General features: G+C 73.6%; 54 protein-coding genes and 1 pseudogene (1 of these 55 only partly in view). 37 read left to right on the top strand and 18 right to left on the bottom strand.

The window, feature by feature from the left end; genetic code table 11:
* Positions 1–861, top strand: partial view of a matrixin family metalloprotease gene (locus ACI791_RS15670; protein WP_456586875.1) — the 3' portion only. It extends 96 nt beyond the left edge of the window; the window shows 861 of its 957 coding nt (coding positions 97–957); the start codon falls outside the window, past its left edge; it ends in the stop codon at positions 859–861.
* Between the two features lie 13 nt (positions 862–874).
* On the opposite strand, the gene ACI791_RS15665 is transcribed toward ACI791_RS15670, so the two are convergent.
* On the bottom strand, positions 875–2146 hold the full coding sequence (locus ACI791_RS15665; RefSeq protein ID WP_456586874.1) for an MFS transporter: 1272 nt from the start codon (positions 2144–2146) through the stop codon (positions 875–877).
* A 297-nt stretch (positions 2147–2443) separates the two neighbouring features.
* On the opposite strand from ACI791_RS15665, the gene ACI791_RS15660 reads away from it, so the two are divergent.
* Positions 2444–2965 (top strand): YqgE/AlgH family protein, encoded by a 522-nt coding sequence (locus tag ACI791_RS15660; protein ID WP_456586873.1) that lies wholly within the window; start codon positions 2444–2446, stop codon positions 2963–2965.
* 118 nt (positions 2966–3083) lie between these two features.
* Here ACI791_RS15660 and ACI791_RS15655 read toward each other — a convergent pair whose 3' ends face one another.
* From ACI791_RS15655 to ACI791_RS15645, 3 genes are all read right to left on the bottom strand, one after another.
* A complete protein-coding gene (locus ACI791_RS15655; RefSeq protein ID WP_456586872.1) occupies positions 3084–3845 on the bottom strand; it encodes a hypothetical protein in 762 nt (253 codons plus the stop codon).
* A gap of 156 nt (positions 3846–4001) precedes the next feature.
* Positions 4002–5081: an inositol-3-phosphate synthase gene (locus ACI791_RS15650; protein ID WP_456586871.1), complete on the bottom strand. Its 1080-nt coding sequence runs from the start codon at positions 5079–5081 to the stop codon at positions 4002–4004.
* Positions 5082–5176: 95 nt separating this feature from the next.
* Entirely contained in the window at positions 5177–5842 is a 666-nt protein-coding gene (locus tag ACI791_RS15645; protein WP_456586870.1) for a PadR family transcriptional regulator, read from the bottom strand.
* 159 nt (positions 5843–6001) lie between these two features.
* Between ACI791_RS15645 and ACI791_RS15640 the strand changes: the two genes are divergently transcribed.
* The 3 genes from ACI791_RS15640 to ACI791_RS15630 all read left to right on the top strand — a co-directional run bounded on the left by ACI791_RS15640 (position 6002) and on the right by ACI791_RS15630 (position 10551).
* Positions 6002–6418 carry a DUF5318 family protein gene (locus ACI791_RS15640; protein ID WP_347058683.1) on the top strand — a complete coding sequence of 139 codons (417 nt, stop codon included), beginning with the start codon at positions 6002–6004 and terminating at the stop codon, positions 6416–6418.
* Positions 6419–6561: 143 nt separating this feature from the next.
* On the top strand, positions 6562–8970 hold the full coding sequence (locus ACI791_RS15635; protein WP_456586869.1) for a transglycosylase domain-containing protein: 2409 nt from the start codon (positions 6562–6564) through the stop codon (positions 8968–8970).
* Positions 8971–8991: 21 nt separating this feature from the next.
* Positions 8992–10551 carry a glycosyltransferase family 87 protein gene (locus ACI791_RS15630; RefSeq protein WP_456586868.1) on the top strand — a complete coding sequence of 520 codons (1560 nt, stop codon included), beginning with the start codon at positions 8992–8994 and terminating at the stop codon, positions 10549–10551.
* Positions 10552–10578: 27 nt separating this feature from the next.
* On the opposite strand, the gene ACI791_RS15625 is transcribed toward ACI791_RS15630, so the two are convergent.
* Positions 10579–11394, bottom strand: coding sequence for a deoxyribonuclease IV (locus ACI791_RS15625; protein ID WP_456586867.1), 816 nt, complete (start codon positions 11392–11394; stop codon positions 10579–10581).
* Positions 11395–12290: 896 nt separating this feature from the next.
* Here ACI791_RS15625 and ACI791_RS15620 point away from each other — a divergent pair.
* The 7 genes from ACI791_RS15620 to ACI791_RS15590 all read left to right on the top strand — a co-directional run bounded on the left by ACI791_RS15620 (position 12291) and on the right by ACI791_RS15590 (position 17892).
* Positions 12291–12476, top strand: coding sequence for a hypothetical protein (locus ACI791_RS15620; RefSeq protein WP_456586866.1), 186 nt, complete (start codon positions 12291–12293; stop codon positions 12474–12476).
* Between the two features lie 180 nt (positions 12477–12656).
* Positions 12657–12947 carry a 30S ribosomal protein S6 gene (gene rpsF / locus ACI791_RS15615; protein WP_347058678.1) on the top strand — a complete coding sequence of 97 codons (291 nt, stop codon included), beginning with the start codon at positions 12657–12659 and terminating at the stop codon, positions 12945–12947.
* A gap of 2 nt (positions 12948–12949) precedes the next feature.
* Positions 12950–13438, top strand: a complete 489-nt coding sequence (locus ACI791_RS15610) for a single-stranded DNA-binding protein (protein WP_456586865.1) — start codon at positions 12950–12952, stop codon at positions 13436–13438.
* A gap of 87 nt (positions 13439–13525) precedes the next feature.
* Positions 13526–13762, top strand: a complete 237-nt coding sequence (gene rpsR / locus ACI791_RS15605) for a 30S ribosomal protein S18 (protein WP_014378671.1) — start codon at positions 13526–13528, stop codon at positions 13760–13762.
* Between the two features lie 11 nt (positions 13763–13773).
* Complete coding sequence (gene rplI, locus ACI791_RS15600; RefSeq protein WP_347058676.1) at positions 13774–14220, top strand: 50S ribosomal protein L9; 447 nt, start codon at positions 13774–13776, stop codon at positions 14218–14220.
* Positions 14221–14822: 602 nt separating this feature from the next.
* Positions 14823–16193, top strand: a complete 1371-nt coding sequence (gene dnaB, locus ACI791_RS15595) for a replicative DNA helicase (protein WP_347058675.1) — start codon at positions 14823–14825, stop codon at positions 16191–16193.
* A gap of 202 nt (positions 16194–16395) precedes the next feature.
* Positions 16396–17892: a hypothetical protein gene (locus ACI791_RS15590; protein WP_456586864.1), complete on the top strand. Its 1497-nt coding sequence runs from the start codon at positions 16396–16398 to the stop codon at positions 17890–17892.
* A gap of 240 nt (positions 17893–18132) precedes the next feature.
* On the opposite strand, the gene ACI791_RS15585 is transcribed toward ACI791_RS15590, so the two are convergent.
* Positions 18133–19332, bottom strand: a complete 1200-nt coding sequence (locus ACI791_RS15585) for a fatty acid desaturase family protein (RefSeq protein ID WP_456586863.1) — start codon at positions 19330–19332, stop codon at positions 18133–18135.
* 26 nt (positions 19333–19358) lie between these two features.
* Entirely contained in the window at positions 19359–20468 is a 1110-nt protein-coding gene (locus ACI791_RS15580; protein WP_456586862.1) for a ferredoxin reductase, read from the bottom strand.
* A gap of 92 nt (positions 20469–20560) precedes the next feature.
* On the opposite strand from ACI791_RS15580, the gene ACI791_RS15575 reads away from it, so the two are divergent.
* Positions 20561–21775, top strand: coding sequence for a PucR family transcriptional regulator (locus tag ACI791_RS15575; protein WP_456586861.1), 1215 nt, complete (start codon positions 20561–20563; stop codon positions 21773–21775).
* A gap of 79 nt (positions 21776–21854) precedes the next feature.
* Here the strand turns inward: ACI791_RS15575 and ACI791_RS15570 are convergent, their stop codons facing one another.
* From ACI791_RS15570 to ACI791_RS15560, 3 genes are all read right to left on the bottom strand, one after another.
* Positions 21855–22460, bottom strand: coding sequence for a class I SAM-dependent methyltransferase (locus tag ACI791_RS15570; protein ID WP_456586860.1), 606 nt, complete (start codon positions 22458–22460; stop codon positions 21855–21857).
* Between the two features lie 128 nt (positions 22461–22588).
* Complete coding sequence (locus tag ACI791_RS15565) at positions 22589–23932, bottom strand: DNA polymerase IV (RefSeq protein ID WP_456586859.1); 1344 nt, start codon at positions 23930–23932, stop codon at positions 22589–22591.
* 690 nt (positions 23933–24622) lie between these two features.
* The gene (locus ACI791_RS15560; protein WP_456586858.1) at positions 24623–26206 is read right to left on the bottom strand and encodes a helicase; all 1584 of its coding nucleotides are present in this window, start codon (positions 26204–26206) and stop codon (positions 24623–24625) included.
* Between the two features lie 386 nt (positions 26207–26592).
* Here ACI791_RS15560 and ACI791_RS15555 point away from each other — a divergent pair, with 386 nt between their 5' ends.
* The 3 genes from ACI791_RS15555 to ACI791_RS15545 are packed head-to-tail and all read left to right on the top strand — an operon-like array spanning position 26593 to position 29243.
* Positions 26593–28023 (top strand): DUF3152 domain-containing protein, encoded by a 1431-nt coding sequence (locus ACI791_RS15555; protein ID WP_456586857.1) that lies wholly within the window; start codon positions 26593–26595, stop codon positions 28021–28023.
* Between the two features lie 48 nt (positions 28024–28071).
* Positions 28072–28911 carry an alpha/beta fold hydrolase gene (locus ACI791_RS15550; protein ID WP_456586856.1) on the top strand — a complete coding sequence of 280 codons (840 nt, stop codon included), beginning with the start codon at positions 28072–28074 and terminating at the stop codon, positions 28909–28911.
* Positions 28908–29243 (top strand): YnfA family protein, encoded by a 336-nt coding sequence (locus ACI791_RS15545; RefSeq protein WP_456586855.1) that lies wholly within the window; start codon positions 28908–28910, stop codon positions 29241–29243. Before ACI791_RS15550 ends, ACI791_RS15545 begins: the two co-directional genes overlap by 4 nt.
* A gap of 217 nt (positions 29244–29460) precedes the next feature.
* Here the strand turns inward: ACI791_RS15545 and ACI791_RS15540 are convergent, their stop codons facing one another.
* Positions 29461–29871, bottom strand: coding sequence for a DUF222 domain-containing protein (locus ACI791_RS15540; protein ID WP_456586854.1), 411 nt, complete (start codon positions 29869–29871; stop codon positions 29461–29463).
* Between the two features lie 46 nt (positions 29872–29917).
* A pseudogene (locus tag ACI791_RS15535) lies at positions 29918–30802 on the bottom strand (DUF222 domain-containing protein); the annotation flags it as partial.
* Between the two features lie 134 nt (positions 30803–30936).
* Between ACI791_RS15535 and ACI791_RS15530 the strand changes: the two are divergent.
* From ACI791_RS15530 to pgm, 4 genes are all read left to right on the top strand, one after another.
* Entirely contained in the window at positions 30937–31791 is an 855-nt protein-coding gene (locus ACI791_RS15530) for a helix-turn-helix domain-containing protein (RefSeq protein WP_456586853.1), read from the top strand.
* Positions 31788–32210: a VOC family protein gene (locus tag ACI791_RS15525; protein ID WP_456586852.1), complete on the top strand. Its 423-nt coding sequence runs from the start codon at positions 31788–31790 to the stop codon at positions 32208–32210. Before ACI791_RS15530 ends, ACI791_RS15525 begins: the two co-directional genes overlap by 4 nt.
* A gap of 139 nt (positions 32211–32349) precedes the next feature.
* A complete protein-coding gene (locus ACI791_RS15520; protein ID WP_456586851.1) occupies positions 32350–33111 on the top strand; it encodes a trypsin-like serine protease in 762 nt (253 codons plus the stop codon).
* Between the two features lie 92 nt (positions 33112–33203).
* On the top strand, positions 33204–34838 hold the full coding sequence (gene pgm, locus ACI791_RS15515) for a phosphoglucomutase (alpha-D-glucose-1,6-bisphosphate-dependent) (RefSeq protein WP_456586850.1): 1635 nt from the start codon (positions 33204–33206) through the stop codon (positions 34836–34838).
* Positions 34839–34950: 112 nt separating this feature from the next.
* On the opposite strand, the gene ACI791_RS15510 is transcribed toward pgm, so the two are convergent.
* Positions 34951–35850, bottom strand: coding sequence for a GGDEF domain-containing protein (locus tag ACI791_RS15510; RefSeq protein WP_456586849.1), 900 nt, complete (start codon positions 35848–35850; stop codon positions 34951–34953).
* A 153-nt stretch (positions 35851–36003) separates the two neighbouring features.
* Here ACI791_RS15510 and ACI791_RS15505 point away from each other — a divergent pair, with 153 nt between their 5' ends.
* The 3 genes from ACI791_RS15505 to ACI791_RS15495 all read left to right on the top strand — a co-directional run bounded on the left by ACI791_RS15505 (position 36004) and on the right by ACI791_RS15495 (position 38220).
* Entirely contained in the window at positions 36004–36939 is a 936-nt protein-coding gene (locus ACI791_RS15505) for a hydroxymethylglutaryl-CoA lyase (protein ID WP_456586848.1), read from the top strand.
* Positions 36939–37454 (top strand): flavin reductase family protein, encoded by a 516-nt coding sequence (locus ACI791_RS15500; RefSeq protein WP_456586847.1) that lies wholly within the window; start codon positions 36939–36941, stop codon positions 37452–37454. The genes ACI791_RS15505 and ACI791_RS15500 overlap by 1 nt, the downstream gene beginning before the upstream one ends.
* 73 nt (positions 37455–37527) lie before the next feature.
* Positions 37528–38220 carry a hypothetical protein gene (locus ACI791_RS15495; protein WP_456586846.1) on the top strand — a complete coding sequence of 231 codons (693 nt, stop codon included), beginning with the start codon at positions 37528–37530 and terminating at the stop codon, positions 38218–38220.
* Between the two features lie 84 nt (positions 38221–38304).
* Here the strand turns inward: ACI791_RS15495 and ACI791_RS15490 are convergent, their stop codons facing one another.
* The 3 genes from ACI791_RS15490 to ACI791_RS15480 all read right to left on the bottom strand — a co-directional run bounded on the left by ACI791_RS15490 (position 38305) and on the right by ACI791_RS15480 (position 40193).
* Positions 38305–38682 carry a hypothetical protein gene (locus ACI791_RS15490; RefSeq protein ID WP_456586845.1) on the bottom strand — a complete coding sequence of 126 codons (378 nt, stop codon included), beginning with the start codon at positions 38680–38682 and terminating at the stop codon, positions 38305–38307.
* A 61-nt stretch (positions 38683–38743) separates the two neighbouring features.
* The gene (locus ACI791_RS15485; RefSeq protein ID WP_347058637.1) at positions 38744–39109 is read right to left on the bottom strand and encodes a hypothetical protein; all 366 of its coding nucleotides are present in this window, start codon (positions 39107–39109) and stop codon (positions 38744–38746) included.
* A 91-nt stretch (positions 39110–39200) separates the two neighbouring features.
* Entirely contained in the window at positions 39201–40193 is a 993-nt protein-coding gene (locus tag ACI791_RS15480) for an aldo/keto reductase (RefSeq protein WP_456586844.1), read from the bottom strand.
* A 127-nt stretch (positions 40194–40320) separates the two neighbouring features.
* Here ACI791_RS15480 and ACI791_RS15475 point away from each other — a divergent pair, with 127 nt between their 5' ends.
* From ACI791_RS15475 to ngg, 8 genes are all read left to right on the top strand, one after another.
* Positions 40321–41277: a siderophore ABC transporter substrate-binding protein gene (locus ACI791_RS15475; protein WP_456586843.1), complete on the top strand. Its 957-nt coding sequence runs from the start codon at positions 40321–40323 to the stop codon at positions 41275–41277.
* A 34-nt stretch (positions 41278–41311) separates the two neighbouring features.
* The gene (locus tag ACI791_RS15470) at positions 41312–42346 is read left to right on the top strand and encodes an ABC transporter permease (protein WP_456586842.1); all 1035 of its coding nucleotides are present in this window, start codon (positions 41312–41314) and stop codon (positions 42344–42346) included.
* A complete protein-coding gene (locus ACI791_RS15465; protein WP_456586841.1) occupies positions 42343–43341 on the top strand; it encodes an iron chelate uptake ABC transporter family permease subunit in 999 nt (332 codons plus the stop codon). Before ACI791_RS15470 ends, ACI791_RS15465 begins: the two co-directional genes overlap by 4 nt.
* A complete protein-coding gene (locus ACI791_RS15460) occupies positions 43338–44096 on the top strand; it encodes an iron ABC transporter ATP-binding protein (RefSeq protein WP_347058628.1) in 759 nt (252 codons plus the stop codon). The genes ACI791_RS15465 and ACI791_RS15460 overlap by 4 nt, the downstream gene beginning before the upstream one ends.
* A gap of 73 nt (positions 44097–44169) precedes the next feature.
* Positions 44170–45402 carry a S8 family serine peptidase gene (locus ACI791_RS15455; RefSeq protein WP_456586840.1) on the top strand — a complete coding sequence of 411 codons (1233 nt, stop codon included), beginning with the start codon at positions 44170–44172 and terminating at the stop codon, positions 45400–45402.
* Between the two features lie 19 nt (positions 45403–45421).
* Positions 45422–45817, top strand: a complete 396-nt coding sequence (locus ACI791_RS15450) for a S8 family serine peptidase (protein ID WP_456586839.1) — start codon at positions 45422–45424, stop codon at positions 45815–45817.
* A 10-nt stretch (positions 45818–45827) separates the two neighbouring features.
* Positions 45828–47612, top strand: a complete 1785-nt coding sequence (locus ACI791_RS15445) for an N-acetylglutaminylglutamine amidotransferase (protein WP_456586838.1) — start codon at positions 45828–45830, stop codon at positions 47610–47612.
* Positions 47613–47622: 10 nt separating this feature from the next.
* The gene (gene ngg / locus ACI791_RS15440; RefSeq protein ID WP_456586837.1) at positions 47623–49383 is read left to right on the top strand and encodes an N-acetylglutaminylglutamine synthetase; all 1761 of its coding nucleotides are present in this window, start codon (positions 47623–47625) and stop codon (positions 49381–49383) included.
* A gap of 30 nt (positions 49384–49413) precedes the next feature.
* Here the strand turns inward: ngg and ACI791_RS15435 are convergent, their stop codons facing one another.
* Positions 49414–50511, bottom strand: coding sequence for a CaiB/BaiF CoA transferase family protein (locus tag ACI791_RS15435; RefSeq protein ID WP_456586836.1), 1098 nt, complete (start codon positions 50509–50511; stop codon positions 49414–49416).
* An 89-nt stretch (positions 50512–50600) separates the two neighbouring features.
* Here ACI791_RS15435 and crcB point away from each other — a divergent pair, with 89 nt between their 5' ends.
* The 4 genes from crcB (at position 50601) to otsB (ending at position 53602) form a co-directional block, all read left to right on the top strand.
* A complete protein-coding gene (gene crcB, locus ACI791_RS15430; RefSeq protein ID WP_456586835.1) occupies positions 50601–51008 on the top strand; it encodes a fluoride efflux transporter CrcB in 408 nt (135 codons plus the stop codon).
* Entirely contained in the window at positions 51005–51361 is a 357-nt protein-coding gene (locus ACI791_RS15425; protein WP_456586834.1) for a fluoride efflux transporter FluC, read from the top strand. Before crcB ends, ACI791_RS15425 begins: the two co-directional genes overlap by 4 nt.
* A gap of 91 nt (positions 51362–51452) precedes the next feature.
* Positions 51453–52868, top strand: a complete 1416-nt coding sequence (locus ACI791_RS15420) for an alpha,alpha-trehalose-phosphate synthase (UDP-forming) (protein ID WP_456586833.1) — start codon at positions 51453–51455, stop codon at positions 52866–52868.
* Complete coding sequence (gene otsB, locus ACI791_RS15415) at positions 52865–53602, top strand: trehalose-phosphatase (RefSeq protein WP_456586832.1); 738 nt, start codon at positions 52865–52867, stop codon at positions 53600–53602. Before ACI791_RS15420 ends, otsB begins: the two co-directional genes overlap by 4 nt.
* A gap of 237 nt (positions 53603–53839) precedes the next feature.
* Here otsB and ACI791_RS15410 read toward each other — a convergent pair whose 3' ends face one another.
* Positions 53840–54151: a hypothetical protein gene (locus ACI791_RS15410; protein WP_456586831.1), complete on the bottom strand. Its 312-nt coding sequence runs from the start codon at positions 54149–54151 to the stop codon at positions 53840–53842.
* A gap of 109 nt (positions 54152–54260) precedes the next feature.
* Here ACI791_RS15410 and ACI791_RS15405 point away from each other — a divergent pair, with 109 nt between their 5' ends.
* A complete protein-coding gene (locus ACI791_RS15405; RefSeq protein WP_456586830.1) occupies positions 54261–55892 on the top strand; it encodes a methyl-accepting chemotaxis protein in 1632 nt (543 codons plus the stop codon).
* Positions 55893–56130: 238 nt separating this feature from the next.
* On the top strand, positions 56131–57078 hold a 948-nt coding region (locus tag ACI791_RS15400; protein WP_456586829.1), incomplete at its 3' end, for a HAMP domain-containing protein.

Raw genomic sequence — 57078 nt, 5'->3', positions numbered from 1 at the left:
GGTGGGGCAGCGCCGCCGCGGGCCCCGGTCCCCCGTCGCCGCCGTCACCGGCTGCCGTGGGCCGTGCCGCTGGCCGTCGTGGCGATCACCGGTGGCCTCGTGCTCGCCGACCCGCCGGCATCGCCCTGGCCGGGCGACCAGCAGGCCGCCGCACCGGGGGTCCCGGGTGCGACCGCGCCGGCCCGGCCCACCGACCGGCCCCTGCCGGCGGGGGCGGCGGCGCCCCTGGGCAGCCCTCCCCCGGCACCGCCGGAGGGCGGGTCCTACGCCTACGTCTCCGTCCAGGAGGACGGCGTCACCCCGGTGGCCTACGACCCCTGCCGGGAGGTCCGCTACGTCCTCCGCCCCGACGCGGCGCCGCCGGGCACCGAGCCGATGGTGCACGACGCCGTGGCCCGGATCGGTGAGCTGACCGGCCTGCGGTTCTCCTTCGACGGCTACACCGACGAGCCGCTGGCCGGGGATCGGCTGCCGTACCAGCCGGAGCGCTACGGCGACCGGTGGGCGCCGGTGCTGATCGGCTGGCAGACCGAGACGGAGAACCCGGCGCTGGCCGGCGATGTCATCGGGGCGGCGGGCAGCACCGCGGTGTCGCTGGGCGACGGGCCGCGGGTCTACGTGACCGGCACCGTCAGCCTCGACGCCGGGCAGGCACCGCAGGTCCTCGGCGAGCGGGACGGGGCCGCGATCCTGCGATCGGTGGTGCTGCACGAGCTGGGCCACCTGGTCGGCCTCTCCCACGTCGACGACGACCGGGAGCTGATGTTCCCCGAGACGCGTCGCGCGGTGACCGACTTCGCGAGCGGGGACCTGACCGGCCTCGCCGCGCTGGGTGGGGGGCCGTGCATCCCCGAGCTCTGAGGGCGGGGACGACTCAGGGCCGGGCCATGCGGGTGTGCAGCAGCGCCGTGGCCACGTACCCCGCGCCGACGACGGCGAGCAGCGGGGGCGACACCCCGGACGCGGGAAGGGCGAAGGCGCCCGCGACGAGTGCGGCGACGTACCCGACGTTGACCAGGGTGTCGTAGACGGAGAAGACCCGGCCGCGGTGGTCGTCGTCGATCGACTCCTGCAGCGTGGTGTCCACGCAGATCTTCACGCCCTGGCCCATCAGGCCCAGGACGAAGCCGGCCAGCACGGCGGCCGGCGGCTGCAGCAGGAGACCGAGGGCGACCTGGGCCAGGCCGCCGACGGTGAGCAGCAGCGCGACCCAGCGCTCCTTGCCGATCCGGCGGACGGCCGGGGGTGTCACCGCCGCGGCGGTGAGGGTCCCGACGGCGCCGGCGGCGACCACCTCGCCGAGGCCGACCAGCCCACCGGGGAACAGGCCGGTCCCCCCGGTGAACGTGTTGCGGTAGAGGAGCAGAAGCATCAGCGTCAGGAGCCCGTACCAGATCCGGTGCAGGCTGATGGCGGTGAGCGCGGCCGCCGCATGCCGGTCGCGCCAGGCGTGCCGCGCGCCCGAGGCCATGCCGGCGAGCACCTGGGTGACCGAGAGCCGGGCGGAGCGGGCCATGTGGTCGGGGCCCAGGTGCGCCCGGGGGAAGCCGGCGACGACCGCGGCGGCCCCGAGGTAGGGCAGCGCCGCCGAGAGCGCCAGGGAGGCGTAACCGGCGTCGTCGGACCCGGTGACCTGCAGCAGCGCCAGCGCGACGCCGCCCCCGGTCACCGTGGCGACGGCGCCCGACGTCGTCGACAGCGCGTTGGCCGACACCAGCGCCGCCTCGTCGGTCGTGTGCGGCAGGCCGGCCGACAGCGCGGCCAGCACGAACCGGTTCACCGAGAAGACGGCGAGGCCGGCCACGTAGAAGGCCGGCCCCTGCACACCGGCGAGGACCAGCGCCGCCACGACGGCGACCAGGCCGGCGCGCAGGACGTTCGCGCGCAGCAGGACCTGCCGGCGGCTCCAGCGGTCCAGCCAGACGCCGGCGAACGGTCCCACGAGGGAGTAGGGGAGCAGGAGCACGGCGAAACCGGCGGCGACGTCCACCGGGTCGGCGGCCCGCTGCGGGTTGAACAGCACGGTGCCGGCGAGCGCCGCCTGGAAGACGCCGTCGCCGAACTGCGACAGCAGCCGGGTGCCGAGCAGCCGCAGGAAGTCCCGTCGCGCCAGCAGGCTGCGCACGGTCGTCCCCGCCTCGGCCACGCGGTCACCCTAGGGCGCGCCTGGATCGGCCCTGCGTGACCGCCGCCCCGTCGCGCCGCGGCCGTCGCGGCCGGTCCCCGCCGGGCGCCCGGCGGGAACGCGGATCACGGCCGGTGCAGGTCCCGGGCGGTGCGCATCTGAGGCACACTGGGAAAGATGTCGCCGGCGCCTGCGTCACCCGAACCCGAATCCGGTCCGCCCACGCGGCCCGCGACAGGTCGCCGGCGTGCCGGTGCCGTTCCGCAGCTGTCGATCGGCGGCCTCGACGACGTCCGCGCGGGCGCTCTGCTGGTGGCCATGCCGGTCCTGACCGACCCGACCTTCGCCGGGACCGTCGTCTACGTCCTCGACCACTCCGACACCGGCACGCTCGGCGTGGTGCTGGGCAGGCCGAGCCAGGTGGAGATCCGCGACGTGCTGCCGGGCTGGAGCGAGCTCGCCGTCGCCCCCGGTGTCTTCCACGTGGGCGGGCCGTGCGAGACCGACACCGCCCTGTGCCTCGCCACGGCGCCGGCAGACGTCCCCGCGCCCGGCCTGCGTCCCGTGGCCGGTGACGTGCACCTGGTGGACCTCGACGCCGACCCCGAGGCGCTCGTCGGCCTGCTGAGCGGCCTGCGCGTCTTCGCCGGTTACGCGGGCTGGTCCCCCGGCCAGCTCGCCGGTGAGCTCGCCGAGGGCGCCTGGGCGTGCGTCCCGAGCCGGCCGGGGGACGTGCTCGCCGGCCTCTCGGGACCGCAGCTGTGGCGCCAGGTGATGGGCCGGCAGACCGGCCGGCTGGCGGTGCTGTCGTCGGCGACGACGGATCCGACCGTCAACTGATCCCGGCGCGCCGTGCGGCGCGATCGCCGGCGATCTGGTAGGAAGGACCCGGGAAGGGGCGGTCTGGGGAAGAGACCGCCCCTTCCCGCTTTCCTGCGGCGGGTGAGGTTCCCCCGCCCTAGACCCCGTACGCCTCGGCGATCTCCGGGTGGTCCTCGGCCGCCGCCGTCTCGTCCTCGGCGGGCAGCGCCAGCCTGCGGGTGCCGTGGTCGGCCAGGGTGACCGTCAGCTCGGCGCTTCCGTCGGGCAGCGGCGTCCGGAACTGCACCAGCGTCTCGTCGGAGTCGGCGACCGCGACCGTGCGCCCGTCCCGCAGCCGGTAGACCGTGGTCGGCTGCCCGTCGATCGCCTGCTCGCCGTGCCACCGGTACGGGCCGTCGAGGAACGCCCCGGGGTCGTCGGGGGCCTCCGCGGAGAGGTTCTGCAGCACCTGGACGACGACGTCGATCAGCTCGACCGCCCGCGAGTCCGTGGGCAGCGGCCGGCGGAGGTAGCTCGCCGCGGGGGCGCCGTCGGCCGCCAGGGCCTCCGGGAGACCGGGGGAGTCACCGGACCACAGGGCGTCGCGGTCGAAGAAGAGGGTGCGGGTGTCGCGGTCCTCACCGTCGACCACGGTCACCGCCTGGGCCTGCCCGACCGCGCGGCGGAAGTCGATCTCCCCGGTGAGGGTGAGGACCGCGTCGTCGGAGAAGGGCACGGTGACGACGAAGTCCGCACCGCCCTCCTCGTGGTTGCGGTGCAGCAGCTCGGCGAGCACGGCTGCGTCGTCCTCGGTGATCGGCTCCCCGGGCTGCCGCTCGGCGCCGGTGCAGCCGGCGAGCAGCAGCGCGGCGAGCCCGGCCGCGCCGGCCCGGGGGACGAGCTGGCGGCGGGCACGCATGGCCGAAGCGTAGTGAAAGGACCGTCCTGCCCCCGCCACTCGCAGGCTCGCGGCGGGTCCCTGCAGGGCAGCCACCCGAACCCCGGCAGGAACGCGCAGGGCCCGCATCCCCCTGAGGGGAGATGCGGGCCCGGGCGAGGTGCGGGAGGTCCCCCCTCAGCGCTCGATGTCGCCCCGGATGAAGGCCTCGACGAGGTCGCGGGCCTCGCTGTCGCGGTACTGCACCGGGGGGGACTTCATGAAGTAGGACGACGCCGACAGGATCGGGCCACCGATGCCGCGGTCCTTGGCGATCTTCGCGGCGCGGACGGCGTCGATGATGATGCCGGCCGAGTTCGGGGAGTCCCAGACCTCGAGCTTGTACTCCAGGTTCAGCGGGACGTCGCCGAACGCGCGGCCCTCGAGGCGCACGTAGGCCCACTTGCGGTCCGACAGCCACGGCACGTGGTCCGACGGGCCGATGTGCACGTTGCCCTGGCCCATGTCGCGGTCGACCTGGCTGGTGACGGCCTGGGTCTTGGAGATCTTCTTGGACTCCAGGCGCTCGCGCTCGAGCATGTTCTTGAAATCCATGTTGCCGCCGACGTTCAGCTGCATGGTGCGGTCGAGCTGGACGCCGCGGTCCTCGAACAGCTTGGCCAGCACCCGGTGGGTGATGGTGGCGCCGACCTGGCTCTTGATGTCGTCACCGACGATCGGCACCCCGGCGGCGGTGAACTTGTCCGCCCACTCCTGGGTGCCGGCGATGAAGACCGGCAGCGCGTTTACGAAGCCCACGCCGGCGTCCAGCGCCGCCTGGGCGTAGAACTCGGCGGCCTCCTGCGAGCCCACGGGCAGGTAGCAGACGAGGACGTCGGCGCCGGACTCGCGCAGCGCCGCGACGACGTCGACCGGCTGCTCGTCGGACTCCTCGATCGTCTCGCGGTAGTACTTGCCGAGGCCGTCGAGGGTGGTGCCGCGCTGCACGTGCACGCCCAGCGGCGGGACGTCGCAGATCGTGATCGTGTTGTTCTCGCTGGCCACGATGGCCTCGGAGAGATCCCGGCCGACCTTCTTGGCGTCGACGTCGAAGGCGGCGACGAACTCGATGTCGGAGACGTGGTACTCGCCGAACCGGACGTGCATGAGCCCCGGCACCGACGTGGTCTCGTCGGCGTCCCGGTAGTAGTGGACGCCCTGAACGAGCGACGCGGCGCAGTTGCCGACGCCGACGATGGCGACCTTGACTGACCCCATGACTCTCCTTCTCCCTGGACCGTTCGGTCCCGTGTAGGTGAACCGCGAGCGGTCCGGTGCTGACTGCCGGCGGGACGGACATCCCGCCGGCCGGCTCACGTGGTCGGCGGTGGCTCCGCCTCGTGCTGGTCGGGCGGCGTGGTTCCGCCCGTCTCCCCCCGTAGTGGTCCCGGCTCCGTCGCCTCCCGGGGCGCTCCTCCAGGCTCCGTCGCCTCCCGGCGCTCGCTGTCGATGAGCTCGGAGAGCCAGCGGACCTCCCGGTCCACCGACTCCAAGCCGTGGCGCTGCAACTCGAGGGTGTAGCGGTCGAGCCGCTCGCGGGTCCGGCTCAACGAGGCCCGCAAGCCCTCCCGCTGCTGCTCCACGGTGCGCCGGCGGCCCTCGAGGATCCGCAGCCGGACGTCGTGGGCCGTGTGCCGGAAGAAGGCCAGGCGGACGCCGAAGAGCCCGCCGTCGTCGTAGGCCTCCGGGCCGGTCTGGCCGACCAGCTCGTGGAAGCGCTCCTTGCCTTCCGCGGTGATCGTGTAGACCACCTTCCCGCGCCGTCCGGTGAGCGGCGGCGCGTCCGCCGGCAGCAGCGCCCGAGGATCGGGCTCGTCGGTGCCGATGAGCCCGGCCGCCTGCATGCGCCGCAGCGCGGGGTACAGCGAGCCGTAGGAGATGCTGCGCAGCCCACCGAGCACCTGGGCGAGCTGCTTGCGCAGCTCGTAGCCGTGCATCGGGGCCTGGTGCAGCAGACCGAGGATGGCGAACTCGAGCACGTCGCCCTCCTCGATCGGTCGTGCGCGTCGATGTATCGGCACGATACATCGGGGCGGTGATGGACCGCAGCCGCAGCCGGTGGGGCGGGTGAGCCGCCCGGGACGGGTCTGCGGCCGAGGAACCCCACGTCGGACGGGCCGGTGCGTACATTGGCCGCCGTGCCCGGACGTCGATCCGTCGTGGACTACTCGCTGCAGCGGCGAGCCGTCCTGGCGGGAGTACATGCCGGTCGCACCGGGTTGTTCGAGGTGTGCGACGCGAGCCCGTACCTGTCCCGCGCCGCGAAGTACCACGGGCAGCCCACCGACGTGGCCTGCCCGGTGTGCCGCCGGGAGCGGCTCACGCTGGTGAACTACGTGTACGGCGAGCACCTCGGGCCGGTGGCCGGGCAGGCCAAGACCGAGGCTGAGCTCGCCCGTATGGACCTCGCCCAGGAGGAGTTCTCCGTCTACCGGGTGGAGGTCTGCCGCGGCTGCGGGTGGAACCACCTGGACTGCTCGTACGTCCTGGGAGCCGAGCCCGAGCCGGGGCGCCGGCCCCGCCGCGGCCGGCGTCGGGCAGCCACCGAGCAGTGACCGGCTGGACGACACCCGGCCCGCGTGACGCGCGGACCGGGGCCCGCAGCGACGCGGGCCCGCTCCGCTCCCACAGCTGAAGACGTTCCGTGTCCGGGCAGGTGCCCGGCGTCGATCATGAGAGTCCAGGAAGGGGTGTGCTCGTGCCCAGCCACGACGAGACCTCGCCCGTGGCACCGCGGGCCGGCTCGGTCCGCCGGCCGCCGGCCGCCCGTACCCGCAACACCGGAGGCGGTGGCGGCTCCGGCCGTCCGCCGGCCGGTGGTTCGGGCCGTCCCGCCGGCCGCAACGCGGCCGCCCGCGGTGGGACCGCGCCGTCCCGGGGCGGCACGAGCGCCTCGCGCGCCGGCTCAGGCCGTCCCCCGGCCCGGCCGGCGACCACGGGCAAGACCCGCACCAAGAAGCAGGGCCGCAAGCGCCGGCTGAAGATCGTCGCCGCCGTCATGGGCGGGATGCTCGCCCTCCTCCTCGTCTTCGTGGGCGTCGTCTACGCCAGCACCGAGGTGCCGAGCCCCGACTCGGTCTCGACCAAGCAGACGACGGTCCTCTACTACTCCGACGGCGTGACCGAGATGGCGCGGCTGGGCGACGAGAACCGGACCAACGTTCCGCTGTCCCAGGTCAGCGAGGCCGCGCAGCGCGCGGTGCTCGCGGCGGAGAACCGCAGCTTCTACACCGACCCGGGCATCTCGTTCACCGGCATCGTCCGGGCGGCCTGGAACAACCTGACCGGTGGCTCGACGCAGGGTGGGTCGACGATCACCCAGCAGTACGTCAAGAACGCGTTCCTGACCACCGACCAGACCTTCAGCCGCAAGTTCCAGGAGCTCTTCCTGGCGATCAAGCTGGACAACAACTTCTCGAAGGAGCAGATCCTCGAGAACTACCTGAACACCATCTACTACGGCCGCGGCGCCTACGGCATCGAGGCGGCGGCGAACACCTACTTCGGCGTCCCGGCCGCCGAGCTGACCCCGCAGCAGGGCGCGGTGCTCGCCGTCCTGATCCGCAGCCCGTCCGGCAACGACCCCGAGACCGACCCCGAGGGCGCGCGGACCCGCTGGGGCCTGGTGCTCGACGCGATGGTCGAGGAGGGCTGGCTGACCGCGTCGGAGCGCGAGGCCTCGGTGTACCCGGAGGTGCTGCCCCGCGGCGACTCGCCGCTCGGCACGCCCGAGGGCCCCGAGGGCCACATCGTCACGCAGGTCCGCCGCGAGCTCGAGGCCAAGGGCTACGACGACCAGGAGATCAACGCCGGCGGTCTGCAGATCACCACGACGATCAGCAAGCCGGCGCAGGACGCCGCCACCGCCAGCGCGGCGGACGTGCTGGACGGTGAGCCGGAGAACCTGCGGTCGGCCCTGGTGTCCATCGACCCCCGCACCGGTGGGGTCATCGCCTACTACGGTGGTCAGAACGGCACCGGCACCGACTACGCGCAGGCGCAGCGGCAGCCCGGCTCCTCGGTGAAGCCCTACGTCCTGGCCACGGCGCTGGAGCAGGGCATCGGCATCCGCGCGCGGCGCGACGGCAGCTCGCCGCAGACCTTCCCCGATCGGGAGCAGGCGGTGACCAACTCCGGCGGTGTGAGCTGCGGCGCCTGCACGCTGACCGAGGCCATCACCCGCTCGCTCAACACCACGTTCTACGGCCTGGCCTACGAGGTCGGCCCGGAGAACGTGCGGGAGACCATCCTCGCGGCGACCGGCCTGCCCGACACCTGGCAGAGCGGCAACCTCGAAGGCAGCACGACGCTGGCGAACGCCAACGGCGGAACCGGCTCGTCCATCGGCATCGGCGAGTACGAGATGCGCCCCTTCGACCAGGCGCAGGGCTTCGCCACCCTCGCCGCGGATGGCGTCTTCCGCGACGCCTACTTCGTCTCGAAGGTCACCGACAGCGCGGGCGCGGTGCTCCTCGAGCAGGCGGGTCGGCCCGGTGAGCAGGTGCTGCCGGCCGACGTCGTCAACGACGTCACCGTGGCGCTGAAGGACGTCGCCTCCTACTCGCGCCGCGCGCTGGACGGCGGCCGGGAGGTGGCCAGCAAGACCGGTACCCAGGGCCTCAACCGCCAGGACAACTCCGACGCCTGGATGGTCGGCTACACCCCGTCGGTCTCCACCGCGGTGTGGATGGGCACCGACGTCCGGGAGCCGATCAGGACCGCCCGCGGTCAGATCGTCTACGGCGCGGGCCTGCCCGGCGCGATCTGGCAGGAGTACATGAACGCCGTCCTCGCGGGCGTCTCCGAGGAGGACCTGCCGGACAGGGCGCTGATCACCGGTGACTCCGGCGAGGGCGTCCCGGAGCCGACCACCGCGCCGCCGCCGCCGGTGAACACCCCCGCCGCGCCGGCCACCCCGAGCACCCCGGCGCAGACGACGACGCCGTCGGTTCCGACGACGACGCCGTCCACCCCGAGCACCCCGGCGCAGACGACGACGCCGTCGGTTCCGACGCCGCCGGAGACCGGGGACGACGGCGGGACCACCCCCGGCGATGGCGGCGTCGGCGGCTCACTGGGGCCTGTCGTCCCCCCGCCCGCACGCTGACCGATGCCGCACACTGCTCGCATGAGCAGCTCGCCCACGGGCCCGTCCGCCACCGCGGACGGGCCCGTGGTCGTTCTACGTGGAACGCCGGCGCCCGGGACTCCCGACCGGGTCGTCCCCTCCTGGACCGATCCGGTTGTCCGGCAGGCCAGCGAGGCCGTGGGCGGCCCGTGGGGGCGCTACGCCGTGACCGGCCGCGCGTGGTTCTGGACGCCGCTCCGGGTGTGCCTGCTGTTCGCCACGCTCGTCCTCGCGGTGGCGTGGGTCAAGCAGGCACCGTGCTCCGACGGCAACTGGCCCGGACAGGTGCAGTACACGCACCTCTGCTACTCGGACGCCGTGCCGCTGTTCGGCCTGTACGGGCTCGACGCGGCCCTCCCCTACCTCGACGTCGCCGTCGAGTACCCCGTCCTCACCGGGGGCCTCATGGCGTTCGCCGCCGCCCTGTCCGGCGGCTACGACAGCGTGGCCGCCGCCTCGCACCTGCTGCCCTCGGTGCCGCCGGTGCAGAGCTACTACGTCGTCACCTGCCTGCTGCTCACCGGCTGCGCGCTGCTGGTGGTGCGCAGCACGCTGGCGCTCGCCGGCCGCCGGCCCTGGGACGCGGCCCTCATCGGGCTGTCCCCGCTGCTGCTCGTGCACGCCTTCACCAACTGGGACCTGTTCGCAGGCGCGCTCACCGGCCTGGGGATGTGGGCCTGGGCGCGGCGCCGCCCGGTGCCGGCCGGCGTCCTGCTGGGGCTGGGGGTCGCCGCGAAGCTCTACCCGCTGCTCGTGCTGGCGGCGTTGTTCCTGCTGTGCCTGCGCGCCGGGCAGCTGCGGGTCTGGCTGCGCACCGCGCTGGCCGCGGCCGCCGCCTGGGCCGCGGTGAACGTGCCCGTCGCCCTGGCCGAGCCGGGGAACTGGTGGTACTTCTTCGCCTTCAACAGCACCCGGCCGGTGGATCCCGACTCGCTGTGGAACCTGGCCCTGCACGTGTTCGGCGGCGGGGCGGCCGGGGGCGGGGCGCCGGCGCTGCTCAACGTCGCCGTCGCGGTGTCGCTGCTGGTCGGCGTGGGCGTGGTCGCCTGGCTCACGCTGAGCGCACCGGTCCGGCCGCGGGTGGCCCAGATCGCCTTCCTGCTCGTCGCGATCTTCCTGCTCACCAACAAGGTGTGGAGCCCGCAGTACTCCCTGTGGCTGCTCCCCCTGGCCGTGCTGGCCCGGCCACGATGGCGCTCCCTGCTCGCCTGGCAGGCCACGGAGGCGCTGCTGTGGGTGCCCCGGATGCTCTGGTACCTGGGCACGGAGAACAACGGCATCGACGTCGAGTGGTTCTTCCTCGCCGTCGTCGTCCGGGACGTCGCCGTCGTCGTCCTCATGGCGCTGGTCGTGCGGGACGTGCTCGACCCCGACCGGGACGTCGTCCGCACCAGCTGGCCGGGGGTCGACGACCCGGCCGGGGGAGTGCTCGACGGCGCCGTGACCGCGCGGTCCGTCCGGCGGTGGCACGGCGGTGGCACGGCGGTCCTCCGGAGCGCACCGCGGCCAGGTGCCGTCCCGGGCTGCGCTGAGCGCACCCTCCGGGCCCACCCGGCGTGACGGAGCAGGCGCCGCCCCCTGGTCCGGTCAGCCGGTCAGGGCGGCTCTGATGACCGCGATCTCCTCGGCGTGACCGGCCGCATCGCCGGGGGTCTCCAGCACGATCGGGCAGCCGGCGGACCGGGCGACGTCGATCAGCACGTCGGCGGGGATCTCCCCGGCGCCCAGCGGTGCGTGCCGGTCCCGGCTCGATCCGGCGGGGTCCCGGCTGTTGTTCAGGTGGACCAGGTCGATCCGGCCGGTGACCGCACGCACCGCGTCGACGACGGTGCTGAGGTCCCAGCCGGCGGCCCAGGCGTGGCAGGTGTCGAGCACGAACCCGGCGCCGAACTCCCCGACGGCGTCCCACAGCCGGCCGAGGGCGTCGAGGTCGCGGGCCATGGCGTTCCCGCCGCCCGCCGTGTTCTCGATCAGCACCGGGACGGGGAACCCACCCTGCTCGGCCTGGCGGGCGAAGGTCTTGCGCCAGTTGTCCACGCCCACCGCCGGGTCGTCCTCGGCCAGGACGTGGCCGCCGTGCACCACGAGGCCACGGGCGCCGACATCGGCGGCGGCCTGCGCGTGCTTGCCGAGCAGCGTGCGGCTGGGGATCCGGATGCGGTTGTTCGTCGTCGCCACGTTGAGCACGTAGGGCGCGTGCACGAACACCGCGACGCCGGAGGTCTGCAGCTGCGCGGCGTCCGGGCGGGGGCGGGGCGCCTTCCAGCCCTGCGGATCGGCGAGGAACACCTGGACGCCGTCGGCATCCATCTCGGCCGCGCGGGCCAGCGGCCCGCCCTGGTCCAGCTCGCCGTCGTCGGTCAGGCCGGCGCCCACGTGTACGCCGATCGGGTGCTCTGCCATGCCGGATCTCCGATTCTGGTCGAGTTCCTCGTCTCCCCGTATCGCTTGTGTCACATGAACGTTGGATTCGTGACGGGGGTTACCCGCCGGTAGCGGTGTGACGTCGACGTGGAGGTAGCAGAACATGGCGACGGGTCGCATCCGTCGCACTGCCCGCCGACGGCGACCGTGCCGATCCGGGACCTGACCCAGCTGGTCGTCTCCGTCGACCAGGGCGGGTCGGTCACCTTCGTCAACGAGCTCCGGGACAGGACGGTCGAGGTCGGCGGCGCCGTGCTACCGGCGCTGGTCGACGTCACGGCCAGGACCCAGGTGACCCTCACGGTGCCGTCGGGGCGGAAGGCGCTGGCCCCCGGCGCCGCTCTCACCGAGACGTTCGACCGCAGCTGCGTCGCCGGTTGCTGGTTGACCTTCACCTACACGTACGAGAGCGGCGCGGCGCTCACCCAGCCGCTCCTGGACGCGGCGGCCGCGCTCCTGCCCCCGCTCCCACGGCCGCAGCCGCTGGTCGTCAACACGCTCCTCCCGCTGCCCGACCTCGCGGGCGCGAACCTGCCGCCGCTCCCACCGCTGGCGCTGCCCGAGGCGCCGCAGGGCACCCCGCCGCCACCCACCGACCCGGCCGCACCGGCGCCCCCACCGACCGGTCAGGCCCCGAGCCCCGAGGTGGCGCCGGCTCCGTCGCCGCAGGACGTCCCGGGCCGCCGGTACACCTACGACACCGCGGCCGGGGTGCCGCGCAGCTCGCCCCGGGCACCCGCTCGGCCGCCGCGGCCTTCGACCCGTCCCGCTCCGTCGTCCCCGGCTCGCCTTCCGGCAGCACCGACCGCACCGGCAGCACGGACCGCACCGGTGCCGGTGGCGTCACGGGCTCCTGCGACGGTGCCTCGGTCCCGGTGTTCGGCCAGCTCGCCGGTCTGGGCTCCTCCGGGCCGGACGGGGAGACGGCCGACCAGGTCGCCACCGTGTCGGGGGCCGACCCGGTCACCCTGCCGACGGCCGCGCTCGCCGCCGTCGTCGCGCTGGCCGCCGTCACCCCGGCGCTCGTCCGCACCACACAGGCAGCGCGCGAGACCCGCTGATCGCCAGGCGTCACCGCGACGGCCGTCGTCGTCCCCCGCGGCCGCGCCTGGTGGCCGGATCCGCAGCGCTGGTAGCCTGAAGCCGCGCGTTCCGGCTCCAGCCGGGGCGCGCGACGCGTGTACGACCCTCCTGCTGCAGATTCCCTGCAGCCGCTGAGACCAGAGGAGGTGGGGTTCTCCGTGCGTCATTACGAACTGATGGTCATTCTCGACCCCGATCTGGAGGAGCGCACGATCGCGCCCTCGCTCGACCGGTTCCTGACCGTCATCACCAACTCCGGTGGCAACGTCGGCAAGGTCGACATCTGGGGCCGCCGTCGCATGGCCTACGAGATCAACAAGCAGGCCGAGGGCATCTACGCGGTCATCGACATCGATGCCGAGCCCGCTGCGGTCTCCGAGCTCGACCGGCAGCTGAACCTGAACGAGTCGGTCCTGCGCACGAAGCTGATGCGGCCCGAGGTCCACTGACCATGGCCGGCGAAACCGTCATCACCGTCATCGGCAACCTGACCGCCGATCCGGAGCTGCGCTTCACGCCGTCGGGAGCTGCCGTCGCCAACTTCACCGTGGCCTCGACGCCCCGGACCTTCGACCGCCAGTCGCAGGAGTGGAAGGACGGCGAGGCGCTCTTCCTCCGCTGCAACGTCTGGCGTCAGGCCGCGGAGAACGTGGCCGAGTCGCTGACCCGCGGATCGCGCGTCATCGTCAGCGGCCGCCTGAAGCAGCGCTCGTTCGAGACGAAGGAAGGCGAGAAGCGCACCGTCGTCGAGCTCGAGGTCGACGAGATCGGCCCGTCGCTGCGCTACGCCACGGCCAAGGTCACCCGCGCCTCGCGCGGTGAGGGCGGCGGTGGCGGCGGCTTCGGCGGTGGCGGCGGCGGCGGCTTCGGTGGTGGCGGCGGCGGGGCGAGCGACCCGTGGTCGACGCCTGCCGGGCCGTCCGACGAACCGCCGTTCTGAGCAAGGACCCCGTCCCCCTCACCACTCGCGAGCTCGCGGTGGACCTCTGGACGGGGCCACACAAACCGTTCGATTCTGGAGAACCAGGTGCCCAAGCCCCCTGTTCGCAAGCCCAAGAAGAAGGTCTGCCAGTTCTGCAAGGACAAGGCGACCTACGTCGACTACAAGGACACGACGCTGCTGCGGAAGTTCATCTCCGACCGCGGCAAGATCCGTGCCCGCCGTGTCAGCGGCAACTGCAGCCAGCACCAGCGTGACGTCGCCACGGCCGTGAAGAACAGCCGTGAGATGGCGCTGCTGCCCTACACCTCGACGGCGCGCTGATCATGAGCACGATGAAGCTGATCCTCACGCAGGAGGTCACCGGTCTCGGGTCCTCCGGCGACACCGTCGAGGTCAAGGGCGGCTACGGCCGCAACTACCTCCTGCCCCGCGGGCTGGCCATCGTGGCCACCCGGGGTGCCGAGAAGCAGGTCGAGTCCCTGCGCCGGGCGCGTGCCGCCCGCGAGGTGGCCTCCCACGAGGAGGCGCAGGCCCTGGCCGGCCGTATCAACGGCCTGACCGTCCAGGTGCCGGCGCGCGCCGGTGACGGTGGTCGCCTGTTCGGCCGGGTCACCACCGCCGACGTCGCCGCCGCGGTCACCGCGGCCGGCGGCCCGGCGCTCGACCGTCGCCGGATCGAGCTGCCCAGCAGCATCAAGACCACGGGTCAGCACACCGTCACCGTGCGGGTGCACCCCGAGGTCACCTCTCAGCTGACGATCGACGTCGTCGCCGAGTAAGGAAGGGGCCCTCCCCCGCGGAGGGTCGCTGCACTGCCCACGAGGGGCGTCGGACATCCTGTCCGGCGCCCCTCGTTGCGTTCGCGGCCCTCCAAAGGCCCCAGGAGCGTGGCGGCCACCCGGGAGGTTCCCGCGTGCCCGGCGGAACGGCAGCAGAGCTCCCGGAGCGCGCAGGAGGCCGGGCGATGCTCTCACCCGGCCGCGGGGACCGCCCGGTGCAGGCTGTGACTCGTGGTGCGACGGCCGGAAGTTTCTCGAAAAGTTTCTTCCGTCCACACCCGGTGGGCGGCAAGCGTGCAGGTCGCACGGGGTGCGCGCCCGGAGGGGAGCCCGCCGTCCCCCGCCTCCTCCACATGTCGACACGCCTCCGTCCACCGACTTGTCCACAAGTTGTGCAGATCGACGTGCACAACGGTGGTGGACTCTCCCGCCGCGGCTTCCTAACGTCCTCTCCGGCCACCACGGGGACGGCGAACTGTCGGTCCCCTCCGGTAGGCATTGATCGAACCGACGTTCGGTCCGGCGCCGCCCGCCGAGCTCGCGTACTTCCCCTGCGCGCAGTGGTCATGCGGGCGCGCCCGCAAGGAGATGGAGGTACCCCCGTGGCGGTGGCCGACGAGTTCAGCCGACCGTCCGTGACGGCGCCGGAGTACGACCGGCAGCCGCCTCAGGACGTGGCGGCGGAGCAGTCGGTGCTCGGCGGCATGCTGCTGAGCAAGGACGCGATCGCCGACGTCGTGGAGGTCTTGCACGGCAACGACTTCTACCGTCCGGCGCACCAGGTGATCTTCGACTGCATCCTGGATCTCTACGGGCGCGGTGAGCCCGCCGACGCGATCACCGTCGCCGCGGAGCTCAACCGCACCGACCAGCTGTCCAAGATGGGCGGCGCCGTCTACCTGCACACGGTCATCGCCTCGACGCCGACCGCCGCGAACGCCGGCTACTACGCGGCGATCGTCGCCGAGCAGGCCGTGCTGCGGCGCCTGGTCGAGGCCGGCACCCGCGTCGTGCAGCTCGGCTACGGCGCGGCCGGGGGCAAGGGGGACGTCGACGACATCGTCGACCGCGCCCAGCAGGAGATCTACGACGTCACCGAGAAGCGGATGAGCGAGGACTACGCGCGCCTCGAGGACGTCCTGCAGCCGACGATGGACGAGCTGGACGCCATCGCCTCCCGGGGCGGCACCGCGCGCGGTGTCCCCACCGGCATCCGTGACCTCGACGAGCTGACCAACGGCCTGCAGGCCGGGCAGATGGTCGTCATCGCGGCCCGACCCGGTGTCGGCAAGAGCACGCTGGGCTTGGACATCGCCCGCTCGGCCACGGTCAGGCACCAGATGCCGGCGGTGATCTTCTCGCTCGAGATGAGCAAGCACGAGATCACCATGCGTCTGCTCTCGGCCGAGGCGAAGGTGCCGCTGCACCACATGCGCGCCGGCACCCTCTCCGATGAGGACTGGGCGAAGCTGGCGCGCCGCATGGGTGAGGTGGCCGACGCCCCGCTCTACATCGACGACTCGCCGAACATGACGATGATGGAGATCCGCGCCAAGGCCCGGCGGCTCAAGCAGCGCAACGACCTCAAGCTCGTGGTCATCGACTACCTGCAGCTGATGACGTCGGGCAAGCGGGTCGAGAGCCGTCAGCAGGAGGTCTCGGAGTTCTCTCGCGCCCTGAAGCTGCTGGCCAAGGAGATCGAGGTCCCGGTCATCGCGATGTCGCAGCTGAACCGTGGCTCGGAACAGCGCCAGGACAAGAAGCCGATGCTGTCGGACCTCCGTGAGTCCGGCTCCATCGAGCAGGACGCCGACATGGTCATGATGATCCACCGCGAGGACATGTACGAGAAGGAGTCCCCGAGGGCCGGTGAGGCCGACATCATGCTGGTCAAGCACCGCAACGGCCCGACGGCCAACGTCACGGTCGCCTTCCAGGGCCACTACAGCCGCTTCGTCGACATGGCCAACTAGCCCTCCCGGCAACGTCTGCGGCCGACGCTGCGCCGGACGGCGGTCGGCGCCCCGGGGTGGGCGTCAGGTCGACTTACGTGAACCGGTGACCGGCCGATCTGGTCCGCGCGCCGGCGTGGCGGTGTGTCGTCGGCGGGTCTGGGTGCCGGTGCCCCGTAGCTTCTGCCTGCCCGCGTCGGTGCAGGTCAGAGAAGGGGAAGACGTGACGGGTCGTGCACGCACGAGCAGGCGGCGGCTGCGCGCCGGGGTGGTCACGGCCGCGCTCGCCGCGACGCTGCTGTGGACCGGCCAGGCCGGCGCCGAGACGCCGGGCGCAGGCGAGCCTGCCGGGGACGTCGCCCCGGCCGAGGCGGCAGCCGCCGGCATTCCGGGCATCGACGGTGATCTCGTGGAGGCGAAGTACGCGGCCCTCGGCGGCTCCGCCGGCGTCCTGGGTGCTCCCCTCGACGTCAAGGTGTGCGGCGGCCTCAGCTACTGCCTCCAGACGTTCGAGCACGGCTCGATCTACTGGTTCTCCGGATCGAGTGCGGCATGGGCCTTCACCGATGAGGCCCTGCACGACGCCTGGCTGAGCGCCGGTGGGGGGACCGGCGTGCCGGTGCCGGAGTCGATCGGCAACCCCGTCTCCGACTCCTTCTGCGGCCTGCCCGGCGGCGGCTGCGGGCAGCACTTCGAGCGCGGGTCCATCTACCGCTCGGCCACCACCGCACCGGCGCGGGTCGACGAGGTCACCAGGGCTGGTTGGTCGGCCGAGGGCTGGGAGCGCGGGGCGCTCGGCTACCCCACGACGTCCACCTTCTGCGGCCTGCGCGACGGCGGCTGCGGGCAGCACTTCCAGCGGGGCTCCGTCTACTGGAGCCCGTCCACGGGATCCCGGACCGTGCGCGGACCCGTCGGGAACCGGTGGGCGGGGCAGGGCTGGGAGCGCGGGGCGCTCGGCTACCCCACGACGTCCACCTTCTGCGGCCTGCGCGACGGCGGCTGCGGGCAGCACTTCCAGGGCGGGTCGGTCTACTGGTCGCCGTCATCGGGGGCCCGCGTCGTCGCGTCGGAGGTCGTCGGTCGCTGGGCGGGTCAGGGCTGGGAGAACGGTGCGCTCGGCTACCCGACCTCCGAGCCGTTCGCCGCGGCTGCCTTGGACTGGGTCCGCGGGCAGCACTTCCAAGGCGGGTCGGTGTACCAGACGCGGGCCGGAACGTTCACCGTCCTCGGCCCCATCCGCGACCGGTGGGGAGCGCAGGGTTGGGAGCGCGGAAGCCTCGGGCGCCCGACGTCGGACACCTTCTGCGGCCTGCGCGACGGTGCGTGCGGGCAGCACTTCGACGGCGGTTCGGTCTACCAGACGCGGACCGGCACTTTCACCGTCCTCGGATCGATCAAGACGGCGTGGGCCCGGCAGGGCTGGGAGCACGGCCGGCTGGGCCTGCCGACGAGCGACACCTTCTGCGGCCTGCGGGACGGCGGCTGCGGGCAGCACTTCCAGGGCGGATCCGTCTACGCGGCCGGCCCGGTGACCGGGTGGGGTGGGACGCGGGCCTCCATCGTCCTCGGTCCCGTCCGGGACATCTGGGCTGCTCGCGGCTGGGAGAACGGGCCGCTGGGCTACCCGGTGTGGGATACCTCCGTGCTCACCGACGGATCGTTCTCCCAGCGCTTCTCGGGCGGCGACCTCCGGGTGCGCAACGGCAGGGTGTACTGAGCCGGCGGCTGTCCACGGGAGACCACGCGGCCCGCTCCGGTGTTCGGCTCTACCAGGCGCCGTCCTGGCTCACCCCCGACGGCACCGTCACCCAGACGCCGACCCGGGACGACGGTCCGGCGCCCGTCGAGGGCGAGCGCCTGCCCTTCGTCGCCGTCCTCCCGCCCGGCCCGGCGCCGAACTGAAGAGGCCCAGGACCACCGTGGTCCTGGGCCTCTCCCGTTCGGCGCTACCGCTGGATCAGGCGGCGGCCTTCTGCTGCAGGGCGCGGCGGACCTTGGGCCCGCCGGTCGTCATCTTGTACAGCTTGGCCAGCTGCGCCGGGGCGTTCTTCGGCGTCGTCTCGGCCAGCCAGCCGTTGGGCAGCGACAGGCGGATGACCTTGTGCCACGCGCTCGCGACCTGCTTGTACAGCGGGGCGGAGTGGTAGGTGAGGCCGTACCGGTCGAAGATGTCCTTCACCTTCGGCGCGATCTCCGCGTAGCGGTTGCTCGGGATGTCCGGGAACAGGTGGTGCTCCACCTGGTGCGACAGGTTGCCGGTCATGATGTGCATGGCCTTGCTGCCCGAGATGTTGGCCGAGCCGAGCATCTGGCGGACGTACCACTCGCCGCGGGTCTCCCCGTCGATCGAGGTCTTCTCGAAGGTCTCGACGCCCTCGGGGAAGTGCCCACACATGATCACCGAGTGCGACCAGAGGTTGCGCACCACGTTGGCGGTGAAGTTGGCTGCCAGCGTCGGCAGGAACGACGGGCCCGAGAGCAGCGGGTGGACGACGTAGTCCTTGGCCGCCTGGTTGCGGATCTTCTTCAGCACCTGCTTGGTGGCGGCCCGGAACTTGGGGTCGTTGCGGCGCTTCTTCGTGGCCAGGTTCTTGCCCAGCTCGAGGTCGTAGGCGGCGATCCCGTACTCGAAGAAGCAGGCGTTGATGAAGTTCCACAGCGGCTGCGCCAGGTACATCGGGTGCCAGCGCTGGTCCTCGTCGACGCGCATGATGCCGTAGCCGAGGTCGTTGTCCTTGCCGATCACGTTGGTGTACGTGTGGTGCAGCTCGTTGTGCGAGTGCTTCCACTGCTCGGCCGGGCTGGCCATGTCCCACTCCCACGTCGTGGAGTGGATCTTCGGGTCGCGCATCCAGTCCCACTGGCCGTGGAGAATGTTGTGCCCGATCTCCATGTTCTCGAGGATCTTGGCGACCGACAGGCCGGCGGTCCCGATCAGCCACGCCGGCGGGAACTTCGAGAACAGGAGGACGGCGCGGCTGCCCAGCTCGAGCTTGCGCTGCACGTCGATGACGGTGCGGATGTACTTCGCGTCGCTCTCGCCCAGGCTGTCGCGGATCTCCTGGCGGATGGTGTCGAGCTCCTTGCCGATCATCTCGACGTCCTCGGCGGACAGGTGGGCGATCGGGTTCTCGGGCTTCTTCTGGATGACGGTCATGTCCGGGCTCCTGTGGCTCGAGGCGGTCAGTGGTCGATGGCGCAGGCGCCGGCGGCGGCGCTGACGCAGGTCTGGATGAGGACGCCGTCACCGACGTCCTCGGCGGTGGTGATCTCACCGTTGCGCAGGTCACGGACGGCGCCCTCGCGCAGCGGGAGCACGCAGCCGTAGCAGATGCCCATCCGGCAGCCACTGGGCATGAGGACGCCGGCCTCCTCGGCGGCGTCGAGGATCGGCGTGGCGCCGTCGGCCTCGACGGTGGTCCCGCTCTCGGTGAAGCTGACCGTGCCGCCCTCGCCGGTCACGAGGATCCGCGGGCGGAAGCGCTCGGTGTACAGCCGGTCGGCGATGCCGACCGAGGCCCAGTGCTCCTCCAGCGCTTCGAGCATGCCCACGGGGCCGCAGGCCCAGGTGGCGCGCTCGTGCAGGTCGGGCACCAGCTCGGCGATGGACCGGGCGTCGAGCATCCCGGCGCTGTCGGTGTGCTGCTCGATCAGCCGGATCCGGCCCTCGGCGGCCATCTGCCGCAGCTCGGCGCCGAACACGACGTCCTCGGCCGTGGGCGAGGAGTGGACCAGCACGGTGTCGGTGAGCTGGTCGGCGTGGTTGCGCAGGATGCCCATGACCGGCGTGATGCCGGAGCCGGCGGTGACGAACAGCGCCTTCGCCGGCGGCTGCTCGGGGAGGCAGAACTCCCCGGTGGCCTGGTCCAGCTGGATGATCGTGCCGGGGCGGACCCGGTGCACCAGGTGGTTGCTGACCTTGCCGTCGGGGATGGCCTTGACCGTGATGGTGAAGCAGCCGTCGGCGCGGTCGAGGATCGAGGTGATCGAGTAGGCGCGCCACTGGCGGACGCCGTCGATGTCGATCCCGATGCGGACGTACTGGCCCGGGACGTGCGGCAGCCAGTCGCGACCCGGGCGGATCACGATGCTGGCGGCGTCCCGGGTCTCCCGCTGCACGGCCTCGATCCGGCCGCGGAGGGCCGCACCGGAGCGGAGCGGGTCGAACAGGTCGAGGTAGTCGACCGGCAGCAGCGGGGTGGTCACGAGCTCGGCGAACTTGAGCACCCGGTCGCGCAGCGCGCTCCGCGCCGGCGGACGGGCCGCGGCGGGGCGGGGGGCGGTTGCTGTCATGTACATAGCTTTCCCAGTCGGGCAGTCAAATACCTGTGCTCCGGACGTGAATCGGCGGGTAGCTTCTGTTCACCGAAGACAAAGGAGGTCAGATGACACCGGACCCCGCGCCCTTCCCCGAAGCGGTCGCGGAGGCGATGCGCACCGAGCTGCCGAGGGTGGCCGAGCGCGCGGTCGAGGAGATCATCGTCGCGGTGCCCGGCTACGCCGATGCGTTCCTGGGTCCGATGGGGCGCAAGATCTCCACCGCTGTCGAGCTGACCCTCCGTGGGTTCCTCCAGCTGGCCGCGGCCGGCGGCAACGCCGACGCCGGCACGCCCGGGGGGCCGGTCGTCGAGGCCGCGTACGCCCTCGGCAGGGGAGAGGCGCGCAGCGGGCGCTCGATGGACGCGCTGCTGGCCGCCTACCGGGTCGGCGCCCGGGTGTCCTGGCGGGACATGAGCGCCGCCGCGGTCACCGCCGGTCTGGGGCCGGAGGCGCTCGCCCGGTTCGCCGAGCTGGTCTTCGCCTACATCGACCAGCTGTCCGCCGCGAGCGTCGCCGGCCACGCCGACGAGCTGGCGTCCAGCGGCCGGGCCCGCCAGCGCATGCTCGAGCGCCTGGCGCACGGGCTGCTCACCGGCGGCCCGCACACGGAGCTGGTGGCGCTGGCGCAGCGGGCCGAGTGGACCCCGCCGCGCACCCTCACGGCCGTGCTGCTCCCGGACGGCCGGACCCGGGGCGCGATGGCCTCCCTCGACCCGCGCACGCTCGTCGCCGCCGAGGACGTCCCCGACCTGGACCGGACCGGGGATCTCGCCGTGCTGCTCGTGCCGGACGCCGAGGGTGCCGCCCGCGGGGCGCTGCTGCGCGGGCTCGGGGGCCGAGAGGCGGTCGTCGGGCCGGCGCGACCCTGGTGGAACGTCCAGGCGTCGTACCGCCGGGCGCTGCGGGCGCTGCGCCTGGGGATGACACCGGGCGACGGCGGGCCGCTGGACACCGACGCCCGCCTGGCCGAGCTGGTCGTGCGCGCCGACGAGGACGCCCTGGCCGACCTGCGGGCCCGGGTGCTGGCGCCCCTGGAGTCGGTGGGGGACACCGCGCGCGAGAAGCTGACCGAGACCCTGCGCTCCTGGCTGCTGCACCACGGCCGGCGCGAGCAGGTCGCCGCGGCCCTCTTCGTGCACCCGCAGACCGTCCGCTACCGGATGACGCAGCTGCGGCAGCTCTACGGGCCGCGGCTGGAGGACCCGCAGACGGTCCGGGACCTCACCGTGGCCCTCGGCGTCGTGTTGCCCGCGGCTCCGCCGACGCCGGGCGAGCAGTGACGGCGACGCCCGGGCGGAGCCGGCGACCTGTTCGCCGGCGGACGGCCCGCGCGGCGCACGCTGACCGCGGGCGGGCGAGTCAGACGGGGCGGAGGACGGCGACCAGGAAGTCCGACTCGGGCGTGAACGGCCGCAGGTCCCAGGTGGAGAGCAGCACGTCCGGTGCCCAGCCGGCCGCCCCTGCGTCGGCGAGGAACTCGTCGAACTCGTAACCGCGGCCCGCGCCGAAGCCGATGACGGCCCGACCCTCGGCAGCCACGTGCGCCCGGAGCCGGCGCAGCACCGCACCCCTCGTCGAGGGAGCCAGGAACGCCATCACGTTCCCGGCGCTGATGATCGCGTCGAACGGCTCGGTGATGCCGTGGGCGGGCAGGTCGAGCTCGGCCAGGTCGCCGACCAGCCAGCGCGGGCCGGGGTGGTCCTCCTCCGCGGCGGCGACGAGCACCGGGTCGACGTCGACGCCGACGACGTGGTGCCCGACCTCGTGCAGGTGGGCGCCGACCCGCCCTGGCCCGCAGCCCGCGTCCAGGACCCGCGACCCGCGGGGCAGCATCGCGTCGACCAACCGCGCCTCACCGACCAGGTCCATCCCCTGCTCGGCCAGCGTGCGGAACCGCTGCACGTAGGCCGCCGAGTGCTCCGGGTCCTCCTGGGTCATGCGCGTCCACGTGCTGGGCTCCGGCACGTCGCCTCCTCCTCGATCCGACCAGCAGCCATTCTCGACGATCACCCGCGCGCTCGCCGGAACCCTCGTGACGGCGATGACCGTCGTCCACCTGCCGACGCCCCACCGGGAACGGGTCGCGGGTCCGCTCACTCGGGGACCCGCCAGTCAGGCGGCTCGGCGGGCCGCAGCAGCGGGTCGTCGGCGGCCAGGGTGCGCACCGGCCCAGGGGGCGTCGACGGTCCCTCGAAGCGCACCGTGACCCGGCCGAGGCCCCGCCCCCACACCCAGCCGGCCCCCAGCTCCTCGTGCCGCACGTCCTGACCGGGCCACCATCGCTTCTCGACCGGCAGCTCGGGTTGCTCCGCCGGTTCCTCCGTGCCGGTGGCTGCGGGCTCCTCCGGCACGGACTCCGCGTCCTGGGCGAACAGGTCGCCCTGTGCGTAGAGCGAGAGCCCGGAGACCCCTACGCCCAGCAGCCGCAGCCCTCCGCTGGTGCCGGCCTCGGTGAGCAGCCGACGGGCGGTCGCGGCGATCAGCCGGGCGTCGTCGGTGGGCTGGGACAGCGTCTGGGACCGGGTGATCGTGGTGAAGTCGTACCGCCGCAGCTTCACCGTGACGGTCCGGCCCGAGTACGCCGAGGACCGCAGCCGGTTGCCCACCCGGGTCGCCATCGAGTCGATCTCCCGCCCGAGGACGGCGAGGTCGGTGAGGTCGCGCTCGAACGTCTCCTCGTGCGATACCGACTTCACCTCCCGGTCGGGGACGACCCCGCGGTCGTCGTCCGCCCGCGCCAGCGCGTACAGCCCCGCGCCGTGGGCCCGCCCGGCAAGCGCGACCAGATCGGGCAGCGACTTGGCGGCGAGGTCGGCCACGGTCGACACCCCGACCTGACGCAGCCGCTCCGCCGTCGCGGGGCCGACCCCGCCGAGGCGGGTGACCGGCAGCGGGTGCAGCACGTCGAGCTCGCCGCCCGGCGGGACGACGAGGAGGCCGTCGGGCTTGTCGAGGTCGGAGGCGATCTTCGCCATCAGCTTGGAAGTGCCGATGCCGACCGATCCGGTGACGCCCCCGGTGGCCGCTGCGATCCGCTCCTTGAGGCTCAGCCCCAGTTCCGTCACGCCGGAAACGGAGAGGTCGTGCCCCGGCCTCGCGGCGAGGTCGACGTACGCCTCGTCGATCGAGACCGGCTCGACCAACGGGGAGAGTCCGCGGAGGAGTTCCATGACGACGTCCGAGGTGCGCCGGTAGGCGGCGAACCGGCCGCCGAGGAACGCCGTCCCCGGGGGGCAGCGCCGCCGGGCCTCGGCCGTGGACATCGCCGAGCGTGCCCCGTAGGCCCGCGCCTCGTAGGACGCCGTGGCGACGACGCCTCGTCCACCGACGCCCCCGACGACGACGGGCCGGCCGCGCAAGGAGGGCTTGTCGCGCTGCTCGACGGCGGCGAAGAAGGCATCCAGGTCCAGATGCAGGATGCTCGCCTCCCGCCGCATGCCTCCGATGATCCGCCCCGGGGTGCCACGACGGTGGGAGCGGCCCGCCGTATCGGCTCGGCGCAGGGCCCGGTCGGCCCGGCCCGCTGCGGCCCAGCCTCGCGGAGCGGCGCCGCGCGCCGGGGGACTCCAGCGCGTCGCGACGGCGAAGGCGGCGAGCATCGGCGCGGGTGCGCACGTCGAGCTGGTGCCGGGCGGGCCTCCGTCTTCTCCGTCGTGTTCGTCGGGGCGCGGCTGACGTACCTCGCGGTCGCCGCGCCCCCGACGCTCGTCGACGCCCCGACGAGCAGGCTCATGGGAGCCGCGCGTCCTCGGAAGCGGCCCGACGGCCGAGGCGTGACAGGCCCGCGGCCACCAGCCATGCCACGCCGAGACCGGCGCCCGCACCGGCCACGACCGTGGGCGTCCACGGCGGTTCCTGGCGGACGGCATCACCGGTGGCCGGATTCGTCCAGGTGCATGAGACACCCAGCGGCAGCGTGGATCCGGAGACCAGGACGTGCCACGTCTCGTGCGGTGGGCCGTACGGCACTCCGCGTGAGGTGCACGCCTCGTGGCGGCCGCCGCCGAGCGCTGGCCCCCAGGCCGCCGCCAGCGTGCCCAGCGCCGTCAGGGCGGCGAGTGCCAGCAGGACCGCGCCGGGAAGGGCGCGCAGCGGCCGCCTCGCCCCCCGCTCGGCCGTGCCGCCCCTCATCCTTCGGTGAAGGCGGCGGGAGGCAGCCAGTCGGCGTCGAGCAGCTCGGCGATCTCCTGCAGCGCCGAGGTGTCCGCCCCGGCGGTGGAGCCGCTCACGGCCAGCCGCTCCACCATCACGCGGGCCACCTGCTCCTCGACCGTGTCGGCGGCGAACGCCACCCGCCACGGCGAGGTGCGCCCGTCGCGGTGCGTCCGGCCGGTCACCTGGCGGGCCTGGATGCCGGAGAACCGCGGCTGGTGGAACAACCCCACCCGCGGAGCCTCCGACGCCGACGAGCCGTCGGGCAGCAGCTCACCGGCGTGCAGGCTGATCGACGCGGTCACGGTGAAGACGCAGACGCTGGCCTCGCCGCGCTGGAAGCGCAGCCGCTCGGCCTCGACGTCGAACCGGTCGCGGCCGTAGATGCCGGCGACCGGGATGCCGGCGTCGAGCAGCGCCTCGCGGATCGGGTCGGCCGCGGTCTCGACGAACTCCACCGACACCGCCACCTGCCGCTCGGCCTCCACCTGCGCCCTGATCCAGTCGACGGTGGCCTGCACCCGGATCAGCCCGGCCTTCTGCCGGAACCGCAGCAGCGCCGCCCGGCCGCGCGCGGCCTGCCGCCCGCGCCGGGCCAACTGCATCTCTGCCCGGAACTCCGACCACTCGGCCTCGTACGACGCCCGTTCCGCCGGCGTCAGCAGCACCGGTGTGCCGGTGACCGAGACCGGCCCCCACGGCGCCGGCCGGTGGAGGGTCGCCGGCGGATCGGCGTCGGCCAGCCAGGCCTGCAGTCGGGCCAGGTCGGCCCGGCGGTCGTCGACGTCGTCGGTCCACTGCCAGCCGTAGCGGCCACGTTCCACGTGGAACCTGTGCCGCTCCAGCGCCTTCGGCAGGTCGGCCCACTCCTTGATCGGCTCCCCGTGCCGGGCGGCGAACTCCGGCGCCAGGTACGGCAGTTCGAGCGGCGTGTGGGCCGGTGTGGCCGTCGCGGCCAGCACGTACGGGGGGTCCTTGACCCGGGCGGCGCCGGAGACGGCCTTCCAGTGCTTCCACCGCTGGGTCGTCGTGTGCCGGACCATGTGCGCCTCGTCGGCGACGACGACGTCGAAGCGCAGCTTCGCCACCTTGCCCAGCCGGTCCCAGGTGGTCACGCACCAGCGCAGCCCGCCGTCGCCGAACCCGCCGATCGAGCGCGTCCAGTGCGGGATGGTGATGGCCGCCGGCCGGTCGGCGATCACCAGCACCGTGCGGACGTCGCGCTGCTCGGCGATCGCCTTCACCGCGAGGATCGCCGTGCCGGTCTTCCCGACGCCCGGGTCGTCGCCGAGCAGGAAGACACGGCCGCCCGACGCGGCGTGGGTCGCCACCACGTCGGCGCCGTCGCACTGCTGGTCGCGCGGCGTGAGCTGCCGGGCCTCGGGCAGCGGTCGCGGGACGTCGTTGAGCTCGTCCTCGAGGAAGCGTTCGAGGCCGTACGGCGGCGGGTCGTAAGGCGCGAGCTCGGCCGGGAGCTCCCGGCCGACCCACACGTGCGCCTGCAGGCCCGGGTGCCAGACGGCGCCCGGCGCGGGGGCGCGGAACGGTACGGCCAGCACCCACACCCGCTCCCCCGGACCCGCGGTGGGCAGCTCGGGGGCGGCCTTCCTCGGCGCGGCTGCGTGCGGGGACGCCCTTCTCGGCGCCGCCTTCGCCGGCGACCGGCGGGTGCGCCTGGTGCTGCTCGTCCGGCCGCTGCCGGCGCTCCGGCGTCGTCCTGGCATCCGCGTCCCCCTCGTGCTTTCCTCCGGCACGGTAGAGGCGGGGGCCGACGAGGCCGCGCAGGTGGCCGAGCGCGCCGCCGGATCGCCAGCAACCCCCCCTTCTCCGGCCGCCGTGAATGCGGTAGACCGGTTCCGTCAGAAGCCGGCGCCCGCAGCGACCGCCCGGCGCCGGGCCCCGACCGACCGGACGCGTGGGCGACCCGTCCGCGCCGGAGGGCCCCATGACCCGAGCTACCCGCCTTCTCCTCGCCGTCCTCGTCGCGCTGGCGGCGGGCGTGCTGACCCCGACCGGCGCCTCGGCGGCGGAGCGGACGGTCACCTACACGGTGTCCTCGCGCGGCGGGGTGTCCGGCGACCTCGGGCACTTCGCGGCCGTCGCCCGCGACGCGCTCACCGATCCCCGTGGCTGGAGCCTCGGCGGCACCGTGGCGTTCCAGGAGGTCGGCTCGGGCAGCCACTTCGACCTGATCCTGGCCTCCCCGGCCGTGATCGCTGCCGCGTCGCCCGGCTGCAGCGCCCAGTGGAGCTGCCGGGTGGGGCGCTCGGTCTACATCAACGACGAGCGCTGGCGGTTCGGCACCGCCGCCTGGCCGCACGACCTGTCGCTCTACCAGCGATACGTGATCCTGCACGAGGTGGGGCACTGGATCGGCATCCCGCACACCGACTGCCCCACCCCGGGCCGCACCGCCTGGGTGATGCAGCAGCAATCGATCTCGCTGCAGGGCTGCCGGGCCAACGTGTGGCCGGTGATCGCCGAACGGGAGCAGGCGGGGTCCCGCATGGGGGTTCCGGTCAACTGGTCGGCGGTCGAGGCGAAGTACCGGGCGCTGGGCCGGGAGAGCGGTCTCCTGGGTGCGCCGGTGACGTGGGAGCACGCCGCTCCCGACCAGGTGGGCCGGTACCAGCACTACAGCCGGCCGGACGGTGGCTCGATCTACTGGACGCCGTCCACGGGGGCGCACGAGATCTACGGCCAGATCTGGCAGCGGTGGGCAGAGACGGGCTGGGAGCGGGGGCCGCTGGGTTACCCGGTGACCGGTGAGCTGGGCACGCCGGACGGCCAGGGGCGGTTCAACCACTTCTCCCGGCCCGGTGGTGCGTCGATCTACTCGACCTTGGCGACGGGCACGCACGAGATCTACGGGGCGATCCGGGCGAGGTGGGCAGAGACGGGCTGGGAGCGGGGGCCGCTGGGTTACCCGGTGACCGGTGAGCTGGGCACGCCGGACGGCCAGGGGCGGTTCAACCACTTCTCCCGGCCCGGTGGTGCCTCGATCTACTGGACCGCGGACACCGGTGCGCACGAGATCTACGGGGCGATCCGGACCCGCTGGGCCGAGACGGGCTGGGAGCGGGGGCCCCTGGGCTACCCGGTGACCGGTGAGCTGGGCACGCCGGACGGCCAGGGGCGGTTCAACCACTTCTCCCGGCCCGGTGGTGCCTCGATCTACTGGACCGCGGACACCGGTGCGCACGAGATCTACGGGGCGATCCGGACCCGCTGGGCCGAGACGGGCTGGGAGCGGGGGCCCCTGGGCTACCCGACCAGCGGGGTCGACGACGTCGCGGGTGGCAGCCGGGTCGACTTCCAGGGCGGGTACATCACGCTGGACAGCGCCACCGGCGAGACGGAGGTCGTGCTGGACTGAGCGAGGCGGCGGGGGGCACGTCACCGGGCGGTCTGGTGGAATCGCCCGGTGACGGAGAACCCCGAGGAAGCCCTCGCCGCCCGGACGCTGGGCGAGACCGGACCGCGCGTGGTCTTCGTGCACGGGCTGTTCGGCCAGGGGAAGAACTGGACGACCATCGCGAAGGGCCTGGCCGACGACCACCGGGTGACCCTGCTGGACCTGCCCAACCACGGCCACTCCCCCTGGACCGACCGCATCGACTACGTCGACATGGCGGAGATGGTCGCCGCGGAGCTGGCGTCCTACGGCGAGCCGGTCACGCTGGTCGGCCACTCGATGGGCGGCAAGGTGGCGATGCAGCTGGCGCTGCGCCGGCCGGAGCTGCTGCGGGCCCTGGTGGTCGTCGACATCGCGCCGGTCGAGTACCCGCTGCAGGGAGGACGCACCGAGGACCCCGACGAGGAGGCCTCGCCCTTCGCCGCCTTCATCGCCGCCATGCGGGCCGTCGACCTGGAGGCCCTGGAGTCGCGCGCCGACGCCGAGGCCGCCCTGCGCACCGCCGTCCCCAGCCGGATGGTGCGCAGTTTCCTGTTGCAGAGCCTGAGCCGCGAGGAGGACGGGGACGGGTGGCACTGGCGGCTCAACCTCGAGCTGCTCGACCGCGACCTGGGTGAGCTGCGCGGCTTTCCCGAGCCGCCGCCGGGCGCCACCTTCGACGGGCCGGTGCTCTGGATCGCCGGCGCGAACTCCCACTACGTGCTGCCGGAGGACCGGCCGCACATGGACGCGCTCTTCCCCGCCACCCGGCTGGTGAAGGTCAAGAACGCCGGGCACTGGGTGCACTCCGAGCAGCCCGAGGTGTTCCTCGAGACGCTGCGCCGCTTCCTCCACGCGGTGGAGAAGTGACCGTCACCCGCTCGCTGCTGCTGTTCGCCCTCGCCGCGCTCGCCGAGATCGGCGGCGCCTGGCTGGTGTGGCAGGGCGTCCGGGAGCACCGCGGCTGGGGGTGGATCGGGGCCGGGGTGATCGCGCTCGGGCTGTACGGCCTCGTGGCCACGCTGCAACCCGACGCGCACTTCGGCCGGATCCTCGCCGCGTACGGCGGGGTCTTCGTCGCCGGATCGCTGGCCTGGGGCATGGTCGTCGACGGGTTCCGCCCTGACCGGTACGACGTCGCCGGCGCGCTTCTCTGCCTCGTCGGCGTCGCGGTGATCATGTACGCCCCGCGCGGCGCGTAGCGAGGGCGGACGGCCCCTGCTCGTTCGGGAACCAGGACCGAGGCGGAGAGGTCGACGCAGGCATCCAGCTCAATGACGGCTCGGGGCTCGCGGCTCGCTGAGCTGATGCTGCGCCACGGGGATGGGCGTGCAGCCAGATGTCGTGGTGACGCTGCATCGACTGACGAGGATTTCGTCGAGACCCTGTGATCACCGGGGCGGCGTAGCCGCCTTGGCGTCAAGGGCCGGCGCGGCTGAGGATCTCGGACCCGTCCGGTCGGTAGGTGTGCCAGCGGCCGGTGCCGGGATCTCGCCTCATCGTGAACCGGCCCTCGTGGCACGAGGCGTGGTGCCGTTCGCACAGGAGCGCGCCGTTGTCGCAGCTCGTCGGCCCGCCGTGCGCCCAGTGCACGACATGGTGGACGTCGCACCACTCGGGCGGGGCGTCGCAGCCGGCGAAGACGCAGTGCCCGTCGCGGACCTCGACGGCCCGGCGGATCGCCGCGCTCGCCGTCCGCTGCGCGCGTCCGACGTCCAGCGGCAGCCCGTCCGGGCCGGTGATGACCCGGACGACACTGGCGTCGCAGGCCAGCCGCCGCGCCGTCTCCGGGTGGATGGGACCGGCCCAGGGAACCGCCCGCGACGCCATGGGCGCCGCGCTCGGCGGAGAGCGCGAACCAGTCGATCGTCACGCGTACGTGCGGCCGCTCGCCGCGCACGTCGGGGAGCGAGCCGCCGTCGAGAGCTCCCCGGGCGAGCGCGACCAACGCATCGGCCTGCCGTTCGGCGTGCGAGCGGGGATCGCCGGCCGTGCGGTCGCCGTTCATGAGGGCGCCGAGCGTGGTGTGCAGGTACTCGCCACCCACAGCATCCAGTTCGCCCCGCACGTGCACGCGTCCGTCCAGCCCGGACGACATGGTGAACCGGCGGCGGACGTCGGCGGCGTCGTCCAGCGTCCCGTCGGGGTCCACCCCGGCGACCCACTGCTTGACGCCCCAGGCCGTCTCGTGCGGGGCCGTCGCACGAGCGAGGCCGGCCAGGATGCCGTCGGTCTCGCCGAGGTCGATCCCCGCAGCGGCCGCCCGGGCGATGCGGCCGGGCGTCATGGCCTTCGTGATGACGCGGGCGTGCACCGCGCTGATCTCCCCGGTGGCGAAGGCCGCCGCGGTGTGCGGGAGCTGCTCCAGCCGTCGGCCGGTCGACACCGTCGCCGTCGCCTGCTCCGGAGCCATCCGGCAGCTGCCGCGCAGCCAGGCCTTCATCGAGACCGCACCGTCGCGGCGGTACGCCGCCCGGAGGTCGGCCGCGCGGACCGCGGAGGTCAGCGCCGCCGCAACCCGGTTGGCGGTGACCGACGGTTCGCCGACGAGGTCGAGGAGCGTGTCCTCGGACAGTTCCGCGAGGTCGATCCCGGCCAGCTCGTCGAGGGCGGACAGCAGCTCGGACACCGTGCCCCTCCTTCCGGTCCGCGACCTCGTCGACGCACCCGGGCTAGGCCGCGGGTAGGACAGAAAAGAGCAGGTCAGCAGGCGTATCGGCAGAAATGATCGGTGCCGCCGCACTGACCTGCGGGACGACATGGGAGCGGCCGACCCGGCAGAGGGCTGATGTCGGGTTCTTCCCCCGATGCTTCTCCTGCGGCATCGCGTCCGCCGGCTTCTGGGCCGCGCCCGCGGCTCTGGAGAGCTCGGCACGCCGCTGCCATCCTGACCGCGTGCGGCAGGAGTCGGTGGTGCACCGCCTGGACCCCGTGCTGCGCCCGTACGTCGCAGCCGCGGTCGGCTACCGGCACGAGGGCTTCCCGCCCGGCGAGCACCTGGGCCTGCCCTCGCCCTGGCTGACCGTCGTCGTGACGCTGGACGAACCGCTGCAGATGGCCGCCCACCCCGACCCGGCCCAGGCTCCCGGGCGGTTCGACGCGCTCGTCGGCGGGCTGCACACCCGGCCGGCGCGGATCGTGCATCCCGGCCGGCAGGCGGGCGTGCAGCTGTCGTTGACGCCACTGGGCGCCCGGGCCCTGCTCGGTTGCCCGGCCGGGGAGCTCGCCTCGACCGACGTGCCGCTCGAGTACCTGCTCGGTCCCGCGGGCACCGAGCTGACCGACCGGGTGCGAACCGCCGGCGGCTGGGCGGACCGGTTCGCCGCCCTGGAGCAGGTGCTGCGACGGGGGCTGAACCTCGATGCCGGCCTCCCGCCCGAGGTGGCAGAGGCGTGGCGGCTGACGACGGCGACGGGAGGGCGCATGCCGGTGGCCGAGGTGGCCCGGCGGACCGGCTGGTCGGTCCGGTACCTGGAGAAGCGGTTCCGCGCCGAGACGGGGCTGAGCCCCAAGGAGGCGGCCCGGGTGGTGCGGTTCGACCGGGCCCGGCGAGCGCTGGCCGCGCGCGTCGCCGCGGGCCGGGCGGCCGACCTCGCGTCGCTCGCGGTGGCCGGCGGCTTCAGCGACCAGGCCCACCTCACCCGTGAGTGGCGCGCCTTCTCCGGGTTGCCGCCCACCCGCTGGCTGGCCGCGGAGTTCGGGAACGTACAAGACATCCAGGCCGTCACCAGCGCACTCTCGGCGTCATGACGACCTCCCAGCAGACCGCGCCGCCCCCGCAGGTGTGGCCGGCATTCCGTGCCCGCGACGCCCGTGCGCTCATCCGGTTCCTCGTCGACGCCTTCGGCTTCGAGGAGACCGCCGTCTACGGCGAGGGCGACCGCGTCGACCATGCCCAGCTCGACTGGCCCGAGGGGGGCGGGGTGATGCTCGGCTCGGCGCGCGAGGACCCGGACGACCCCTGGCCGGCCCGGCCGGGCACCGCCGCCTGCTACGTGGTCACCGCCGACCCCGACGGCCTGCACACCCGGGCGCGCGCCGCCGGAGCCGAGATCGTGCGGGCCCCGTACACCACCGACCACGGGTCGCGGGATGTCGAGGTCCGTGACCCGGAGGGCAACCTGTGGCAGTTCGGCACCTACCGCGGTGAGCCACGACGGCCACGCTGACCGCGTGGCGCGCCGTCCTGCCGGGGCCGGCCCTGCACTGCGCGCGGTCGTGGACTCCTGCGTGCGCTCATGCCACACTCCCCCGCCAGGGGCGTGCGAGCTGCCGCGCGTCGATCCTCGATCCCCCCGGGAGATCCCCATGCGCGTGCGCCGACTGCTGACCTGCGCTCTGGCGGTGCTGACCGTGGGGGCCCTGGGGTCCTCACCGGCGGCGGCGATCGCCAACGGCGCGATCGCAGACGACGGGCAGTTCCCCTTCGCGGTCAAGCTGACGATGACCGGGATCCAGCCCACCGGTGGCGCTCCGTACGACAGTGCCTGCTCAGCGGCGCTGATCTCCGAGCAGTGGCTCATGACCGCCGGACACTGCTTCCACGACGGCGATCGCAACCGGGTCAGCGGTACGCCCCGGTACTCGGTCACGGCCACCTTCGGCACGGTGAACACGGTCTCCGACCCGGGACTGACCCGTACGGTCGACTGGGTCGAGCAGTCGCCGGAGAACGACATCGCGCTGGCCAGGCTCACCGACCCGGTGACCGGCGTCGCGCCGTTGGCGCTCAGCTCCCGGCAGCCCGGCCGGGGGCAGGTGCTGTCCTTCGCCGGCTGGGGCGCCACGACCAGCGACGGCGGCCCGAGCGAGCAGCTGCACTGGGGACAGGTGAAGGTGAGCAACGTCCGGCCGACGACGGTGATGGTCAAGGGCCACTGGCCGGCGAAGGACACCAGCGCCTGCCCCTACGACTCCGGCGCCCCGTACTTCGACACGTCCGGACCGGCGCCGGTGCTGGTCTCCGTGGAGAGCACCGGGCCGGCCTGCCCCCACCGGCGGGAGGAGACCACCGCGCGCGTCGACGTCGTCGCCGACTGGGTGCACGGGACCATGACCGACCCGTCCTGAGCAACGCGGGGTGGCGCAGCCCGGGAGGTCCGCGGCGGCGCCGACGGCGGTCCGGGTCGCGGCGGAGGCCGTGGGCACGCCAAGATCACCGCATGAGCGACGCACGTGCCGGACAGCCCGCCCAGCCCGCCGACCTGATCGACGTCGCCGCGTTGGTCAGCGCCTACTACACGGTGGAGCCGGACCCGGCGGAGCCCGCGCAGCAGGTGGCGTTCGGCACCTCCGGCCACCGGGGGTCGGCGTTCGACGCTGCCTTCAACGAGGCGCACATCCTCGCGACGACCCAGGCGATCTGCGAGTACCGCGCGGCGCAGGGCTATGACGGGCCGCTCTTCCTCGGCCGGGACACCCACGCGCTGTCCGAGCCCGCCTGGGCGACGGCGCTCGAGGTGCTGGTCGCCAACGACGTGACCGTCCTGGTCGACGCCGGCGGGCGGTACACCCCCACGCCGGCGATCAGCCACGCCATCCTGCGGGCCAACGCCGGACGCACCTCGGGGATGGCGGACGGCATCGTCGTCACCCCGTCGCACAACCCGCCGCGCGACGGCGGGTTCAAGTACAACCCGCCCAACGGCGGTCCCGCGGACACCGACGCCACCGGCTGGATCGCCGGGCGGGCCAACGAGCTGCTGCGCGCCGGGCTGAGCGGGGTGCGCCGGGTTCCGCTGGACCAGGCCCGCTCGGCCGCGGAGACCTACGACTTCCTCGGCAGCTACGTCGACGACCTGCCCTCGGTGGTCGACCTCGACGCGATCCGCGACGCCGGTGTCCGGATCGGCGCCGACCCCCTCGGCGGCGCCAGCGTCGACTACTGGGCCGCCATCGCCGAGCGGCACCGGCTCGATCTGACGGTGGTCAACCCGCTGGTGGACCCGACCTGGCGGTTCATGACGCTGGACTGGGACGGCAAGATCCGGATGGACTGCTCGTCCCCGTCGGCGATGGCCTCGCTGGTCGACCGCCGCAACGAGTTCCAGATCGCCACCGGCAACGACGCCGACGCCGACCGGCACGGCATCGTCACCCCCGACGCCGGCCTGATGAACCCCAACCACTTCCTCGCCGTCGCGATCGCCTATCTGCTCAGCCACCGCCCGGGGTGGGCGAAGGACGTCGCCGTCGGCAAGACGCTGGTGTCCAGCTCGCTCATCGACCGGGTCGTGGCCGATCTCGGCCGGCGACTGGTCGAGGTGCCGGTCGGCTTCAAGTGGTTCGTGCCGGGACTGCTGGACGGGTCGGTCGGCTTCGGTGGCGAGGAGTCGGCCGGCGCCTCGTTCCTGCGCCGTGACGGCGGCGTCTGGACGACGGACAAGGACGGCATCCTGCTGGCACTGCTGGCTGCCGAGATCCAGGCGGTGACGGGCCGGTCCCCCTCCAAGCTGCACCGGCAGCTCACCGACCACTTCGGGGAGTCCGCCTACGCCCGCATCGACGCCCCCGCCTCCCGGGAGCAGAAGGCGGCGCTGGGCAAGCTCTCCCCCGAGGCCGTCTCGGCGACCGAGCTGGCGGGCGAGCCGATCACCGCCAAGCTCACCCGGGCACCCGGCAACGACGCCCCGATCGGCGGGCTCAAGGTGACGACGGAGAACGCGTGGTTCGCCGCCCGCCCGTCCGGCACCGAGGACGTCTACAAGATCTACGCCGAGTCCTTCCGCGGTCCCGAGCACCTCGCGCAGGTGCAGGAGGAGGCCCGGGCCGTCGTCGGCGAGGCGCTCGGCGGGTAGGTGGCGCCGGGCGTGCGGCCGGACCACCCGCCCGGGCGGGTGATCCGGCCGCGTCGGAGCCGGTGCCGGCCGGGTCGCGGCCTGGGCGCAGGGCTGAGGGAGGACGTCCGGCTCAGCGGCGGGGAGCTGACCGGCGGCGGGCCTTGTCGGCGTACATGTCGTCGTCGGCGGCCCGCACCACCCGCTCGTCGACCGCCCCGGGCTCCTCGCCGCCCAGCGCCGTGCCGATGCCGATGCTGATGCCGACCGGGACCCGGGTGCCGTCGAGGTCCAGCGGCTCAGTGACCGTGGTGCGCAGCCGGTCGGCCAGCGCCTCGGCGTCCGCCGGCTCGGTGTTCTCGCAGACGATGCTGAACTCGTCGCCACCCAGCCGAGCCGCGGTGTCGCTGGCCCGCAGCACCGACCGCAGCCGCTCGGCGAAGGACACGAGCACCTGGTCGCCCATCGGGTGACCCAGCTCGTCGTTGATCGCCTTGAAGCCGTCCAGGTCGATGATGAGCACGCAGGTCGGGGTGTTCTCCCGGTGCCCGCGGTCGAGGGCGTGCCGCAGCCGGTCGCGGAACAGCAGCCGGTTGGGCAGCCCGGTGAGCGGGTCGTGCAGCGAGCGGTGCACCAGCTGCGCCTCGAGCGCCTTGCGCTCGGTGATGTCCTCGACGATGAGCACCAGGTGCGCCGCCTGCCCGTCGGTCTCGGGGACCCACGAGGCGGTGATCTGCACCGGCACGTCGGACCCGTCCGCCCGCGCCAGCCGGGTCTCGTGCCGCATCGGCCGGTCGGGGTGGGCGGTGAGCGTGGCGTGCGCCTCCTGCGCGGCGGTGACCGCGTCGGGGTGCACGAACTCCATCATCGAGCGCCCGTGCAGCTCGTCCGGTCCTCGGCCGACCATCTCCGACAGCGCGGGGTTGACGTCGACGAGCAGGCCGTCAGGGGTCGTCAACGCGATCCCCATCGGCGCGTTGGCGAAGACGCTCCGCCGATCCGCCGGGGGCAGCGTGCCGGCCACCTCGCTCACTCCACACCTCCCGTGCTGCGCCCATCTTGCGGGACGGGGCCGTCGGTCTGCTCCTCGGACCGGCCGCCGTCGAGCCGGACCGCCTGATCGGGGGAACGCCGGGCGGACGGGGCAGGATGCGGATGTACCCGCTGCCGCACCGAGGAGATGCAGATGAACGAGTTCGACCTGGTGCTGCCCACCTCCGTCGACATCCGCGAGGTGGGCATGCGCGACGGGCTCCAGCTGGAGGCTCCCGTGCCGCTGGAGGCCAAGCTGGAGATGCTGGAGGCGCTGGTGGCCACCGGCGTCCGGCGGATCGAGGTGACGTCGTTCGTGTCGCCGAAGGCGGTGCCCGCGCTGGCCGACGCCGACCAGGTCGCCGCCGAGCTGGGCCGGTGGCCCGAGGTGCACTGGTCGGCGCTGGTGGCCAACCCGCGCGGCGCCGTCCGCGCCGTCGACGCCGGCATCGCCGACCTGGAGTACGTCGTCTCGGCCTCCGACGGGCACAGCCGGGCCAACGCCGGGCGGAGCACCGCCGAGGCCCTGGCCGCGGTGGGCGAGATCGCTGGGCTCGCCCACGGCGCCGGCGGCTCCCTCGAGGTGATCATCGCGACCGCCTGGGACTGCCCGTTCGAGGGCCGCACACCGGTGGTCCGCACGGTCGACGTCGCGCGCGCCGCCGTCACCGCCGGCGCCGACCAGCTCTGCCTGGGCGACACCATCGGGACGACCACGCCGCTGCGCGTGGTCACCCTGCTCGACGCCGTCCGGCGGGCCTGCCCGGGCATCGCCGTGGGCGTGCACTTCCACGACACCCGGGGCACCGGTCAGGCCAACGCGCTGGCCGCTGTGCAAGCGGGCGTCACCCAGCTCGACGCGTCGGTCGGCGGTCTGGGGGGCTGCCCGTTCGCCCCGGGCGCCAGCGGCAACATCGCGACCGAGGAGCTGGTCTACATGCTGGAGGAGTCCGGGGTCCGCACCGGTGTGGACCTCGACCGGCTGCTGACGGCGGCCCGGATCACCGAGCAGGCCGTCGGGCACGAGCTCCCCAGCTCGCTGCACCGCGCCGGTGGCCGGTCGGTCCCGCGCGCCGCCGGGGACCGCTGATGCCGGCCGACGCGGTACCCGACCCGCCGCGGATCGTCGACCCCCGGGTGCTGCGCGACGTGCTGGGCCACTTCGCCTCCGGGGTGACCGTGGTCACGGCGAACACCCCGGACGGGCCGATCGGGTTCACCTGCCAGTCCTTCAGCTCCCTCTCCCTCGACCCTCCGCTGGTCGCCTTCGCCCCGGCGCGCACCTCCCGCACCTGGACGCGCCTGCGGGAGATCGGGCGGTTCTGCGTCAACGTGCTGGCCGAGGGGCAGGACGCCGTCTCGCAGAACTTCGCCCGGTCCGGCGCCGACAAGTTCGCGGGCGTGCCCTGGCGGGTGAGCGCCCACGGCTCCCCCGTGCTCGACGACGTGGTGGCCTGGATCGACGGCGAGCTGTGGGCGGAGTACGACGGCGGCGACCACACGATCGTCGTGGCCCGGGTGCTCGACCTGGGGGCCGCGCCCGACCGCCGTCCCCTGCTCTTCCACCGCGGCGCCTATGGGCTGCTGCGCGACCGCGAGGACTGACTGCGGTTCCCGGGAGCCGTTCCGGGGCACCGTCCGGAGCGGATGCGCACGCCCCGGACGGAGGAGGGACCCGATGGGACTGCTCGACCGGCTGCTCGGCCGCAGACGGCGCGACGACCACGGCGACAGCCGGCAGTACCACCGGCGCGACGGCGGGTGGTACGCCTACGACGACCGCCCCGCCCGGCCGACCGCGCCGGGGTCGGCCGACCAGCAGGCGATCGAGCGCTACCGCTACCTCCTCCGCACCGCACCGCCGGACCAGATCGAGCAGGCGCACGCGGAGGCGTTCGCCCAGCTCACCCCCGAGCAGCGCCGGGAGGTGCTGGCCCAGCTGAGCGACGCCGTTCCGGCCGGCGAGCGGCCGGCCGGCGATGATCCGCGGACGCTGGCCCGAGCCGCGACCCGGGCCGAGCTGCGGCAGCCGGGCTTCATGGAGCGCACCTTCGGCGCCGCCGGAGGCGGGTACGGGCGTCGTGGCTACGGCGGCGGCTACGGGTACGGCGGCCCCGGCATCGGCGGGATGATCGGCGGCAGCATGCTCGGCACCATCGGCGGCCTCGTCGTGGGGACTGCGGTCGCCGACGCGCTGTTCGACACCGGCCTGGGCGACGGCGGGCTGTTCGGCGGGGGCGACGAGGATGCCCACGCCGCGGGCTACGAGGACGGCGCAGGAAGCTGGGGCGACCCCGGTGGCGACTACGCCGGTGGCGACTTCGGGGGCGGGGGCTTCGGTGGTGGGGACTTCGGCGGTGGTGACTTCTGAGCCCTGGGTAGCCCGACCCACCCGCTCGCGGGTCGGTCGCAGGAGCCGCGTCGGCCGGAGCGGGGGTCCCGCAGGAGAGCGGGACTAGTCGGGCACCGCACCCCGGCTCCGCCGGGACCGCGCCAGCAGGGCCAACCCCAGCACCGGCAGCAGGAGCGGTACGTAGCCGTAGCCCCGGCCGTAGCCGGACCACACCGTCTCGTCGGGGAAGGCCGCGGGATCGGCCAGCGACAGGGTGCCCACCACCAGGACGCCGACCAGCTCGACCACGATCGCGGCCAGCGCCGTCCGCCGGCCACCGCGCCCACCGCGGGCCAGCCCGACCGTGGCCACCACGTAGACCACGGCCGCCAGGGCCGAGAGGAGGTAGGCCACGGGCGCCTCGTCGAAACGGGTGGCCAGCTGCACCCCGGCCCGGGCCCCCGCCGCAAGGGCGAAGATGCCGTAGACCAGCACCAGCACGCGCGCTGGTCCGGCGGTGCCGCCCGGAGCGGCCGGTTCCGCCGGCCGCCCGAGACCCCGCTCACGCACCGGTGGCCTCCCAGAGCTGCAGCAGCCGCCACACCATGACGCCCACGGCGGCCGCTGCCACCGCGAGCACCGTGCCGGCCCAGCGGGTCGGCTCCGCCCGGGCCCACAGCACACCGGCGACCGGGATGAGCAGCACGCCGACCAGGTAGCCCAGGAACGAGGGGGTGTCGGCGGGGGCGTCGCCCCCGGCCATGGCCGCGCCGGCCAGCACGGCCTGGACAAGCAGCAGCGCCAGGAGCAGGCCCGCGCCGGCCAGGTGCAGGACGCCGATCCTCCGGCGCGCGGCCGTGGAGCCGAGCCCGAGGACGACGACGAGGGCCGCGACGACGGTGACGGCGACGACGAGCGGCAGCGTCACCGGACCCCTCCGGGGCGGACAACGGGAGCCGGCACCCACCCATCCTCCCGCCGCCCTCCCGCCGACCGACGCGGGGGGCGCGGGTCGGCCCTCAGCGGTGCACGGTCGACATGTCCGCGTAGCGGTCCCCGGCGGTCGCGCCGGGAGGCGCCACCTCGTCCAGGCGGCGCAGGTCCTCGTCGGTCAGCTCCAGGTCGGCGGCCGCGGCGTTCTCCTCCAGGTAGCGCACCCGCTTGGTGCCGGGGATCGGGACGACGGCCGGTGCACCGTCCCCGCCGCTGCGGGCCATGACCCAGGCGAGCGCGAGCTGCCCCGCCGTCACGTCGTGCTCGCGCGCCAGCTCGGCGACCCGGTCCACCAGCCGCATGTTGTGCGCCAACGCCTCGCCGCGGAAGCGCGGGTCGGTCCGGCGGAAGTCGTCGGGTGCGAGCTCGTCGGTGCCGCTGATCCGGCCGGAGAGGAAGCCCCGGCCGAGCGGCGAGTACGCGACGAATCCGATGCCGAGCTCGGCGCACGTCGCGAGCACGCCGTCCCGCTCCGGGTCCCGGGCCCACAGCGAGTACTCGGTCTGCACGGCCGTGACCGGCTGGACCGCGTGCGCCCGCCGGATGGTCTCCGGTGCGGCCTCGGAGATGCCGGCGTGGCGGATCTTGCCCGCCCGCACCAGCTCCGACAGCGCACCCCAGGTGTCCTCGATCGGCACCGAGGTGTCCACCCGGTGCTGGTAGTAGAGGTCGATGACCTCCACGCCGAGGCGACGCAGCGAGGCGTCGCAGGCGCGGTGGACGTACTCCGGTCGGCCGTTGATGCCCAGGCGGGAGCCGTCCTCGGCGCGCTCGTTGCCGAACTTGGTCGCCAGCACCACCTCGTCCCGCCGGCCGGCGACCGCGCGACCGACCAGCAGCTCGTTGGTGGACGGGCCGTACATGTCGGCCGTGTCGAGGAAGGTCACCCCCAGGTCCAGCGCCCGGTGGATGGTGCGGACCGCTTCCGCCTCGTCCCGCTCCCCGTAGAACTCGCTCATCCCCATGCAGCCCAGCCCCTGGGCGGAGACGGACAGGCCGGCGAGCTCTCGCGTTCGCATGCCGACCTCCTGCCCGGCTGAGGTCCCGCCAACCGTCCGGGCACCCCCGGTGTGGATCGTGGACGACAGGTGTGGCAGGTTAGGCCTGCCTTAGTAAGGCATGCCTTCCCGTAGCGATCGGAGTTCCATGCGCACCGCCGCCCGGCCCCTCGCGGCCCTCGCCCTCGCCCTGTCCGTGGTCCTGGCGCTGTCGGCCTGCGGTGACTCCGCCGACGCCGCCCCAGCCGGCGACCCGGCCGCCGGGGCCGCGGAGGTCACCGTCTCCCACGCCCAGGGCGAGAGCACCGTCCCGGTCGACCCGGAGACGGTCGTGGTCTTCGACATCGGAGCGCTGTCCACTCTCGACAGCCTCGGGGTCGACGTCGCCGGCGTCCCGGAGGCGGCCTACCCCGAGTCGCTGGAGGAGTACGCCGGCGACGACCGCACCAAGGTCGGCTCGCTGTTCGAGCCCGACTACGAGGCGGTCAACGCCCTCGAGCCCGACCTCATCATCGTGGGCGGCCGCTCCGCGGCGGCGTACCCGCAGCTGGCCGAGATCGCGCCCACGATCGACCTCACGGTCGACAACGGCAACTTCCTGCAGTCCTTCGAGGAGCGGGTGACCACCCTGGCCGAGGTCTTCGGCGAGGAGGGCGCGGTCGCCGACCGGCTGGCCGCCCTGGACGAGCGGGTCGCGGAGGTCAGGGCCGCGGCCCAGGACGCCGGCACCGGGCTGTTCGTGATGACCAACGCCGGCGAGCTCTCCGCCTACGGGCCCGACACCCGCTTCGGCATGGTCTACGACGAGCTCGGCGTTCCCGCGGCCGACGAGAACCTGACCGCGGCCGACCACGGCGACGCCGTCTCCTTCGAGTACCTCGCGGAGAAGGACCCCGACATGCTGTTCGTGCTCGACCGGGACGCCGCCATCGGCGAGTCCGGTACCGCGGCCGAGCAGGTGCTCGACAACGAGCTCGTCGCCGCCACGTCCGCTGCGCAGAACGACGAGATCCACTACCTCGACTCCGCCGTCTGGTACATCGCCCCCACGGGCCTGCCGTCGGTCGAGACCATGGTGGAGGAGATCGCCGCCGCGGTGGAGTGATCCTCTGCCCTCCCGGTTCCGGACCCATGACCTCATGACCCGCAGCACGGTTGACGCCGCCCCTCCCCCGGTCTCCCCGCCGGCGGAGGGGCGCCGTCGTGGTGTCCGCCGGTGGCACGTGGCGGGAGCGCTGCTGCTCCTGCTCGCCGCCTCCCTGGCCTCGCTGTTCATCGGCGTCAGCGATCTGTCGCCGCTCGACCTGCTGGAGCCCGACCAGGCGCAGGTGCGGGTGTTCCTCGTCAGCCGGGTGCCCCGGCTCGCGGCGATCCTGCTGGCCGGGTCGGCGATGGCCGTCGCCGGGCTGGTGATGATGTCGCTGACCCGCAACCGCTTCGTCTCGCCGCAGACCGCCGGCACCACCGAGTGGGTCGGGCTCGGCATCGTCGTGGCGACGCTGTGGTTCGGCGGCACCTCGCTGATCGGCAAGATGGCCATCGCGACGGTGTTCGCGCTGGTCGGCACGTTCTTCTTCGTCTGGCTGCTGCGCCGCATCGTGCTGACCGACATGATCGTGGTGCCGCTGGTCGGCATCCTGCTCGGCGGCGTGGTGCTCGCCGCCACCATGTTCCTGGCCTACCGGTTCGACCTCCTGCAGTCGCTCGACGCCTGGATGAACGGTGACTTCTCCGGCGTGCTGGCCGGGCGGTACGAGCTGCTGTACCTGGTGCTGGCCGCGACCGTGGTGGCCTACCTGTACGCCGACCGCTTCTCCGTCGCCGGCATGGGCGAGAGCTTCGCCGTCAACCTCGGGATCGCCTACACGCGCGTGGTCACCGTCGGGCTGGTCATCTCCTCCGTGGTCACCGCCATCGTGGTGGTCAGCGTGGGCTCCATCCCCTTCCTCGGCCTGGTCGTGCCCAACCTGGTCACCCTGGCGATGGGTGACAACCTGCGCCGGGTGCTGCCGGTGACCGCGCTGACCGGCGCGGCGTTCGTCCTCGTCTGCGACGTCCTCGGCCGCACGATCCGCGCCCCGTACGAGATCCCGGTCGGCACCATCGGCGGGGTCATCGGCGGTGTCCTGTTCATCGCATTGCTGCTGCGCGCCCGCACGAAGGGTGCCTCGTGACCCGCCCGCTCGCCGGCCCCGCCGTCCCGACCGCCCAGGAGCGGGCCACCCGCCGGCGGCGGACCCTGGTCGTCCTCGCGGTGCTGGCGGTGGGCGCCACCGCCGCCTTCCTCACCGTCGGCGTGACCGGCTCGTGGGACTACGCGCTGATGATGCGCAGCCGCCGGGTCGCGGCCATGGCCGTCGTCGCGGTGGCCGTCGCCGTCTCCACGGTGCTGTTCCAGACGGTGACCAACAACCGGATCCTGACCCCCGAGATCATGGGGTTCGACCGGTTGTTCGTCCTCATCCAGACCGCGGGCGTCTTCTTCCTCGGCGCCGGCACGGTGACCGCGACCGACCCCCGGCTGCGCTTCGCGGTCGAGGTCGTCGCGCTCGTCGGTTTCGGCGCGCTGCTCTACAAGACGCTCTTCGGGCGCACCGAGCGGGACGTCTACGTGCTGGTCCTGCTCGGGGTGGTGCTGGGCGCCATGTTCAGCAGCCTCACGCTGCTGGTCTCCCGGCTCATCGACCCGAACGAGTTCCTCACCCTGCAGGACCTGCTGTTCGCCAGCTTCAACACCGTGGACCAGCAGCTGCTCGCGCTCTCCGCGGTCGTCGTCGGAGCGGTGATCCTGGGGGTGTACCGCCTGCTCCCCCGCCTCGACGTCGTGGCGCTGGGCCGGGACACCGCGCTGGGCCTGGGCGTCGAGCACCGGCGGGTGGTGAACCTGGCGCTGCTGGCCGTCGCGGTGCTCGTCGCCGTCGCCACCGCACTCGTCGGCCCGGTGACCTTCCTGGGGCTGCTCGTGGCCAACCTCGCTCGCCAGCTGCTGGGCACGCACCGGCACGCCTGGGTGCTCCCCGGCGCGGCGCTGCTGGCGGTCCTCGCCCTGGTGGGTGGCCAGCTGGTGCTCGAGCAGGTGTTCGGCTTCAACTCCGCGCTGAGCATCGTCATCAACTTCGTGGGCGGAATCGTGTTCATCGCCCTCCTCGTCCGGGAGCCCCGCCAGTGATCGAGATCGAGAGCGTCTGCAAGTCCTACGGCGGGGCCCGCGTGGTGGACGACGTGTCGCTGACCATCCCCGCCGGCGGGATCACCTCGCTGATCGGGGCGAACGGCGCGGGCAAGTCCACGTTGCTGTCCATCGCCTCCCGGCTGCTGCCGGCGGACTCCGGACGGGTGCGCGTCGACGGCATGGACGTCGCCCGGACCCCGGGACCGGTCCTGGCCCGCCGGCTGGCGGTGCTGCGCCAGGAGAACTCGATGACCGTGCGGCTGACCGTCCGTGAGCTGGTGGCCTTCGGCCGCTTTCCGCACTCGGGCGGGCGGCTGACAGCCGAGGACCGCGCGCGCATCGACGAGGCGCTCGACTGGTTCGAGCTCGGCCCGCTGGCCGACCGGCACCTCGACCAGCTCTCCGGCGGGCAGCGGCAGCGCGCGTACGTCGCGATGGTGATGTGCCAGGGCACCGACTACGTGCTGCTCGACGAGCCGCTCAACAACCTCGACATGCGGCACGCGGTCCAGATGATGCGGATGCTCCGGGGGATGGCCGACGAGCTCGGCCGCACCGTGGTGCTCGTCGTCCACGACGTCAACGTCGCCTCCGCCTACTCCGACCGCATCGTGGCGATGCGCGACGGGCACCTCGTCGCCGCGGGCCCGACCGCCGAGCTGATGACCCCCGAGCTGCTGCGCAAGGTGTTCGACGTGGAGGTGGACGTCCACGAGCTCGGCGGCCGGCGGATCGCCGTTCCGTGGAGTTGACCGTGACCTCGGAGTAACCCCTACGGCTCGGCCTCGTTGTCCGGTCGCGTCCACCGGATTCCCGAGGAGCACCGTGAATCCGTCGTCCCGCCGCCTGCTGGGGGTGGTGTCCGGCGCCGTGGTCGCCGGCGCCCTCCTCGCCGCGCCCGCCCACGCCGATCCCCCGCACGCGCCGGTGCAGGAGTTCCTGGCCGACCAGCTCGCCGGGCTCGGCGCGGCTGCCCCGACGACGGTCGTGGTCCACGGCGCGGACATCGCCGCCGCCCGCGCCGCGGTCGCGGCGACCGGCATGCGCCTGGTCACCGAGTACGAACGGATCGGTGTCGCCGTCGCCTCGGGCACCGCCGACCAGATCGAGGCCGCGCGCAGCCGGCCCGGCGTGACCTACCTCGAGGGGAACACCCCGATCGAGTTCGCCCAGGAGACCTCCCACGTGGCCACCCGCGGCGCCGAGGCGGCTGCCACGCTGACCGGCGCGGACGGGGGCGCCCTGGACGGCCGCGGGGTGTCGGTCGCGGTGATCGACTCCGGGATCGACCCCACCCACCCCTACTTCCGCAACCGCGACGGCAGCAGCGCCGTCGTCGCCGACCTCGAGAGCCTCTGCCTGCTGGAGGCGGCGACCACTCCCGACTGCGTCGTCCCGGTGCCGGGGCTCGTCGACACCGACACGCTGTCGGCCGGCGGTCACGGCACCCACGTGAGCGGCATCGTCGCCGGCCGGCCGACCACGCTGGCCGACGGCGGGCAGGCCCAGGGCGCCGCCCCCGGCGCGAGCGTGGTCTCGATCTCCACCGGCGCGGTGCTGCTCGTCGTGGGCGCCGACTCCGCGCGGAACTGGGTGCTGGAGAACCACCACGCCCCCTGCGGCGCCGGCGTCCCCGCCGACGTCTGCCCGCCGATCAAGGTGACCAACAACAGCTACGGGCCCACCGGTGGTGGCGCGTTCGACCCGGACTCCGCCACCGTCAAGCTGCAGCGCGCGCTGGCGGCCGAGGGCGTCGTGACCGTGTGGGCCGCCGGTAACGACGGGGGCGACGGCTCCGCCTTGCTCACCAACCCGCCCGGCCAGGACCCGACCGGCGGGATCCTTCGGTGGCCTCCTGCTACGACCGGGACACCGGCACCCGGGACGGCGTGGTCAGCGAGTACTCCTCGCGGGGCGCGGCGGCCGACCCCTCGACGTGGCCGGACCTCTCCGCCCCCGGCGAGGACATCACTTCCTCCTGCCGCCCTACCTGCCGATCTGCGCCACGGGGCTGGACGTCCGCAACGGCCCGGGCCTGCTCGACGTCGGCACCTTTAACACGATCAGCGGGACGTCGATGGCGGCGCCGCACATCGCCGGCATCGTCGCCCAGCTCTTCCAGGCCGACCCCGCGGCCACCCCGGCGGAGATCGAGGCGGCGCTCAAGGGCACCGCGCACCGGTACACCGACGGGGCGGCCTGCCAGACCGTGGGCGGGTACCCGACGTCGTTCGACAAGGGCACCGGCCTGGTCGACGCCGTCGCGGCGGCGCAGGCCTTCTCCGGGGCGCCCGAGCGCTCGCAGGGTCGCGGCCCGGCCACCACGGGGCGCCCCACCCGGCCCCGAGCCCGGCCCGTCGGGCCCCTGCCGGGCACTCCCCCGGCGTTCCACGTGGAACAGGGGCGTGAGGTGTGCCACGCCGGGGCCCTCCGGAGGCTCCTCGCCGAGCGGGCCGGGGGCGGAAGGGGTTAGATCATCTTGCATGTGCGGCCTCTGCGGCGAGATCACTTTTGACGGGACCACGGCCGACACGACCGCGGTCGCCCGCATGGTCGAGGCCCTGGTCCCCCGTGGCCCGGACGGGCAGGGATCGTGGAGCAACGGGCGGGTGGCTTTCGGGCACCGCCGGCTCTCGGTCATCGACCTCTCCACCTGCGGCTCCCAGCCGATGGTGGACAACGTGCTGGGCCTGACGGCGGTCTTCAACGGCTGCATCTACGACTACCAGGAGCTGCGGGCCGAGCTGGAGGGCCACGGCTACCGCTTCTTCTCCCACAGCGACACCGAGGTGATCCTCAAGGGCTACCACCACTGGGGCACCGACGTCGTCTCGCACCTGCACGGCATGTTCGCCTTCGTCATCGCCGAGCGGGACACCGGCCGCGTGGTCATGGCGCGCGACCGGCTGGGCATCAAGCCCCTCTACCTCTCCGAGACACCGGGCAAGCGGCTGCGCTTCGCCTCCACGCTGCCCGCGCTGCTGCGCGCCGGCGACGTCGACACCTCGGTGGATTCCGTCGCCCTGCACCACTACCTCACGTGGCACGCCGTCGTCCCGGCCCCGCGGACGATCCTCAACGGCGTCCGCAAGCTGCCTCCGGCCACCGTCCGCGTGATCGAGGCCGACGGCACGAGCACCGAGCACCGGTACTGGGAGGCGCGCTACGAACGCCGGGCCGAGCACGCGACCTGGTCGGCCCGCGACTGGGAGGACGCCATCGAGCAGGCGCTGCGGGTCGCCGTCCGCCGCCGTCTGGTCGCCGACATCCCGGTCGGCGTGCTGCTCTCCGGAGGCCTGGACTCCAGCCTGATCGTCGGCCTGCTCGCTCAGGAGGGGCAGACCGGGCTGGCCACCTACTCGATCGGCTTCGAGTCCGTCGGCGGCCGGGAAGGGGACGAGTTCCAGTACTCCGACGTCATCGCCGAGCGCTTCGCCACCGACCACCACCGCATCCGGGTCGGCTCCGACGAGCTCGCCGGCTCGCTCGGCCACGCCATCGGCGCCATGGCCGAGCCGATGGTCAGCCACGACGTCGTCGCGTTCGACCTGCTCAGCGAGCGGGTCAGCCAGTCGATCCGGGTCGTGCAGTCCGGGCAGGGCGCCGACGAGGTGTTCGCCGGTTACCACTGGTACCCGCCGCTGGCCGGCGTCGGCCGCGAGGAGGCGGTGCAGACCTACGCGCGGGCGTTCTTCGACCGGGACCACGCGCAGATGCGGCACGTCGTCTCCGGCCGCTACGCCCTCGACGAGGACCCGAGCCTGTCCTTCGTCCGTGCGCACATGTCCGCCGCCGGCGCCGAGACCGCGGTCGACGCCGCGCTGCGGCTGGACAGCGAGGTGATGCTGGTCGACGACCCGGTGAAGCGGGTGGACAACATGTCCATGGCCTGGGGCCTGGAGGCCCGCGTGCCCTTCCTCGACCACGACCTGGTGGAGCTGGCGGCGATGTGCCCGCCCGAGCTGAAGCTGGCCGACGGCGGCAAGGGCGTGCTCAAGGCGATCGGGCGCCGGATCATCCCGCCGGAGGTCATCGACCGCCCCAAGGGCTACTTCCCGGTGCCGGCGATCACCCATCTGCAGGGCAAGGTCCTCGACCTGGTGAAGGACGCACTGTCCAGCGACGCCGCCCGCGACCGGGGCCTGTTCCGCCCCGAGTACGTCCGCGAGCTCCTGGCCGATCCCAACGGGGAGCTGACGCCGTTGCGCGGGAACAAGCTCTGGCAGCTGGGCCTGCTGGAGCTGTGGCTCCAGACGCACGCGGTCTGAGGGGGTGCGCGTGGCACCCCGGCTGGCCGGTCACCGACGCCGCACGCCGGTGGCCAGCACCCCCGATCTCACCGCCCGGTCCTGGCGGAAGCCGTCGCAGCACCAGCTCCAGGGCATGGCGAAGGACGTCGTCCTGGACATGGGCTGGGGCCGGCTCGTCTTCGGCCAGACGTTCGACGACCTGCACGGCATCGTCGACGCCCTGCGCGCCGAGGAGACCGGTGAGCGGGACATCTGCATCTACCCGCGGGATCCGCACGTGCTGGTCGGGCTGGCGCCGGACGAGCTGTTCATCGACCCCAGCTACACCTACCGGCTGGACCTGTACCGCTACCGCGCCCGGCACGAGCTCATCCGCGGGGTGTTCGTGCGCACGGCCACCTCGCGCGCGGACATGGTGGCGATCAACGAGATCTACGCCCTCAACGGCATGGTGGTCGGCGACGCCGACGTCATGTGGCGCAACCACCGCACCCGCTGCTTCACCTACCTGGTCGCCGAGGACCAGCGGACCGGGAAGGTCGTCGGCACGGTCACCGGGGTCGACCACACCCTGGCCTTCGACGACCCGGAGGGCGGCGCCAGCCTGTGGTGCCTGGCCGTGCACAACCAGGACGCCCCGCCCGGAACCGGCGAGGCCCTGGTACGGGTGCTCGCCGAGCGCTACGTCGGCCGCGGCCGGTCGTACCTGGACCTCTCGGTCCTGCACGACAACGCCGGCGCGATCGCCCTCTACCGGAAGCTCGGGTTCGCCCGGGTCTCCGCCGTCTGCGTCAAGCGCAAGAACCCCATCAACACGCCGCTGTTCGCCGCCCGGCCGCCCGGGCTGGAGGGGCTGAACCCCTACGCGCTGATCATCGCCGAGGAGGCGCTGCGCCGAGGTGTCCGCGTGGAGGTCACCGACGCCGAGTGGGGAGAGCTGCGGCTGTCGGTCGGGGGCCGCACGGTCGTGACCCGCGAGTCGCTCTCGGAGTTCACCACCGCGGTGGCCATGAGCCGGTGCGACGACAAGCGGGTCACCCGCCGGATCATGGAGCGGGCGGGGGTGCGGGTGGCGCGCGGGGCGCTGGCGCACGAGGAGGACGTCGCGGCAGCGTCGGACCTCATGCGCGAGGTCGGCGCGGTCGTCGTCAAGCCGGCCCGCGGGGAGCAGGGCAAGGGCATCACGGTCGGCGTCAAGGGGGATGCGGGGCTGCAGCGGGCGGTGGAGCTCGCGGCGACGTTCTGCCCGGACGTGCTGGTCGAGGAGATGGTGCCCGGCCAGGACCTGCGGGTGGTGGTGATCGACCGGGAGGTGGTCGCCGCGGCGGTCCGCCGTCCCGCGGAGGTGATCGGCGACGGCCGCAGCACGGTCACCGAGCTGATCCGCGCGACCAGCCGTCGCCGGGAGCGCGCGACCGGTGGCGAGTCCCGGATCCCCCTGGACGCCACGACCACCGAGGTGGTCGCCGACGCCGGCTACGCGATGGACGACGTCCCGCGCAGCGGCGAGCGCATCCAGGTGCGCCGGACGGCGAACCTGCACACCGGGGGCACGATCGAGGACGTCACCGACCAGCTCCACCCGGACATCGCCGACGCCGCGGTGCGAGCGGCGACCGCGCTCGACATCCCGGTCACCGGCATCGACTTCCTCGTGCCCGACGTCAGCGGCCCCGACTACGTCTTCATCGAGGCCAACGAGCGGCCGGGGCTGGCCAACCACGAGCCCCAGCCCACCGCCGAGCGCTTCGTCGACCTGCTCTTCCCGGAGACCCGCCGTCGCCCCTGACCCAGGACCACGTGAGGTGAGGCAGAGGACCTACAGCCCCAGCTCGGCGCGGATCTCGTCGGTGTGCTCCCCCACCGCGGGCACCCGCCCGACGGCCCCGGGCGTCGCGGAGAACCGCGGGGCGACCGCGGGCTGGACCACGCCGCCGACCTCCACGAAGACCCCGCGCTCGGTGTTGTGCCGGTCCTCGGTCGCCTCCAGCAGCGACCAGACCGGTGCCACGCAGGCATCGGTCCCCTCGAACACCTCCCACCACTGCGCGCGGGTCCGGGAGGCGAACGCCTCGGTGAAGCGCTCGCGCAGCGCCGGCCAGTGGCGGGGGTCGCTCCGGTCGGGCAGCGTCTCGTCACCGGCGAGCTCCAGCCCGGCGAGCAGGGCCGCGTAGAACTGCTCCTCCAGCGCGCCCACCGCCAGGAAGTGCCCGTCGGCGCAGCGGTAGACGTCGTAGAACGGCGCCCCGGTGTCGAGCAGGTTCCGGCCTCGCCGGTCGGTCCAGACGCCGGCGTCCAGCATGCCGTGGATCATCGTGGTCAGGACGGCGGTCCCGTCGACGATCGCGGCGTCCACGACCTGACCCCGCCCCGTGGTGCGGGCGTGCAGGAGTGCGGCGAGCGCACCGAGGGCGAGGAACACTCCCCCGCCGCCGAAGTCACCGAGCAGGTTCAGCGGCGGCGCGGGCCGCTCGTCGGGGCGCCCGCTGGCGCCCAGGGCCCCGGCGAGCGCGATGTAGCCGATGTCGTGGCCGGCGCTGTGCGCCAGGGGGCCGGTCTGCCCCCAGCCGGTCATGCGCCCGTAGACCAGGCCCGGCGAGTCGGCCATGAGCTCGTCGGGGCCCAGCCCCAGCCGTTCCATGACGCCGGGCCGGAAGCCCTCCAGCAGGACGTCGGACCGCCGCACGAGGGCGCGGACCACCGCCACGTCGGCCGGGTCCTTGAGGTCGAGCGCGATCGAGCGCTTGCCCCGGTCGAGCAGGGACGTGGCGCCGAGCGAGCCGACCAGGCCCCCGCGGGCGCCTTTCCGGTCGATCCGCACCACGTCGGCGCCCAGGTCGGCCAGCAGCATCCCGCAGAACGGGCCGGGCCCGAGCCCGGCGAACTCGACGACCCGTACGCCCTCCAGCGGTCCCACGGTGGCCTTCCCTGTCCCGGGTCACCGGCGTGCGACCCTCCCGGGGGGCATGCTGCCCGACCCTGGAACGGGAAGGAGCGCCAGGTCACATGGCCTACCTGCTGGCGGCGCTGGGCGGCGCGCTGGGCTCCCTGGCCCGGTGGTCGATCGCCGAGGCGGTGCCCTCGTCCCCCGGCGGCTGGCCCTGGGCGACCCTGCTCGTGAACCTGACCGGCTGCCTCCTCCTCGGGGCGGTGCTGGCCGCCCTCACCGCCCGCTCCCCCGAACCGGCCTGGGCGCGGCCGCTTGTCGGCGTGGGCCTGCTCGGCGGGTACACGACGTACTCGACCTTCGCCGTCGAGGTCGTCGCGCTGGTGGAGGGCGGGGCGCCGGTGTCGGCCGCGGGGTACGTGCTGGCGTCCGCCGTCGGCGGCGTCGTCGCCGTCCTGCTGGGCGCGCAGGCGGTCCGGTCGGCCCGGGGGCCGGCCGGGGCGGCGACCGGGAGGTCGGACCGGTGATCCCGTTGCTGGTGGCCCTCGGTGCCGCGGTGGGCGCCCCGCTGCGCCTCCTCGCCACCCGGGCGGCGGGCCGGGACGGGCGGGACCCGGCGTCGGGGACCCTCCTGGTCAACGTCGTCGGCAGCGCGGTCCTGGGCCTGCTGCTGGGGCTGGCCGACGTCCCCGCGGGCGTCGTGGCGCTCGTCGGCACGGGGTTCTGCGGCGCGCTGACCACCTTCTCCACGTTCGGTGCCGACGTCATCCGTCTGCTGGAGGCCGGTCGGCCGGTCCGGGCGCTGGGCTACCTCCTCGCCACCGTGCTGCTCGGCCTCGGCGCGGCCGCCGGCGCCTACCTCGCCGCACGGGGGGTCTGACGGTCCGGCGGGAGCCGCACCTCTGCCGATCACCGGTTCCGCAGCCACCGGTGGAGCGGGAAGCCCGTCGTCTGGATAGGGTCGGGACGGTATGACCGAGAACGCGCAGGACAGGGTCGGGGCGGACAGCCCTGTTGTCGTGGTCGCGAACCGGCTTCCGGTCGACCAGGTCACCGACCCCGACGGCACCACCCGCTGGCAGCGCAGCCCGGGTGGTCTGGTCACCGCGCTCGAGCCGTTCGTCGCCGGACGCGGCGGGGCATGGGTGGGCTGGTCGGGTTCGGCCGGCGACGCGCCGGAGCCCTTCGAGTCCGGCGGGATGTCGCTGATCCCGGTTCCGCTCACCGAGGACGAGGTCGACCGCTACTACGAGGGCATGTCCAACGCCTCGCTGTGGCCGCTGTACCACGACGTGGTGGAGAAGCCGGAGTACCACCGCGCCTGGTGGGACGCCTACGTGCAGGTCAACAAGCGGTTCGCCGAGCGGACCGCGGCGGTGGCCGCCGAGGGCGCCATCGTCTGGGTGCACGACTACCAGCTCCAGCTGGTGCCGGCGATGCTGCGGCAGAGCCGACCGGACCTGACCATCGGGTTCTTCCTGCACATCCCCTTCCCGCCGTACGAGCTGTTCACCCAGCTGCCCTGGCGCTCGGCCGTCATCGAGGGCCTGCTCGGCGCGGACCTGGTCGGCTTCCAGCGGCCGTCCGCGGCCGCGAACTTCGTCGAGCTCGCCCGGCGGCTGCACGACCTCAGCTGCCGCCGGAACCAGATCGAGTACGACGGCCGCGTGGTGACCGCCCGGGCCTTTCCGATCTCCATCGACGTCACCGCGTTCGACGAGCTCGCCCGCTCCCCCGAGGTCATCCGGCGCGCGAAGGAGATCCGCTCCGAGCTGGGCAACCCCAGCAAGATCATCCTCGGCGTCGACCGGCTGGACTACACCAAGGGCATCGGCGTCCGGCTCAGCGCCTTCGAGGAGCTGCTCGAGGACGGCGCGGTGGAGGCGCCCGACACCGTGCTCGTCCAGGTCGCGACGCCCAGCCGCGAGCGGGTCGAGCACTACGTGCACATGCGCGAGACGATCGAGCAGCAGGTCGGCCACATCAACGGCGTCTACGGCTCGATCGCCGGGCCGGCCGTGCACTACTTCAACCAGTCGATGCCGCGCGAGGAGCTCGCCGCTCTCTACCGCGCCGCCGACGTCATGCTGGTGACGCCCTACCGCGACGGCATGAACCTGGTGGCCAAGGAGTACGTCGCCGCGCGCGGCGACCTCGGTGGCGCGCTGGTGCTCTCCGAGTTCGCAGGGGCGGCGGCGGAGCTCCGCCAGGCCTTCCTCGTCAACCCGCACGACATCGCCGGGGTCAAGAACCAGCTCGTGCGCGCGCTGCGCATCGAGCCGGACGAGGCGGCCAAGCGGATGCGGGCCATGCGCCGGCACCTGTTCAAGAACGACCTGGAGCACTGGGCCGGCTCGTTCTTCGATGCCCTGAAGGGGCAGGCGTGACCTCGCCCGGCCCTGACGCGGCGCTGGCCGAGCTGGCCACGCGCCGGCCGCTGCTGGTGGCCAGCGACTACGACGGGGTCCTCGCCCGGCTGCGCGACGACCCGGCGGCGGCCGTGCCGGAGCCCGGTGTGGCCGAGGTGCTGGCGCGGCTCGCCGCGGTCGACGGCGTGACCGTGGCCCTGGTCAGCGGCCGCGGGGTCGACGACCTGCGCCGGACCAGCGGGCTGCAGGGGAACTTCCGCTGGGTCGGCAGCCACGGCGCGGAGTTCGACGGGCCGCTGACCGACGAGGATGCCGGACGGCGCGACGAGCTGGCGCGGCTGCTCGCCCCCCTCGTCGAGGGCACGCCCGGAGCCCGGCTGGAGGTGAAGCCGGCCAGCGTGGCGGTCCACGTCCGCCAGGTCGCCGACCGGGACCGTGCCGCCGCCCTGCTCGCGGAGGCGCGCGAGAAGGCAGATCCGTCACTGACGATGAAGCCGGGCAAGGACGTGCTCGAGATCGCCGTCACCGATGCGGACAAGGGTGGAGCGCTGCGGCGGCTCGTCGAGGAGCTCGGCGCGGCCGGCGCGGTGTACCTGGGCGACGACGTCACCGACGAGGACGGGTTCCGGGCACTGGGGCCCGACGACGTGACCATCAAGGTGGGTGAGGGTGAGACATCCGCCCGCTACCGGGTCGCGGGTCCGGAGGCCGTGGTCGACCTCCTCGGCCGGCTGGCCGACCGGCTCTCCTGAGTCTCCCGCGTCGCGTGTCGCACGGCGCCTCGGATGGCGGTCGTCGCGGCGCCGGTCACCTCTTCCGAGAGGTCGGCAGTCCGGAGATGCGCGGCTCCGACGCACGGACGAAGGTCGCCCGCTGCCCGGTGACCATTCCGGGCGTGTCGACACGTCGCCGTCCGGAATGCGATGACCCCGTGGTCGCGTAACGATCCTCGTTCTCGGATCGGAATGCGCTCCCCTGCTTCACGGGCATCACAAGAACGGCTGCGTCGCCACACCCGCTGCGGGAGGGTCCACGCAGATCGCGGAGGACATCTCCGGGGTCTCCACGGCGGCGGACTCGACCAGGCAGGCGCTGACCCAGACCCGCACCGCGGTCGACGAGCTGTCCCGCATGGCCGCCGACCTGCGCACGACCGTCGGGAACTTCGTGTACTGACACCTCCGCGACGCGCGTCGCACCCAGGAGACGTCGAGGAGCGTCCGGTCGACCGGCCGGGCGCTCTTCCCGTCTTTCTCCGGAGCCCGGCGGGTCGACAAATCGGCCGGGCCGGGAATGGTCACCGATCGATCTCCGACGTGAATTCCGACATGGGCCTCTTAGCGCTGAGACAAGAGCCCGGAATGGTCATGCTCAGCGCGTACCACCGGCCGAGCAAGGGATGACACGAGCATGTCCGCACCACGGCACGACCAACGCCACGGGCACTGGTATCGCGACCGGGGCATCGCCACCCGGATCTTCGCCGTCAGCGCCGCCCTGCTCCTGGGCACGATCGCCGCAACCGTCACCGGGATCACGGGCACGCAGCGCGTGGCCGATCTCCATGCCGAGGCGCGGGACGCCGTCGCCGCCCAGCGAGCGGTGGAGGCGGCCCGCTACGACCTGCTGTGGGCGGCGAACTGGCAGAACATCACCGCCTGGAAGGCCCGGGTCGACGGCGGAGCGGTCGCCGCCGCGCCCGACGGCGACAACGTGGCCGCCTACCGTGACGGCGCCGCCGGCTTCGAGGGGCTCTTCGACCTCGACCGTGCGCAGCTGGACGCCGACGCCGTGGCCAGCCTCGAGGTGATCGAGCAGAACTGGGCGCTGATGAGCGACTACAACGACCAGATCTTCCGGCTGTGGCAGCAGGGGCGCCTCGACGAGGGCGATGCGCTCTCGCAGGGTGAGAAGTGGGACGTCTTCTACGTGCTCGACCAGGCCATGGTGGAGCTCGTCGCGTCGGTCGACGCCCGGGTCGCCGAGGCGGAGGTCGCGGTCGCTGACGCCCGCACCGAGACCCGCGTCGTCTCCCTGGTGGTCTTCCTGATCGCCCTCCTGGTCGGCGGGGGCCTTGCCTGGTCCGTCTCCAGCGGGATCGTCCGCGGCGTCCGGAACGTGAAGGCAGGCCTCGAGCGGCTGGCCGCCAACGACCTGACCGTCCGTCTCCCCGTCGGCGGGCGCGACGAGGTCGGCGAGATGGCGGCGGCGCTGAACACCGCCGCGGAGGCGATGTCGACCGCGGTGAACGAGATCGTCGCCTCTGCGGAGGCGGTGGCCGCGTCCTCCGAGGAGTTGAGCGCGTCGTCGCAGCAGATCGCCGGATCGGCGGAGGAGACGTCCGCGCAGTCGGGTGTGGTGGCCGGTGCGGCGGAGGAGGTGTCGCGCAGCGTCGCCACCGTGGCCGCCGGAGCCGAGCAGATGGGTGCCTCGATCCGCGAGATCGCGCAGAACGCCGCCGAGGCCAGCGAGGTCGCCGACCGCGCCGTCACCGCGGCCGCCACGACGACGGCGACGGTGGCGAAGCTGGGGGAGTCCTCGGCGGAGATCGGCAACGTGGTGAAGGTGATCACCTCGATCGCGGAGCAGACGAACCTGCTGGCGTTGAACGCCACGATCGAGGCCGCGCGGGCCGGTGAGGCCGGGAAGGGTTTCGCGGTGGTGGCCAACGAGGTGAAGGAGTTGGCGCAGGAGACGGCGAAGGCGACCGAGGACATCGCCCGCCGGGTGCAGGCGATCCAGGGTGACACGACCGCGGCGGTGGCGGCGATCGGGGAGATCTCCACGATCGTGGCGCAGATCTCCGACCGGCAGACGACCATCGCCTCGGCGGTGGAGGAGCAGACCGCGACCACCAACGAGATGAGCCGGTCGGTGCAGGAGGCCGCCGGCGGGACCACCGAGATCGCCACGAACATCACCGGGGTCTCCACCGCCGCGGAATCGACGACCAGGGCGTTGACGCAGACCCGGACCGCGGTCGACGAGCTCTCCCGGATGGCCGCGGACCTGCGCACCAGTGTCGGGAGGTTCACCTACTAGTTCCGCATGTGCACGACGAATGCAGGTGACGCCGACCCGGGTCACCTGCATTCGCCGTTTCTCGGAGTCGACAAATGGCCTGCCGTCGTGCGGTCGTCGACCATTCTTCTGCAGCGCCCACGACACGCCGCCGAGTGGCGGTTCTGTTCAATTCGATTCCGTAGATTTCGGGCGCCTCACCGGGCGCCGGCGCCGCCGGGCGGTGGGGGACACGAACACGATCCGAGGAGCCACCCCGATGCCCGCATCTCCGTCGTCCCGCCTCTGGCCGGTGCGCTGGTACGCCGACCGCCCCGTGGGCCAGAAGATTCTGACGGCGGTGGGGGTCGCGTCGCTCACCGCGGCTGCCGTGGGCTTCCTGGCCGTCGCGGACCTCAGCGAGCTCCGCGACGCCCGCGCCGCCGAGCTGCAGACGTCGATGCCCTACCTGAACAGCCTGCACGAGCTGGGGCTCACCGCGAAGGCGACGGCCAACGACGAGCGCGGCTTCCTCCTCACCGGCGACCCGGAGTTCCAGGCGGAGGTCGACGAGCGGCTGGAGAAGGTCGACGGCCTCTTCGAGTCCGCGCGGTCCGCCGCTCCCACGGGTGCGGAGCGCGCGTTCCTCGACGAGCTGGAGGCCTCGGTGGGCAACTGGTCGGAGAGCCTGTACGCGGAGTTCGAACTCTTCCCCTCGGACCGTGCCGCCGCCGTCGCCGTCGCCATGGGTCCGACCCGGGAGCTGCGGAAGACCTACGAGGAGCAGCTCGCCGCGGGGATCGAGGCCGGTGAGGAGCGCCTGATGGCCGGCGCCGGCTACGACCAGACGGTCTCCGACGCCACCCGGGCGGTGGTCCTGGTGTGCCTTCTGGGCATCGCCCTGGCCGTCCTCCTGGGACTGGTCGTCACCCGTTCGGTCACCCGGCCGCTCGGGTTGCTCCGGGAGAGCGTGGGCCGGCTCGCCGCCGGGGACCTGACCCGGCAGACGGGCATCACCAGCCGGGACGAGATCGGCCGGACCGCCGCGTCGCTGGACGAGGCGCTCGACTCGCTGCGCGGCGTGCTGTCCTCGGTGGTCCTCTCGGCGGATGCGGTGGCGGCCTCGTCGGAGGAGTTGAGCGCGTCGTCGTCGCAGATCTCGGCGGGTGCGGAGGAGACCAGCGCGCAGGCAGGCGTGGTCTCGGCTGCGGCCGAGGAGGTCTCGCGC

It is taken from the genome of Blastococcus sp. SYSU DS0973 (genome assembly GCF_054051055.1).
This window is presented reverse-complemented; position numbering and strand designations above follow the sequence as displayed.

Excerpts from the sequence above, each read along its gene's own strand:
- ACI791_RS15630 (WP_456586868.1), top strand. The coding sequence starts at position 8,992 with ATGAGCAGCTCGCCCACGGGCCCGTCCGCCACCGCGGACGGGCCCGTG.
- ACI791_RS15565 (WP_456586859.1), bottom strand. The coding sequence starts at position 23,932 with ATGCGGCGGGAGGCGAGCATCCTGCATCTGGACCTGGATGCCTTCTTC.
- ACI791_RS15585 (WP_456586863.1), bottom strand. The coding sequence starts at position 19,332 with ATGACCGTCATCCAGAAGAAGCCCGAGAACCCGATCGCCCACCTGTCC.
- pgm (WP_456586850.1), top strand. The coding sequence starts at position 33,204 with ATGAGCGACGCACGTGCCGGACAGCCCGCCCAGCCCGCCGACCTGATC.
- ACI791_RS15445 (WP_456586838.1), top strand. The coding sequence starts at position 45,828 with ATGTGCGGCCTCTGCGGCGAGATCACTTTTGACGGGACCACGGCCGAC.
- rplI (WP_347058676.1), top strand. The coding sequence starts at position 13,774 with ATGAAGCTGATCCTCACGCAGGAGGTCACCGGTCTCGGGTCCTCCGGC.
- ACI791_RS15610 (WP_456586865.1), top strand. The coding sequence starts at position 12,950 with ATGGCCGGCGAAACCGTCATCACCGTCATCGGCAACCTGACCGCCGAT.
- ACI791_RS15660 (WP_456586873.1), top strand. The coding sequence starts at position 2,444 with ATGCCGGTCCTGACCGACCCGACCTTCGCCGGGACCGTCGTCTACGTC.
- ACI791_RS15405 (WP_456586830.1), top strand. The coding sequence starts at position 54,261 with ATGTCCGCACCACGGCACGACCAACGCCACGGGCACTGGTATCGCGAC.
- crcB (WP_456586835.1), top strand. The coding sequence starts at position 50,601 with ATGGCCTACCTGCTGGCGGCGCTGGGCGGCGCGCTGGGCTCCCTGGCC.
- ACI791_RS15470 (WP_456586842.1), top strand. The coding sequence starts at position 41,312 with ATGACCCGCAGCACGGTTGACGCCGCCCCTCCCCCGGTCTCCCCGCCG.
- ACI791_RS15650 (WP_456586871.1), bottom strand. The coding sequence starts at position 5,081 with ATGGGGTCAGTCAAGGTCGCCATCGTCGGCGTCGGCAACTGCGCCGCG.
- ACI791_RS15420 (WP_456586833.1), top strand. The coding sequence starts at position 51,453 with ATGACCGAGAACGCGCAGGACAGGGTCGGGGCGGACAGCCCTGTTGTC.
- ACI791_RS15475 (WP_456586843.1), top strand. The coding sequence starts at position 40,321 with ATGCGCACCGCCGCCCGGCCCCTCGCGGCCCTCGCCCTCGCCCTGTCC.
- ACI791_RS15500 (WP_456586847.1), top strand. The coding sequence starts at position 36,939 with ATGCCGGCCGACGCGGTACCCGACCCGCCGCGGATCGTCGACCCCCGG.
- ACI791_RS15580 (WP_456586862.1), bottom strand. The coding sequence starts at position 20,468 with ATGACAGCAACCGCCCCCCGCCCCGCCGCGGCCCGTCCGCCGGCGCGG.
- ACI791_RS15480 (WP_456586844.1), bottom strand. The coding sequence starts at position 40,193 with ATGCGAACGCGAGAGCTCGCCGGCCTGTCCGTCTCCGCCCAGGGGCTG.
- ACI791_RS15495 (WP_456586846.1), top strand. The coding sequence starts at position 37,528 with ATGGGACTGCTCGACCGGCTGCTCGGCCGCAGACGGCGCGACGACCAC.
- ACI791_RS15520 (WP_456586851.1), top strand. The coding sequence starts at position 32,350 with ATGCGCGTGCGCCGACTGCTGACCTGCGCTCTGGCGGTGCTGACCGTG.
- ACI791_RS15655 (WP_456586872.1), bottom strand. The coding sequence starts at position 3,845 with ATGCGTGCCCGCCGCCAGCTCGTCCCCCGGGCCGGCGCGGCCGGGCTC.
- ACI791_RS15555 (WP_456586857.1), top strand. The coding sequence starts at position 26,593 with ATGACCCGAGCTACCCGCCTTCTCCTCGCCGTCCTCGTCGCGCTGGCG.
- ACI791_RS15575 (WP_456586861.1), top strand. The coding sequence starts at position 20,561 with ATGACACCGGACCCCGCGCCCTTCCCCGAAGCGGTCGCGGAGGCGATG.
- ACI791_RS15625 (WP_456586867.1), bottom strand. The coding sequence starts at position 11,394 with ATGGCAGAGCACCCGATCGGCGTACACGTGGGCGCCGGCCTGACCGAC.
- ACI791_RS15450 (WP_456586839.1), top strand. The coding sequence starts at position 45,422 with ATGGCGGCGCCGCACATCGCCGGCATCGTCGCCCAGCTCTTCCAGGCC.
- ACI791_RS15505 (WP_456586848.1), top strand. The coding sequence starts at position 36,004 with ATGAACGAGTTCGACCTGGTGCTGCCCACCTCCGTCGACATCCGCGAG.
- ACI791_RS15525 (WP_456586852.1), top strand. The coding sequence starts at position 31,788 with ATGACGACCTCCCAGCAGACCGCGCCGCCCCCGCAGGTGTGGCCGGCA.
- ACI791_RS15540 (WP_456586854.1), bottom strand. The coding sequence starts at position 29,871 with ATGGCGTCGCGGGCGGTTCCCTGGGCCGGTCCCATCCACCCGGAGACG.